This window comes from Agrococcus sp. KRD186 (genome assembly GCF_017168255.1).
Taxonomy (GTDB): Bacteria; Actinomycetota; Actinomycetes; order Actinomycetales; family Microbacteriaceae; genus Agrococcus.
The window spans coordinates 1885411-1940726 of sequence record NZ_JABFAP010000001.1 but is presented as its reverse complement, the minus strand read 5'-3'; the positions used below and the strand labels follow the sequence as shown (position 1 = coordinate 1940726).

The following is a 55316-nucleotide window of genomic DNA, read 5'->3' as shown; positions in this document are numbered from 1 at the left end:
ATCGGCGCCGACCACCCGCAGCCGGCCGGACCGATCGCTCTCACGCTCGCGCTCGGCGCGCTGCTGGGACCGCCGCTGGCGATGCTCGCCGAGCGCTCCGGAGGCCGAACCGCCGCGATCCTCGCGACCGTCGGCGGGGCCGCCGCGCTCGTAGCCCCTATCGCGCGGCCCGGAGTCTTGGACTGGGTGGCCGCGGCCCTCCTGGGGGTCGCGCTCGCCGCATCCGTCGCCCTTGCGGAGCTCGCGCGGCGCGCCGATCAGCGGCTCGCGACCGGTGCGACCGCGCTGCTGCTGCTCGCGGGCGCGGCCGGCGCAGGCCTCGCGGCGCTGCTGCTGCAGGCGGTGCCGCTGCCCGACGTGGTGCTCGGCGCGGCGTTGGCGTGCCTGGTGGCGGGCGTCGGCGTGTGGGCGCCCCACTCAGCATCGATGGCTGACGCCGGAGACGGGCGTCAGCGCCGGCGTCGCGGCGACGATCCGGAAGGGTCGTCGCTCTGAGCTCGAGCGCTCAGCTGAGCTGCGTGCGCTCGACCCACTCGAGGTACTCGTCGGTGACGCCGCCGGTGACGTACTCGCCGGTGAAGCACGACAGGTCGAGGCCCTCGATCGACGAGCCGTCCAGGATGGCCTTCTGCAGGTCCTCGACCTCCTGGTAGACCAGGAAGTCGCTGGCGAGCGCCTCGTTCACCTGCGGGATCGTGCGGCCGGATGCGATGAGCTCGGCGCGCGAGGGCATGTTGATGCCGTACACGTGCGGGTAGCGCACCGGGGGAGCGGCCGAGGTGAAGGTGACCGAGTTGGTGCCGACCGAGCGCATCATCTCGACGATCTCGCGGCTGGTGGTGCCGCGCACGATCGAGTCGTCGACGACCAGCACGTTCTTGCCGCGGAACTCGCTCTCGAGCGCGTTCAGCTTCTGCTTCACCGACTTCTTGCGAGCGGCCTGCCCGGGCATGATGAAGGTGCGGCCGACGTAGCGGTTCTTGTAGAAGCCCTCGCGGTACTCGATGCCGAGTCGCCGCGCGACCTCCATGGCTGCCGGGCGGGAGGAGTCCGGGATGGGCATCACGACGTCGATGTTGCCCGCGGGCGTGTACTGCGCGATCGTGTCGGCCAGCCGCTCGCCCATGCGCAGGCGCGACTCGTAGACGTTGATGCCGTTCATCACCGAGTCGGGGCGGGCGAGGTAGACGTACTCGAACGAGCAGGGCATCAGCACCGGGCTGTCGTGGGTCATCTCGGTGATCAGCTCGCCGTCGGGCGCGATGAAGATCGCCTCTCCCGGCCTGACGTCACGCTCGAGCGTGAAGCCCGAGCCGGTCAGGGCGACGGACTCGCTGGCCACCATCCACTCGGTGCGGCCCTTGGTGCTGCGGCGCGAGCCGAGCACGAGCGGCCGGATGCCGAAGGGGTCGCGGAAGGCGAGCATGCCGTACCCGGCGATCAGCGCGATGACGCCGTAGGAGCCCTGGATGCGCTCGTGCACGCGGCGCACGGCGGTGAAGACGCGGTCGGCGTCGAGCGCACCGGTGGCGACCAGCGTCTGCAGCTCGGAGCCCAGCACGTTCACGAGCATCTCGGTGTCGCTGCCGGAGTTCACGTGCCGGTGGTCGACGGTGGCGAGCTCGCGCTCGAGCTCGCGCGAGTTCGTCAGGTTGCCGTTGTGCACCAGCACGATGCCGTAGGGCGCGTTCACGTAGAACGGCTGCGCCTCGAGCTCGTTCTCGGCCTCGCCGCGGGTCGCGTAGCGCACGTGGCCGAGGCCGAGATGGCCGAGCAGCGCGCGCATGTCGCGGGTGCGGAAGGCCTCGCGCACCTGGCCCTTCGCCTTCTTGACGTGGATCGAGCGCCCATCGGCGGTCGCGATGCCGGTGGAGTCCTGCCCGCGGTGCTGCAGCAGCGCGAGCGCGTCGTAGACCTGCTGGTTGACGCTCGAGTCGGAGACGATGCCGACGATGCCGCACACAGGCGAGCTCCTTCTGTCGTGGGGCTGACGACCCAGCCTATCGAGCAGGACGTGCGGGCGGATGCGTCGGGTCACCCACCGAATGGTCAGGCAAGGGGAGCATCGTGGTCGCCATGCAACCCGACACGGAATCCATCAAGCATCTGCCCGAGCAGCAGCAGGAGTGGCCCGGACGGACCGACGCGCTGCACCCGGTGCCCGATCACGGCGAGACCAGCTACACCGGCCGCGGCCGGCTGGAGGGCAAGCGCGCCCTCGTCACCGGCGGCGACTCCGGCATCGGCCGCGCCACCGCCATCGCCTTCGCGAAGGAGGGCGCCGACGTCGCCATCGCCTACCTGCCGCAGGAGCAGGATGACGCCGACGAGACCGGACGCCAGATCGAGGCCGCCGGCCGCCGCGCGCTGCTCGTGCCCTGCGACCAGCGCACCGAGCAGGCCAACATCGATCTGGCGAAGACGGTGACGGATGCGTTCGGCGGGCTCGACGTGCTCGTCAACAACTCCGGCTACCAGATGGCGCAGGACGGCCTCGAGCACATCTCCGACGAGCAGCTGCGGCAGACGTACGAGACGAACATCTTCGGCATGTTCTTCCTGACGAAAGCGCTGCTGCCGCACCTGGGGGAGGGCGCGAGCATCGTCAACTGCGCGTCGATCCAGGCCTTCGAGCCGTCGGAGACGCTGCTCGACTACGCCTCGACGAAGGCGGCGATCAACAACTTCACGGTCAACCTGGCGGCGCAGCTCGGCGAGCGCGGCATCCGCGTGAACGCCGTCGCCCCTGGCCCGATCTGGACACCGCTGCAGCCGGCCACGAAGCCGAGCGTGAAGGACTTCGGCATGAACGCGCCGCTGGGCCGCCCCGGCCAGCCGATCGAGGTCGCGACCGCGTTCGTCTACCTCGCCAGCGACGAGGCCAGCTACGTCTCCGGCACCGTGCTCGGCGTCACCGGCGGCAAGCCGGTCTTCTAGCTGCGCGCCTGCCCGAGCCGCGCCCCGGTTCGCGATCCGCCTGAGTGTTGCGTCCGGGGTCAGGCCGCGACGCGCTCCCGGGCCGCCGTGAAGGCGGCGACCGCCCGGTCGACGTCGTCGTCCGAGTGGGCGGCCGAGAGCTGCACGCGGATGCGCGCCTCCCCGCGGGGCACGACGGGGAACGAGAACGCCGTGACGTAGACGCCCTCGGCGAGCATCGCATCCGCCATGTCCGCCGCGAGCCGCGCGTCGTGGAACATCACCGCGACGATCGGGTGCTCGCCGGGCAGCAGCTCGAAGCCCGCCGCGTCCATGCCCTCGCGGAAGCGCGCGGTGTTGCGCTGCAGCGTCTCGCGCAGCTCGCCAGCGCCCTCGACCAGGTCGAGCGCGGCGATCGAGCCGGCCACCACCGAGGGCGCCAGCGCGTTCGAGAACAGGTAGGGGCGCGAGCGCTGCCGCAGCAGGTCGACGATCTCGACGCGCGCGGCGATGTAGCCGCCGGAGGCGCCGCCGAGCGCCTTGCCGAGCGTGCCGGAGATGATGTCGACGCGGTCCTGCACGCCGGCGAGCTCTGGCGTGCCGGCGCCGGTCGCGCCGGTGAAGCCGGCCGCATGCGAGTCGTCGACCATCACCATCGCGTCGTAGCGCTCGGCGAGGTCGCAGATCGCGCCCAACGGCGCCAGATAGCCGTCCATCGAGAAGACGCCGTCGGTGACGATGAGGCGACGGCGGGCGCCGGCGGCCTCCTGCAGCCGCGCCTCGAGCTCGGCCATGTCACGGTTCGCGTAGCGGTAGCGGGCCGCCTTCGACAGCCGGATGCCGTCGATGATCGAGGCGTGGTTGAGGGCGTCCGAGATGACGGCGTCGTCGGCGCCCAGCAGCGTCTCGAACAGGCCGCCATTCGCGTCGAAGCAGGAGGAGTAGAGGATGCACGCCTCCTGGCTGAGGAACGACGCGAGCCGCCGCTCGAGCTCGAGGTGCTGCGTCTGCGTGCCGCAGATGAAGCGCACCGATGCCATGCCGAAGCCCCAGTCGTCGAGCGCGGCCTTCGCCGCCGAGACGATCGCCGGGTGATCGGCGAGGCCGAGGTAGTTGTTGGCGCAGAAGTTCAGCACCTGCCGGCCGTTCGCCGTCACGGTCGCGGCCTGGGGCGAGTCGATCGGCCGCTCGCGCTTGGTGAGGCCCGCGGCCTCGATCTCGGCCAGCTCGTCGGCGATGGAGTCACGGATGGAGAACACGGGTCAGGCTCCCTGGGTGTCGGTGCTGGTGAAGTCGAGGATGACCTTGCCTGCGGCGCCCGAGCGGGCCCGTTCGAAGGCGCCCTCCCAGTCGGCGAAGGCGAAGCGGTCGGTGATGATGGGGGAGATGTCGAGGCCCGACTGCGCCATCGCGCTCATCGCGTACCAGGTCTCGAACATCTCACGGCCGTAGATGCCCTGGATGGTCAGCATGTGCGAGACGACCTTGCTGAAGTCGAGCTCGATCGGCGCCGACGGCAGCCCGAGCATCGCCATGCGGCCGCCGAAGTTGAGGTTCTCGATGATGCCCTTGAGCGCGGCGGGGGCGCCCGACAGCTCGAGCGCGACGTCGAAGCCCTCGGTCATGCCGAGTTCGCGCTGCACGTCGCGGATCTCCTGCTCGCGCGGGTTGAGCGCCCGGAAGCCGAGCGAGCGGGCGAGCTCGAGCCGCGCCTCCGACAGGTCGGTGACGACGATGTGGCGGGCGCCGACGTGCCGTGCGACCATCGCGGCCATCAGCCCGATCGGGCCGGCGCCGGTGACCAGCACGTCCTCGCCCACGACCGGGAACTTCAGCGCCGTGTGCACCGCGTTCCCGAAGGGGTCGTAGATGCCGAACACGTCGAGCTGCTGCGCCGTGGCGCTCGCGGCCGTCACGCCCGGGTGCACCCAGACGTTCGTCGCCGGCAGCACCACGTACTCGGCGAAGCAGCCGTCGCGCTGCACGCCCAGGTTCGAGGTGCGGATGCACAGGTGCCGGCGCCCCGCGCGGCAATTGCGGCAGTGGCCGCACACGACGTGCCCCTCGCCACTCATCAGCTGCCCGACGACGTAGTCGGTGACGCCCTCGCCGACCTCCACGATCTCGCCGCAGAACTCGTGCCCGACGGTCAGATCGGGCTGCACGGCCGACTGGGCCCACGCATCCCACGCATCGATGTGCAGGTCGGTGCCGCAGATGCCGGCGCGCAGCACGCGCACCTTCACATGGCCTGGCGGGGTTGCGGGCTCGGGGATCTCGATCAGCTCGAGTCCCGGCTTGCCTCGGGTCACGAGTGCATGCACGGAGGTCTCCATCGACGGGGTGGTGGGTGTGCCACGGCCATCCTGCCACCAGAACTCAACGTCTCAGGTGGTGGTATGCCGCATGGTGTGCGCCGAACCAGCACCTCGCACGTTGAGATCGAGGCACCGCAGGCTCGGTACCCTGGGAACATGACCGATCCGTATGCCTCCGCCGGCGTCGACACCGAAGCGGGCGACCGCGCGGTGGAGCTCATGAAGGCGGCCGTCAGCCGCACCCACGGGCCGGGCGTGCTCGGCGGCTTCGGCGGCTTCGCCGGGCTCTTCGACCTCTCGGCAGCGGGCTCCTACGCGAAGCCGCTGCTGGCCACCTCCACCGACGGCGTCGGCACGAAGATCGCGCTCGCGCAGGCGATCGACAAGCACGACACCATCGGCCAGGATCTCGTCGGCATGGTCGTCGACGACATCATCGTGGTGGGCGCCAAGCCGCTGTTCATGACCGACTACATCGCCACCGGCAAGGTCGTGCCCGAGCGCATCGCCGACATCGTGCGCGGCATCGCCGAGGCCTGCGCCGCCACCGGCACCGCGCTGGTCGGCGGCGAGACGGCCGAGCACCCGGGCCTCATGCAGCCCGACGACTACGACGTGGCGGGTGCCGCCGTCGGCATCGTCGAAGCGGATGCGGTGCTGGGCGCCGAGCGCGTGCGCTCCGGCGACGTCGTGGTGGCGATGGCCTCCTCCGGGCTGCACTCGAACGGCTTCAGCCTCGTGCGCCACATCCTCGCCGAGCGCAGCATCGCGCTCACCGACCGCGTCGACGAGCTGGGCGGCGTCGCCGCCGAGGTGCTGCTCGAGCCGACCCGCCTCTACACCTCCCCGCTGCTGGGCATGCTCGAGGCTGGCCTGGGCATCCGCTCCATCTCGCACGTGACCGGCGGCGGCATCGCCGCCAACCTCGCGCGCGTGCTGCCGCAGCAGCTCGCGGTCGAGATCGATCGCGCCGGCTGGCAGGTGCCGGAGGTCTTCGATGCGCTGGCGCAGCTGGGCGGCTTCCCGCTCACGGACGCCGAGGGCACCTGGAACCTCGGCCTCGGCATGCTCGTGGTCGTCGACGAGGCCGACGCGGCCGGCGTGATCGCCGCGAGCGAGGCCGCCGGCATCCCCGCCCGGGCGGTGGGCGGCGTGCAGGATGCGCCCGCCGACTTCGCCGGCTGGGTGCGCGGCGCCAAGGGCGTCGACGGCGGCGCCGTGCGCCTGAGCGGCACGTACCGCTGACGCGTCGCTGGCGCTGACGCACCACTGCCGCTGACGGCGTTCCACCGATGCCGCGGCTTGTGGGCAGGCGTCCAGGTTGCTCGGACCGGGGCGGCGTACGGTGGCAGGCGGCAGGAGCAGGACCCGGATGACGATCTCGAGGCAGGAGGTGCGGGATGCAGTCCGACCCCGACCGCTTCCGGCCCCGTGATCGGGCCGGTGACGGCGCGGTCTCCGAGCAGTCGCCCCCGCAGCCGCAGCAGCAGCACGAGTCGGCGTTCGGCGCGAGCTACGCCCAGCCCCAGCATGAGCAGGCGCAGCACGCGCAGCCGCAGCAGGAGCAGCTGCCGTACGCGCAGCTGCAGTACGCGCCGCCGCAGCAGAGACCATCGCAGCCCGCGCAGCCCCACTACGCGCCACCCCGGTACGCGCTGCCCCCGTATGTCGCGCCGCACTACGCCGTCGCCTTCGACGCCCGCGACGCACCGCTCATCCACCCGGCCGCCGCGCAAGCCTCGAACGTCACCCCCTACGGGGTGCCCGTCTACCAGGCGCCCGGTTTCGGCTTCGTGCCGCAGCCCTCGCGCGGACTGTCGATCACCGCGCTCGTGCTCGGGCTCTGCTCGGTGGTCTTCGCCTGGATCTTCGTGGTGGTGCCGATCATCGGCATCGTGTTCGGCTTCCTGGCGCTCAGGCGCGAGCCGAGCGGCAAGGCGATGGCGATCGTCGGCCTGGTGACCTCCGGGCTCGGTCTCGTGTGGGTGCTGCTGTTCTACCTGCTGCCGCTGATCGCCTTCCTCAGCGCGGTCGTCTTCGCAGCCGGCGGCCCCTGACGCGCCGCGAGTCGCGGCAGGATCCAGCACACTCCCGGCGCCGAGCGCCTAGGCTCGTGGGGACGCGGCACGCGTCCCCTGCACCCGGCTTCCATCACGCGAGGACCTTCATGACCTACACGCCCCCCGAGCAGCCCGCTCAGCAGCCCGACCCGGCCGGCGGCTACCAGCCCGCGGGGTCCGCCGGCGGCTACCAGTCGTACCAGCCGGCCGGCCAGGCCTACGGCAACTACGCAGCCACCACCTCGACGAGCAAGAAGCTCTCGATGTGGGGCCTCATCCTCGGCATCTCGAGCTTCATCATCCCGATCTTCCTGAACGCCATCGCCGGAGCGGTGCTCTCGGGCATCGGCCTGGCGAAGGAGCCCGCCGCCAAGACCATGGCCATCTGGGGCCTCGTGCTCTCGATCCTCGGCTTCATCTGGAACATCGTCTTCTGGACCGTCGTGATCCCGCTCATCATCCTGGCCGCGTTCGCGGCGTCGGTGGGCGAGATCAACTACTGAGCCGCACGCACCGCACGTACGCGAACGGCCCGCCGACCGGCGGGCCGTTCGTCGTCTCGTGACGGATGCGCGTGGCCGCGCCAGGCGCATCCGTCAGCACTCGATGAACGCCACGGCCAGGCCGCCGAGCGCCGTCTCCTTGTACTTGTGGCTCATGTCGGCGCCCGTCTGCCGCATCGTCTCGACGGCGGTGTCGAGCGAGACGTAGTGGGTGCCGTCGCCCTGCTGGGCCATGCGGGCGGCATTGATCGCCTTGACGCTCGCCATCGCGTTGCGCTCGATGCAGGGGATCTGCACCAGCCCCTTGATCGGGTCGCAGGTGAGGCCGAGGTTGTGCTCGATGCCGATCTCTGCGGCGTTCTCGATCTGCTCGGGGGTGGCGCCCAGCACGGCCGCGAAGCCGCCGGCGGCCATCGCGCAGGCCGAGCCCACCTCGCCCTGGCAACCGACCTCGGCGCCCGAGATCGACGCGTTCGACTTGATGATGATGCCGATCGCACCGGCCACCAGCAGGAAGCGCACCTGCCACGACAGCTCGTCGTCGACGCAGTTGGCAAAGCGGTCGGCGTAGTGCATGACGGCGGGGATGATGCCGGCGGCGCCGTTCGTCGGAGCGGTCACGACGCGGGCGCCGGCGGCGTTCTCCTCGTTGACGGCCAGCGCGTAGAGGTTCACCCACTCCATGCCCTCGAGCAGGTCGGGGCGGCCCTGCTTGGGCGCGGCGTCGCGGTCGAGCAGCTTCGCATGCCACTCCTTCGAGCGCCGCTTCACATCGAGCCCGCCCGGCAGCACGCCGGGGGTGGCGATGCCGTGCTCGACGCACTCCTGCATGACCTCCCAGATGCGCTCGAGCTGCGCGATGGTCTGCTCGCGCGGGCGCCAGGCGGTCTCGTTCTCGAGCATCAGCTCTGCCACCGACATCCCGGTCTCGCGGCAGAGCGCCACCAGCCGGTCGCCGGTGGTGAAGGGATGCGCGACCGGGTGCAGCTGCTCGGCCGGTGCGGGCACCGGCGAGAGCACGTCGCCCTCGTCGTGCCGCATGACGAAGCCGCCGCCGATCGAGTAGTAGCCGGCGGTGGCGATGGTGTCGTCGGATGCGTCGTAGGCGGTGATGCGCAGCGCGTTCGGGTGCTCGCGGCGCACGGTGAGGGGCCGGAAGACGAACACTTTCGCCTCGTCGAACGGCACGGTCAGCCGGCCGCCGAGGGAGAGCTCGCCGGACTCGCGGATCTGCGCGAGCGTCGCCGTGATCTGCGGCGTCTCGACGGTGTCGGGTGCGAGGCCTGCCAGGCCGAGCATGATCGCCGTGTCGGTGCCGTGCCCGGAGCCGGTGGCGCCGAGCGAGCCGAGCAGGTCGACGCGCAGCCGCACGACATCGCCGAAGCGACCGGAGGCATCCACCTGCCCGACGAAGTCGAGCGCTGCCCGCATGGGGCCGACGGTGTGCGACGAGGAGGGGCCGATGCCGATCTTGAACAGGTCGAGCACCGACAGCGACTCGAACACCGGTGCGGTGGTGGTCGCGTGCGACCCGATCTCGGTGGGCTCTGCGCCCTGCCCGTTCGTGATGGATGCGTGCGAGGTCACGATCAGCTCCTTCGCGTGAAAGCGCCCGGAGCCGATGGTGTCAGCTCAAGCGGTGCGGCCCGTCTGGTACTCGTCAGCGTAGTCGTCGTCCTCCGACTGGACGTCGGCGTAGTCGGCCCACTTGTCGAGCTGCGCGGTGTCCGTGGATCCGCCGAGCTCTGACTGGAGCGCGTTGTAGTTGACGTCCGGGCTGTACGACTTCAGCTCACGCGCGATCTTCGTGTGCTTTGCCTTCTGGCGACCACGACCCATGCTGGACCCCCTTGCTGCTGGCGCCGGCGCTGTGACCGACGAACGATGGGAGAACTTCCTCTAACAAGTCCAACCTCGATCATATCATCGAGCCTGTCCATCGGCTGTGCCCGGGCATCGCATGTGGACAGCGTTGCGATTCGCTCAGATCGCGACCGCCGGCACCAGCAGGGCGCCGAGCAGCAGGCCGAGCGCCGCGGCGAAGGCACCGCCGACGACCGTCACCGCGATCGTCGCGAGCGCGTGGCCGCCGCGCCGCCGCTCGAGCTGCTCGACCGCCTGGATCGCGAAGGCCGAATAAGTGGAGAGGCCGCCGCAGAAGCCCGTCACCAGGATGGCGCGCCAGGTCTCGTCCAGCGGCAGCAGGCTCGCGCCGAACCCGGCGATCAGGCTGGCGACCAGGTTCACCGCGACGGTCGCCCGCACGGGGCGATCGCCGGCGAGCGCGCCCGCGAGGAAGCGCACGGCGGCGCCCAGCCCGCCCGCGATCGCGATGCCCAGCAGCTCGAGCGCGCTCACGCGGCCCTGCCCCTCGCCAGCCGGTGGCCGAGCGCGAGGCCGCCCCAGGCGGCCAGCAGGCAGAGGGCGAGCATGCCGAGCGCGAGCAGGATGCCCGGCAGCGCCGGGATGATGGTCGCGAAGCCGCCGGTGCTGGCTGCGGCGGTCACGCTCGCGACCGCCACCGCGCTGAAGGTGGTGAAGCCGCCGAGCACCCCTGCGCCGATGCCGTGCCGTACCCAGGCGGGAGCGTCGGCGAGCGCCGCCACCGAGACGCCCAGCAGCGCCGAGCCGAGCGCGTTGACGGCGAGCAGCAGCCACCACTCCGGGATCGCCTCCTGCAGCAGCGCTCGCGCCGCCGTGCCGAGTGCGCCGCCGACCAGCACGGCGAGCACGGATCGCAGCAGCATCCGCCCAGCGTAGCCCGCCCGGGCCGCGCCACCGGACGCATCCGCCGGCCGGGCTCGCCCGAAGGCTTGACATTGACGTTGCGTCAACCTCTAGCGTCGTGCTCATGGAGTGGTCGATCCAGCGCATCGCGAAGCTCGCCGGCGTCTCGAGCCGCACACTGCGGCACTACGACGCCGTCGGCATCCTGCACCCTGCCCGCACCGATGCGGGCGGCATGCGCTGGTACGACGAGGCATCACTCAGTCGCCTGCAGCGCATCCTGCTGCTGCGCGGACTGGGTGTGGGGATCCCAGCGATCGCCGCGAGCCTCGAGCGCGCATCCGACGAGGAGGCGCTCGCGGCGCACCTCGTCGACCTCGAGCGTGAGGCCGATCGCGTCCACAGGCAGATCCGCGCCGTCGAGCAGACGCTGCGGGCACGAGAGGAAGGAGCTGCCATGACGGCAGAGGAAGCGCTCGACGGGTTCGATCAGAGCCAGTACGAGCAGGAGGTGACCGAGCGATGGGGTGCCGCTGCGTGGAAGCGCGGCCAGGACTGGTGGAAGGGCATGTCCGACGAGGGCAGGCAGGCGTTCGGCCAGGAGCACCTCGACATCGCGGCAGGCTACGCCGCAGCGCGCGAGGAGGGCGAGAGCGTCGACTCCGACACGGTGCAGGCGCTCGTCGAGCGGCACTACCGCTGGGTCGGCGCCGGCTGGCAGCGCGAGCCCGAGCTCGAGGCCTTCGCGGGCCTGGGCGAGATGTACGTCGCCGACGAGCGATTCGCCGCCAACTACGGCGGCACCGAGGGCGCGGCGTACGTGCGCGACGCCATCCAGGCGTTCATCGCGACGCGGCGCCGGTAGCCGGACCTCGCGCGGATCGGGGGACCCGTTCGAACGGGTCCCCCGATCCCGGCAGGGTCCAGCGGCGAGGACCCCCGCGCGAGTGGGAGGATGCACGCGTGCATCTGCTCTCGCTCGCCAGCATGAAGAACAAGGCGCTCGTCGCGCTCGTGACCATCTGCATCGCGATCTTCGGCGGCGTGGCGCTGTCGAGCCTGAAGACCGAGCTCACGCCAGAGCTCGAGCTGCCGGCCGTCGTGGTGATGTCGACCATGCAGGGCGCGAGCCCCGAGATCATCAGCGCCGACGTCACCGGGCCCATCGAGCGGGCGGTGCAGTCGGTGCAGAGCCTCGAGGGCACCAGCGGCACCTCCTCCACCGGCTCGAGCGTCGTGGTCGCGCAGTTCGCGTACGGCGTGAACATGGCCACCACCGAGCAGCGGGTGCAGCAGGCCGTCAACCGCATCGCGAGCCAGTTGCCCGAGGGCGTCGAGCCCACCGTGCTCACCGGCTCGATCGCCGACTTCCCGGTGCTGCAGCTGGCCGTGACCGGCGGCGACGACACCGCCGCGCTGGTCGACAGGATCGAGACCATCGCGGTGCCGCAGCTCGAGCGCACCGAGGGGGTGCGCGCGGTGCAGCTGCAGGGTGCCCCCGGCCAGCGCATCACCATCAGCCCCGACGACGAGGCGCTCACGGCGGCGGGGCTGTCGCGGCAGAGCATCCGCGACGCGATCGACCAGCACGGGCAGCTGCTGCCCGGCGGCACCGTCGACGACGACGGCCAGACGCTCAGCGTGCAGATCGGTGAGCGGCTCGGCTCGGTCGACGACGTGGCGAGCCTGCCGCTGACGGGCGGCAGCGCCGCCGAGGGCGAGCCGGGCGCCGGCGTTCCGGGCGGCACCGCCGGTGGGGAGCCGGGCACCGCTGCCCCGGGCGGCGCTGCCGGCGAGACGATCACGATCGGCGACATGGCCGAAGTCGCCCTCACCGAGGATCCCGTCACCTCCGTCGCGCTCGTCGACGGCCAGCCCTCCATCACGCTGTCGATCACCAAGACGCAGGCCTCGAACACCGTCGACGTCTCGCGCGCGGTGCACGAGCTGCTGCCGGCGATCCAGGCGGAGCTCGGCGACGACGTCACCATCACGACGATCCTCGATCAGGCCCCTTACATCGAGCACTCGATCGAGGCGCTCGCGGTCGAGGGCGTGCTGGGCCTGGTGTTTGCGGTGCTCGTGATCCTGATCTTCCTGTGGTCGCTGCGCTCGACGATCGTCACCGCCATCTCCATCCCGATGTCGGTGCTGATGACGTTCATCGGCATGTGGGGCGCCGGCTTCTCGCTCAACGTGCTCACGCTCGGTGCGCTCACCATCTCGATCGGCCGCGTCGTCGACGACTCGATCGTGGTGATCGAGAACATCAAGCGCCATATGGCCTTCCAGGCCTCGAAGGCGAAGGCGATCCTGGATGCGGTGCGAGAGGTCGCGGGCGCGATCACCGCGTCGACGGTCACCACCGTCATCGTGTTCCTGCCGCTTGCGTTCGTGAGCGACATCACCGGCGAGCTGTTCCGGCCCTTCGCGCTCACCGTGACGATCGCGCTGCTGTCGTCGCTGGTGATCGCGCTGACGATCGTGCCGGTGCTCGCCTCCTGGCTGCTCAAGCGCCCGAAGGAGGCCGTCGAAGGCGAGCGGCTCGCGGCCGAGCGAGCGGCTGCCGAGCTGTCGGCCAGCGCGACTGCCGCGACGCCCACCCGCCGTGGCCTCTTCGGCCGCCGCCGCGCATCCGCACCCGCCCGTGGACCCCTGCGGGATCGGCGGTCCCGTTCTGGCGGGTCCACCGATCTCGAACGGGTCCACAGCGCGGCCGAATCCGGAACCGAACGGGTCGGTGCAGCACCGATCGAGCCCGCCGACCGGCCCGAGCGCAGCGACCGGCTGCGCCGCGCCTACCGGCCCGTGCTGCTGGCGACGCTGCGCAAGCCCTGGCTCGTGCTGGTCGGCGCGCTCGTCGTGCTGGGCGCGAGCGCCGCGGCCGTGCCGCTCATGGCCATCAACTTCCTGGGCGACGACGGCCAGACCACCGTGCAGCTCTCGCAGCAGCTCGAGCCCGGCGCGTCGCTCGAGGCGCAGCTCGACGAGGCCGAGGCGCTCTCCGCCGAGCTGCAGCAGCTCGACGGCGTTGAGACGGTCTCGGCGACCGTCTCCAGCGGCGCCGGCGCGTTCGCCGCCTTCACCGGCGGCGGGGGCGGCAGCTCGGTGACCTACGGCGTCATCGCTGCCGACGGCACCGACATGGAGGCGCTGCGCGCCGCCATCCTCGAGGTCGGCGACGCGGCGGCCGGCGAGGTGACGCTCGGCTCCTCCGGCGGTCTGGGCGGCAGCGACATCACCGTCGAGGTGCAGGCGCCGACGCCCGACGCGCTCGAGGCGGCCACCGCATCCGTCACCGACCGCCTCACCGGCCTCGACGGCGTCGCGCAGGTGACCGACTCGCTCGAGGGCGCGCAGCCGCTCGTGCAGGTCGCCGTCGACCGCGAGCTGGCGGCGAGCCTGGGCCTCAGCGAGGCGGCGGTGTCCGGCCTGGTCGCGCAGGCGATGCAGCCGACGCCCATCGGCGACATCCAGCTCGACGGCTCGCTCGTGCGCATCTGGCTCGACGCCATCGCGCCCGCCTCGACGCTCGACGAGCTGCGTAGCCTCGCGCTGCCGACGCCCGCCGGCCCGCTGCCGCTCTCGGACGTCGCCGAGGTGACCGAGGTCACCGGCCCCGTCTCGATCGCCACCAGCGACGGCAGCCGCACGGCGACCGTCACGGTCACGCCCGACGCGGCGGATGTCGGCGGGGTCTCCGCGAACCTGCAGGCAGCGCTCGACGGGCTCGAGCTCACCGACGGCGCGACGGCCTCGATCGGCGGCGTCGCCACCCAGATCACGGATGCGTTCACCCAGCTCGGGGTCGCGGCCCTGATCGCCGTGCTGCTGGTCTACGTCGTGATGGTCGCCACCTTCAAGAGCCTGCTGCAGCCGTTCCTGCTGCTGGTCTCGGTGCCGTTCGCAGCCACCGGCGCGATCGCCATGCAGCTCATCACCGGGGTGCCGCTGGGCGTCGCCTCGATGGTCGGCGTGCTGATGCTGGTCGGCATCGTGGTGACGAACGCGATCGTGCTCATCGACCTCGTCAACCAGTACCGCGACCGGGGGCTCAGCGTGCGCGAGGCGCTCGTCGAGGGCGCCGAGCGCAGGCTGCGGCCCATCCTGATGACGGCGGCGGCGACGATCTTCGCGCTCGTGCCGATGGCGGCCGGCCTCACCGGCCAGGGCGGCTTCATCTCGCAGCCGCTGGCGATCGTGGTGATCGGCGGCCTCATCTCGTCGACAGTGCTGACGCTCATCGTGCTGCCCGTGCTCTACCTCGTCGTCGAGGGCGCCATCGAGCGGCGCCGCGTGCGCCGCGGCAGCGGCACCCGGGCCGAACGGCGGGGCGAGCTCGCAGCTGCCAGCCGGCGGTGACCGCGCTCCCAGCGGATGCTTGGGGTGCGCTGGTTGGATGAGCACGACCGAGCGTTCCCGCGGTGAAGGAGGCCGAGCGTGCCGGCATTCCTGATCGTCCACGCCGCCCTGCAGGACGGCCGGCTGGATGCGTACCGCCAGCCGCCGACCCTCGACATCGGCGGGCTGCGGGCGCCGCTCGACTGGGGTGACATCACCCTGCACGTGCCAGCCGGCGACCTGCCGGTGACGATCTTCGTGACCCGCGCGAACGGCCAGGTCGAGGGCGCCACCCTCACCGTGCGCGCCCCCGCCGGCACCGGCACACGGCTCACCTTCGTGCCGCCGCTGCAGCCCGGCGGCCGCTCCATGCTGCGCATCGACGGGCAGTGGGCCTCCGACTCCTCGATGCACTACTACGCCGCGCGCGACGCCCGCGTGCTGGCGCAGCCGACGGTGCCGATGCCGCCGCTGCCCGGCGAAGCGCAGGGTCCCGTGGGCGTGCGAGTGGTGAGCCCGGCGGCGCAGCCCCCCGCGGCACCCACGCCGCCGGTCGGCCCGACGCCCGGCTCCACCGGGTCCGTGCCGCAGCAGGTGTCGACCTTCGGCCGCGAGCAGGGCTCGCGCGTCGATCCCGTGCAGTCCGCGACCCGCGCGTCCGCCCCGTCGCCGGTGCAGCCGGCCCGGCTGGCCCAGCCGCCGCATCTCGGGCCCAGGCCGACGCCCGAGGGCGGGCCGACGCATCCGTCGCAGTCACCGTCGTTCGGGCAGCGCGCCGAGCGCGACCTGTACGGCCGCGAGCAGGTCGCCGACCCGCAGCAGCCGCCGCCGATCCCGACGCCGGCCGAGTTCCACCGGCTCGAGCAGGAGGCGCACGACGCGCAGCGGCGCGTCTACGAGGCCTGGAAGGCGCAGCAGCGCGCGCAGGCGGCGCAGCAGGGGCCGAGCCTCGACGACGGTGCACCGCAGCCGATCGGGCTGCAGGCCAACACCGGGCAGGCGCAGCCGGCTTGGTACCCGGATCCCTTCCGGCGAGCGGAGCAGCGCTGGTTCGACGGCCGACAGTGGACCTCGTCGGTGATGCGCGGCGGCGTGCGCGGCCAGGACCAGCCGGGCTGAGCCGGCATCTGCCCCTATCGCGAGGGGGAGCTTTGCCGTAAGGTTGCACGGTCGGCTCGGAACAGACGCGTGTGCGTCACATGGAGTGTCTCCGCGGCCGGATATCCCGCGGGCGATCTCGCGGTTGATCAGTATCCCCGCGATGACTGCGGCACTATCCGCGCGAGCTCGATCTCGCGCGCAATGAAATGCGAGCAATGGCACACAACCACTCGCGCCCTCAGGGCGCCCACCGACCCAACGACCGCGACAGCAGCAGCCGGCCCGGCTCCCGCAGCAAGAATCACCGCGGCTTCCGCGACGAGCAGCCCTCGAAGGGCCGCTGGAACCAGAGCGAGCGGGACAGCCGCCGCGACGGCGGCGCGCAGGGCGGCCGCTCGGGCGCCGGCCGCTCGGGCTCGGGCCGCCCCAGCTCGAGCCGCCCCAACTGGACCCCGCCGGAGGAGCGCAACCGCGATCACCAGCGCGGCTCCTCCTTCCGCACCCGTGGCGGCAGCCATGGCGGCCGTGACCAGCAGGGCGACGACCGCCTGCACCGCGGTGAGCGCCCGCGCGGCTTCGACCGCGCCCGCGACGAGCACAACGGCCGCGGCCGCTCCAGCGCCGCGCCGGTGCGCGGCGAGCGTCGCTTCGACGACCGTCCCCGCCGCGACGAACGCGAGCAGCGCAGCTTCGGCGACCGCCGTGAGCAGGGTCAGCGTCGCTTCGACGACCGCGCGCCGCGCCGCGACGACCGCGAGCAGCGGAGCTTCGGCGACCGTCGCGAGCAGGGCCAGCGCCGCTTCGACGACCGCGCTCCGCGCCGCGACGACCGCGACCAGCGCAGCTTCGACGACCGTCCCCGTCGCGATGACCGCGAGCAGCGCAGCTTCGGCGACCGCCGCGAGCAGGGCCAGCGTCGCTTCGACGACCGCGCGCCGCGCCGCGAGGACCGCGGCGAGCGCCGCTTCGACGACCGTCCTCGTCGTGACGATCGCGCCCCGCGCCGCGATGACCGCGAGCAGCGCAGCTTCGGCGACCGCCGTGAGCAGGGTCAGCGTCGCTTCGACGACCGCGCGCCCCGCCGCGAGGACCGCGGCGAGCGCCGCTTCGACGAGCGTCCCCGTCGCGACGACCGCCGCAGCTTCGACGACCGCCCGCGCCGCGAGGAGCGCCGCGGCTTCGACGAGCAGCCCCGTCGCGACAGCACGTACTACCCCTCCAAGGACTCGAACCCCTTCCAGTCGAAGGACGACGTCGTGCTCGAACGGCTCGAGGCGAAGGCGATCAGCGCCGAGGATGTCGAGGGCGTCTCGTTCGCCGACCTCGGCATCGGCGACAGCATCGCCCGTGCACTGACCGGCATGGGCGCGATCGCGCCGTTCCCGATCCAGGCAGCCACGATCCCCGACGTGCTCGCAGGTCGCGACGTGCTCGGCCGCGGCCGCACAGGCTCCGGCAAGAGCATCGCCTTCGGCGCCCCGATCGTCGAGATGCTGCTGCGCGCCCGCTCCGAGCGCCGCGAGATCGGCCGCGCCCCGCGCGCGCTGGTGCTGGCGCCGACGCGCGAGCTCGCGCAGCAGCTGAACCACACGATCATGACGCTCGGCCGCGAGGTCGGCGTCTTCACGACCGTCATCGTCGGCGGCGTGAAGCAGGATCGGCAGGTCGAGGGCCTGCGCCGCGGCGTCGACGTCGTGATCGGCACCCCCGGGCGCATCGAGGACCTGGTCGAGCAGCGCAAGCTGAACCTCGGCGCGGTCGAGATCGCCGTGGTCGACGAGGCCGACCACATGTGCGAGCTCGGCTTCCTCGAGCCCGTGCAGCGCATCCTGCGTCGCACGAAGCCGGGCAGCCAGAAGCTGCTGTTCTCGGCGACGCTCGACTCCGAGGTGCAGACCATCGTCAAGGAGTTCCTGCCCGAGCCGTCCGTGCACGAGGTGGCCGGCGAGGAGCAGTCGACCTCGACGATCGACCACCAGATCCTCGTCACCGATCGCTACGACAAGGATGCGGTGCTCGAGCAGATCGTCCGCAACCCCGGTCGCATCATCGTCTTCACGCGCACCCGCGCCTACGCCGAGCGGCTCGCCGAGCAGTTCAGCGATGCCGGCATCGCGGCGGTCAGCCTGCACGGCGACCTGACGCAGGCGAAGCGCAACCGCTCGCTCGAGAAGCTCAAGCGCGGCAAGGTCGACGTGCTGGTCGCGACCGACGTCGCCGCCCGCGGCATCCACATCGACGACATCGCGCTCGTCGTGCAGGCCGACCCGCCTGACGAGTACAAGACCTACATGCACCGCTCGGGCCGCACCGGCCGCGCGGGCAACGACGGCCGCGTCGTCACCGTGATCGCCCCGGCGCGCCGCAAGCGCACCCAGCAGCTGCTGGACCGGGCCGAGATCGAGGCGCCGATGATCCCCGTCACGCCCGGCGACGACCTGCTCGACACGCTGACGGCCCCGCCTGCAGCTGCCCCGGCCGACGCGTCCACCGAGCCGACGTCCGCGACCGCGGCACCCGTCGCGACCGACGCGCAGTAGCCGCTCACCGCATCCGCCCCTCACCGCTCGACCCCTTCCGCCCAGCGCGATCCGGTGCACCGGCTCGACGCCGGCGGAGGGGGTCGCTCTGCTTCGTCGAGCGGATGCGGGAGCGTGGCCGCGCGGGCGACTTGCGTTGCGCACGACGCGGCGTAGCGTAAGGGCATGCGCATCGTCGTGATCGGTGGATCGGGGAACGCGGGCTCGGCGATCGTGCGGGCCCTGGGCAGGCGGGGTGCCGATGTCGCCCCGCTGTCGCGGTCGGGCAAGGCCATCGCGGGTGCCGCCGGGCTCAAGGCCGACATCGTCTCCGGCGAGGGCCTCGACGCCGCCTTCGAGGGCGTCGACGTGATCGTCGACTCCTCCAACTCGCGCAACCCGATCGACCCGAAGCCCTTCACGATCGGCGCGCGCAACATCGTCGCCGCGGCCGAGCGCGCCGGCGTGCAGCGGGCCGTCGTGCTGTCCGTCCTCGGCGTCGACGTCTCGAAGCTCTCGTACCATCGCCGCAAGCACGAGCAGGAGCTCACCTACCTGAACTCGGCGCTCGAGGTCTCGGTGGTGCGCGCCGCGCAGTTCCACGAGTGGTCGGTCGACCAGTTCGAGGCCGGCTCGGCGCTCGGCGCCATCCCGGTGGTGCTGGGCGGCCGCATGCAGCCGGTCGCCGTCAGCGAGGTCGCCGAGCTGTGCGCCGAGGAGGCGCTCGACCCCAGCGGCAAGCGCTTCGTCGAGATCGCCGGCCCGCAGGTGCGGCTCTCGCGCGACCTCGCGAAGGCCTGGCAGGCGGCCACCGGCGCCCGCGGCCTGATCGTCAACGGGCCGTTCCCGCCGTCGATGCTCGACTACCTGCGCTCGGGCGCGAACTTCACCGAGCAGCACAAGGGCAGCATCGGCTTCGAGGAGTGGCTCTCGCGCCGTCGCTGAGCCATCCACAGCGAGGCGGCCGGCGGTGAGCCGTGTCGCCGGCTCCGCCTAGGGTGGGATGCGTCATGGACGCGAAGGGGGACGCGTGACGGACGCGCAGCACGACCAGTGGGCACCGACCAGCGACGACGACGCACCGGAGCCGTGGGGCGAGTACGACGCACCCGACGACGGCTGGATGCCGCCCGCCGACGACGACGCGCCGGTGCTCGCCGGCGTCGGGGCGCGTGCCGCGAGGGCGGGAGCCGGCGCGCCCGGCCGCACCGCCTCCCGGCCGCAGCCCGCTCGCGCGCCCGGCATCGCCGCATCCGCCAAGGCCGCCACACCCCTCGAGGCGCTCACCCGGGTGTGGGGCTACGACGCGTTCCGCGACCAGCAGGCCGCGATCATCGACGACGTGGTGGCCGGCCGCGACGCGGTGGTGCTCATGCCCACCGGCGGCGGCAAGAGCCTCTGCTACCAGATCCCCTCGCTCGTGCGCGAGGGCACCGGCGTCGTCATCAGCCCGCTGATCGCCCTCATGCACGACCAGGTCGACGCGCTCGAGCAGCTCGGCGTGCGGGCGGCCTACCTCAACTCCACCCAGTCGATCGACGAGCGCCGCGACGTCGAGCGGCGGCTGCTCGCCGGCGAGCTCGACATGCTCTACCTGGCGCCCGAGCGGCTGCCGGTCGCGCAGAGCCTCCTCGATGCGGCGCCGATCGCGCTGTTCGCCATCGACGAGGCGCACTGCGTCAGCCAGTGGGGCCACGACTTCCGGCCCGACTACCTGCAGCTGTCGGTGCTGGGGGAGCGCTGGCCCGAGGTGCCGCGCATCGCCCTCACCGCGACCGCGACGGTCGAGACCCGTGCCGAGATCGTCGAGCGGCTGGGGCTGCGCGATGCACACGTGTACGTCTCGAGCTTCGACCGGCCCAACATCCAGTACCGCATCGCCCCGAAGCAGGATGCGAAGGCGCAGCTGCTGCGCATCATGCGCGACGAGCACCCGGGCGCGACCGGCATCGTCTACTGCCTCTCGCGCAAGTCGGTCGAGTCGACCGCCGAGTGGCTGCGGGCGCAGGGCATCGACGCGCTGCCGTACCACGCCGGCCTCGACGCGGCCGTGCGCGGGGCGAACCAGCAGCGGTTCCTGCGCGAGGACGGCGTCGTGATGGTCGCCACGATCGCCTTCGGCATGGGCATCGACAAGCCCGACGTGCGCTTCGTCGCGCACCTCGACCTGCCCAAGTCGATCGAGGGCTACTACCAGGAGACCGGCCGCGCCGGCCGCGACGGCGAGGCCTCGACCGCCTGGCTCGCCTACGGGCTGCAGGACGTCGTGCAGCAGCGTCGCATGATCGCCGACGGGGTCGGCGACGCGCAGCGCAAGCGCAACCAGACCATGCACCTCGACGCGATGCTCGCGCTGTGCGAGACGGTCGAGTGCCGCCGCGTGCAGCTGCTCGCCTACTTCGGCCAGCCCAGCGAGCCCTGCGGCAACTGCGACACCTGCCTGACCCCGCCCGACTCCTACGACGGCACCGTGCCGGCGCAGAAGCTGCTCTCCACCATCGTGCGGCTGCAGCGCGAGCGACGGCAGGCCTACGGCGCCGGGCACCTGGTCGACATCCTCGTCGGCGGTGACACCGAGCGCATCCGCCGCTTCGGCCACGACCAGCTCGCCACCTACGGCATCGGCGCCGACCTGCCCGCCACCCAGTGGCGCGGCATCGTGCGGCAGCTGCTCGCGCAGGGGCTGCTGCAGGTGCAGGGCGAGTACGGCGTGCTGGCGATGACGGATGCCTCTGCCGCAGTCCTCGCGGGCGAGCGCGAGGTGCGCTTGCGGCACGAGACGAAGGCACCGGCGAAGGCGGCGAAGCGCTCGGCGTCGACGCTGCAGCTCGACGACGCCCAGCAGGTGCTCTTCCAGGCGCTGCGCTCGTGGCGCGCGGCGACGGCGAAGGAGCAGTCGGTGCCGGCGTACGTCGTCTTCAACGACAAGACGCTGGCGGCGATCGCCGAGCGCAAGCCCGCGACGCTCGTCGAGCTCTCGACCGTCTCGGGCGTCGGCGAGTCGAAGCTCGAGCGCTACGGCGATGCCGTGCTGGAGGTGCTCTCCGAGGCATGAGCGAGCGCGTGCGCATCGACGTCTGGATCTGGGCGGTGCGGCTCGTCAAGACCCGAGCCGCCGCGACCGAGGCGTGCCGCGGCGGCCACGTGAGGCTCGGCGGTCAGCCGGCCAAGGCCTCGCAGCAGGTGCGCATCGGCGACGAGGTGCGGGTGCGCATCCACGGCTTCGACCGCATCGTGATCGTCACGCAGCTGCTGAAGAAGCGGGTCGGAGCACCGGCCGCCGCCGAGGCGATCGAGGATCGCTCGCCGCCGCGCCCCTCCGCGATCGATGCCGCGCAGGTGCCGCACCGGCCGAGGGGCGCAGGTCGCCCGACCAGCCGCGAGCGGCGCGAGATCGATAGGCTCCGGGGCCGCGACGGCTGACGCCCGCTACCAGAGACCCGGCACGTCGTCCATCGATGCGCCGATCAGCGAGATGCCGAGGACGACACCGAAGCACAGGGCCACGAGACCGCTGATGACCGCCAGCCACCCGCCCACCTTCGGGGTCGATCCGGTGCCGCGGATGCTCATGACGATGCCGATCACGAGGATCACGACGGCGACGACGAAGACGGCGAGCAGGGCGGCGAAGGGAGCGGGCATGGCCACAGTCCACCACACGACCCCGGTCATCCCAGCGTCGCTGTGCAGCTCACCCGAACCCGAGCACCATGCGGCCGGCCATCACGAGTGCGGGCACCAGCACTACGGTGCCGACGATCAGCAGCCCGACGCCCAGCGCGAGGAAGGGCCGCGACGTGGAGTCGTCGTGCCGGCGCGAGCCGATCACCAGCAGCACGATGCCGCCGGCGATCAGCAGCAGCGCGAGCCCGAGCATCGCGACGAACAGCAGGGTGAGCACACCGGAGGCCATAGCGCGAAGCTAGCCGGGGCCGTCGGCCGGATAGGCTGAAGGGCGTGCCCAGAACTGTCGTCTCGCCTCTGATAGCCCGCTCCTGGCTGCTCGTGCCGGCCTCCAAGCCCGAGCTGTTCGAGATCGCGCAGGAGAGCGAGGCCGACGCGATCATCATCGACATCGAGGATGCGGTCGCGGCGAAGGACAAGCAGCGGGCGCGCGCCGACACCGTCGAGTGGCTCTCCACCGGCCACCGCGCCTGGGTGCGCATCAACGATGCCGCGAGCGAGTTCTGGAGCACCGATCTCGCCGACCTGAAGGACGCCCCCGGCCTCGAGGGCGTCATGCTCGCCAAGACCGAATCGGCGAGCCACGTCGACGACACCGCCGACCGCCTGCCGGAGGGCATGCCGATCCTCGCGCTGGTCGAGACCGCACGCGGGGTGCTGCACGTCGAGCGCATCGCGAGCGCGCCGTCCACCTTCCGGCTCGCCTTCGGCACCGGCGACTTCAAGCGCGACACCGCCACCGGCGACGACCCCATCGCGCTCGCGTACGCGCGCTCGCAGCTCGTGATCGCCTCCCGTGCCGCCCGGCTGCCTGCGCCGATCGACGGCCCGACGCTGTCGATGGATGCGCTGGCCGACGGCACGAGGCTCTCGAAGGAGATGGGCATGTCGGGCAAGCTGTGCCTCACGCACACGCAGGCGGCCACGATCAACGCCGGCCTGGCGCCGAGCGCTGAGGAAGTGGCGTGGGCGCACGGCTTCGTGCGGGCGTTCGAGGAGTCGGGCGGCAAGATCACCGACGGCAGCGACCTGCCGCGCCTTGCGCGCGCGCAGAAGATCCAGACGCAGGCGCGCGACTTCGGCATCGAGGCCGACGCCGCGGCGCTGGGGGAGCTCAACTACTGACACGCGAGAGGGCGGGGCACCATCGCTGGTGCCCCGCCCTCGTCGCTGCTTCGGGAGATCAGCCGCGGAACGTGTCCTTGACGTCGTTCCCGGCGTCCTTCACGTGCTCGCCAGCCTGCTTGGCGTTGGCGACGGCCTGGTCCTTGTGGCCCTCCGCCTCCAGGCGCTCGTTGTCGGTGGCGTCGCCGATGCCCTCCTTGGCCTTGCCGACGCCTTCCTTGGCTGCGTTCGAGATCTTGTCGTCGAGACCCATGCCCAACCTCCTTGATCGATGGGAGCGATCGCTCCGGGGTACAGAACGTACGCCTCGATCCTGGATGCGCGCTCAGGAAGGGCGATGCGATCCCTCGGCACGGTCGCCGGGCTGCTCCACGATCCGCATCGACGAGGTCACGGGAGGGGCGTACGAACCGGGAGCCGACGCATCCGCTTCGAGCTGCGCCTGACGCGCACGCGCCTCCATGGCCTCCTCCATCGCCGACTTCTGGCGCAGCGGGGGTGCCTTGAAGAACAGCGCCAGCACGAACGCCACCGCGATGACGATGAGCGCCACCCAGAACGGCAGCAGCGTCGCGGTGTTGAAGCCGTCGAGGAAGGGCGCGGCCAAGCGGGGGTCGGCGGTGTTGAGGAACGAGGAGTCCTCGTTGAGCGCGCCGCCGATGCGCTCTGGCTGCTGCAGCACGTCGAGGATGCGCGCATTGTCGGGGTCGGCGAGCACGGCCGGATCCTGCGTGGCGGCGACGAGGTCGGCGCGCAGGCCGGGCTTGGTGAAGGCGTCCTCGAGGGTCTGCGGCAGCCGGGCGTACAGCAGTGAGAAGGCGACCGCGACGCCCGTGGTGCCGCCGAGCTGGCGGAAGAAGGTGGATGCGCTGGTCGCGACACCCATGTCCTTCGGCTGCACCGCGTTCTGGGAGGCGATCGTGAGGGTCTGCATGAGCTGGCCGAGGCCGAGACCGATGAACAGCTGCGCCAGCAGCAGCCCCCACAGTGGGCTGTCGTACTGCAGCGTCACCAGCAGCCCGTAGCCGATCGCCATCACGCCGAGGCCGACGACCGGGAACAGCCGATACCTGCCGGTGCGGCCGATGATCTGGCCGGAGCCGATCGACGCGATCATGAGGCCGAGGATCATCGGCAGCGTCGCGAGGCCTGCCTGGGTCGGATCCATGCCGTGCACGATCTGCAGCACGAAGGGGATGAGCATCATGGCGGCGAACATGCCGAAGCCGGTGAACACGCCCAGCAGCGTCGCCATCGAGAAGGTGCTGCTGCGGAACAGGTGCAGCGGGATGAGCGCGGCATCGCCCATGCGCGACTCGACCAGCACGAACAGCGAGATGCCGATGCCGCCGACGATGTAGCAGAGGATGGCGGCGGTCGAGCCCCAGCCCCACTCGCGGCCCTGCTCGGCCACCAGCAGCAGCGGCACGACGCCCACGACAAGCAGCGCTGCGCCCCACCAGTCGATCTTCACCCGCTCGTGATGCGCGGGCAGGTGGAGATACCGGAAGACCATCCAGACCGCGGCGATGCCGATCGGCAGGTTGAACAGGAACACCCAGCGCCAGCCCTCGAGGAAGAGGATCTGCTCGGTGCCGGCGAGCACGCCGCCGATCAGCGGGCCGAGGATGGACGAGACGCCGAAGACGGCGAGGAAGTAGCCCTGGTACTTGGCGCGCTCGCGCGGGCTGAGCACATCGCCCATGATCGTCAGCGGCAGCGACATCAGGCCGCCGGCGCCGAGGCCCTGCAGCGCGCGGAAGGCGGCGAGCTGCACCATGTCCTGCGCGAACGAGCACGCGATCGAGCCGATCAGGAACAGCACGATCGCGATGAGGAACAGCGGCCGGCGCCCGAAGATGTCGCTGAGCTTGCCGTAGATCGGCGTCGTGATCGTCGAGACGATCAGGAACGCGGTCACGACCCACACCTGCAGGTCGAGGCCCCCGAGGTCGTCGGCGATGGTGCGCATCGACGTGCCGACCACGGTCTGCGAGATCGACGACAGGAACATCGCGATCATCAGGCCGACCAGCACGAGGGTGATCTGGCGACGGGTCATGAGGGGGGCGGATGCGTCGGGCTGCGAGGGGCCGGCGGGGCGCGGTTCGCGCTGGGTCAAGTGGGTTCCGTTCTGGATCTGGTCGTTAGCCAAACGAATGACCTGCCAACACTACCCGACATCGCCGCCGCGCGCGAGCACGTGCTCGCGGGCGAGTGATGGCACGATGGAACGATGCGCAGACTGCTCGTGGCGATGGCCGCCGTCCTCATGCTGACCGGTTGCGCCGAGCCGGTCGCGCCCGAGCAGCCGGAGAGCCTCGCGCCCAGCGTCACCTCGCAGGCGCCGACGCCCGCGCCGAGCGCGACGCCCAGCAGCACGCCGACTCCGGAGCCGGTCACCACCGTCTCGCCGCCCGAGCCGGTGCCGGAGCCCGAGCCCGAGCCCGCGCCCGGCACCGACCAGCAGGGATCGCCGAGCGGCTTCGACGCCGGGCCGGCGAGCAGCGCGCAGGTGCTGGTGAACAAGCGCAACCCGTTGCAGCCGGCCGACCACGTGCCGCAGCTCGTGAGCGTCTCGATCGCCCAGGACGGCGACGAGAGGGTGCGGCCCGAGGCAGACGCCGCGCTGGCAGGGCTGTCGGACGCCATGCGAGCGGCGATCGGCGAGGGCGTGCACGTCTTCTCGTCCTACCGCAGCTACAGCACCCAGACGGGGCTGTACAACAACTACGTGGCGCAGTACGGCCAGGCCGAGGCCGACACGACGAGCGCGCGGCCCGGCCACAGCGAGCACCAGACCGGGCTCGCCGTCGACGTCATGGGCACCGGCGGGCAGTGCAGGCTCAACACCTGCTTCGGCGACACCGCCGCCGGCCGCTGGATCGCCGAGAACGCCTGGCAGCAGGGCTTCATCGTGCGGTACCCGCGCGGGCTCGAGGGCATCACCGGCTACGAGTGGGAGCCGTGGCACCTGCGCTTCGTCGGTGTCGACGCGGCCACCGCGATGCACGACCAGGGCATCGCCACCTACGAGGAGTTCCTGGGCGCGGGCAACGCGCCGAACTACGGCTGAGGCGTCGCCCGATACTCTGCCTGCATGGCGAAGATGGGCGGATTCAAGAGTGGCGGCTCACGCAGCGGCGGTGGCGGAGGCTTCCGCTCGAGCGGCGGCTCGCGCAGCTTCTTCGGTGGTGGCTCCCGCTCCGGCGGCGGTGGCTTCTTCGGCGGCTCGAGCAGCTCGCGCCGCTCGAGCGGATCGAGCAGCTGGAGCCGGGGCTCGAGCTCGGGCAGCTCGCACCGCAGCAGCGGCGGCGGAGCCCCGCGCACGGCCGGCGACTGGGGCATGACGCTCGTCGTCATCGTGATCCTGGTGGTCATCTACATCGCCATGGCCAACGCCTGATGCGGCAGCTCCGAGCATCGCGGCTCATGGTCGTCGCCGCGGTGGGTGCACTGCTGCTCACCGGCTGCCAGCAGGGAGCGCTCGACCCGACGGCCAGCGCCACCGACCCCGTGGCAGAGCCCAGCGCATCCGCCACCCCCACCCCGACGCCGGAGCCGGTGACCGTCTCGGTGAGCGCGATGGGCGACATCCTGCCGCACGACTCGGTGACGGCGGACGCGCTGCAGCCCGACGGCAGCTACGAGTACGGGCACTTCTGGGATGCGGCGCGGCCGATCTGGGCCGGCAGCGACCTCGTCTACTGCAACCAGGAGGCGCCCAGCGGCGGTGTCGAGATGGGGCTGACGTACTTCCCGGCGTTCAACGCGCCGGTGGAGTTCGCCGAGGGCATCGCCGACGCCGGCTGCAACACCATCGGGCTCGGCAACAACCACACCTTCGACCGCGGCCAGGAGGGCATCGACCGCACGCGCGAGGTGTGGGACGGGCTCGACCCGCTGCTGATCGCGGGCGCCTTCCGCTCGGCGGAGGAGCAGGCAGAGGTGCCGACCACCGAGATCGACGGCATGACGGTCGCGTTCCTCAGCTTCATCGACCTCTCCAACAACCCGACGAACGACTACGCGGTGACGTGGCTCACCGATCCGCTGGTCGAGCAGCAGATGGCCGAGGCGGAGGAGGCCGCCGACGCGACCATCGTCGCGGTGCATTGGGGCGATGAGTACTCGGGCACCGTGAACGACCGGCAGCGCGAGCAGGCGCAGCGGCTCGCTGACCTGGGCGCCGACGTCATCCTCGGCACCCACCCGCACGTGCTGCAGGAGGCGGAGTGGCTGACGCGCGAGGACGGCTCGCGCGCGTTCGTCTACTACTCCCTCGGCAACTCGGTGACGACGCAGATGGCGATCCCGCGGGTGGTGAGCGCCGTCGCGCAGTTCGAGCTCGTGGGGCTGCCCGGCGGTGAGGTCGAGGTGGTCGACCCCGCGGCCGTGCCGATCTACATGCACTTCGACCTGACGCCGGCGCAGTTCGCCAGCGGAGCCTGGGCCAACCGGCGCAACCTGCAGCTGCACCCGCTGGTCGATGCAGCCGAGCCGATCTCGCGGTCGGCCTGGCGGAACGAGCTGACGGTCGAGTCGGGCATGCAGCTGGTGGCGGATGCGCTCGGTCCCGACGTGCGCATCGTCACCGACTCGTTCGAGGATTGACCTCCGACCACGCCGCGCGCCGGCCCGACGACTCGCCGACCGGTGGAGTTGCCTGCGACCGGTGGTCCAGCCGCTCCACCGGTCGCGGTCTGCTCCACCGGTCAGTGGGCTGGCGGGCGGCGCGTCAGCAGGCGATCCTCGCGCTGCGCGCTCGGCGGCCCTCGCGACGGAGGCCCGCCGGGCCTCCGTCAACCAGCGAGGGCCGCATCGACGATCGCCTTTGCCTCGGCCTGCACCTCGCGCAGGTGGTCGGCGCCCACGAACGACTCGGCATAGATCTTGTAGACGTCCTCGGTGCCCGAGGGGCGGGCGGCGAACCAGGCGCGCTCGGTGACGACCTTCAGCCCGCCGATCGCGGCCCCGTTGCCGGGCGCCTCCGTCAGCTTCGCGGTGATCGGGTCGCCTGCCAGCGAGGTCGCCGTGACCGCATCGCCGGTGAGCTTGCCGAGCCGCGCCTTCTGCTCCCGTGTCGCCGGCGCATCCACCCGCTCGTACACGGGCGAGCCGAAGCGCTCGGTCAGCTCGCCGTAGAGCTGCGACGGCGACTTGCCCGTCACGGCGCGGATCTCCGACGCCAGCAGGCACAGCAGGATGCCGTCCTTGTCGGTCGTCCAGACGGTGCCGTCCTGTTGCAGGAAGGAGGCTCCGGCGCTCTCCTCGCCGCCGAAGCCGACCGAGCCGTCGAGCAGGCCGGGCACGAACCACTTGAAGCCCACCGGCACCTCCCAGAGCCGGCGACCCAACGCATCCGCCACCCGGTCGATCATCGAGGAGGAGACCAGCGTCTTGCCGATGGCCGCGTCGGCGCGCCAGCCCGGCCGGTGCGCATAGAGGTACTCGATCGCGACCGCGAGGAAGTGGTTCGGGTTCATCAGCCCGCCGTCGGGCGTGACGATGCCGTGCCGGTCGGCGTCGGCGTCGTTGCCGGTGAGGATGTCGAACTCGTCCTTGTGCGCGAGCACCGAGGCCATCGCGTTGGGGCTCGAGCAGTCCATGCGGATCTTCTCGTCCCAGTCGAGCGTCATGAACGACCAGGTGGCGTCGACGATCGGGTTCGTGACCGTCAGGTCGATGCCGTACCGGTCGGCGATGGCGCCGTAGTACTCGACCGCGGCGCCGCCCAGCGGGTCGGCGCCGATCTTGATGCCGGAAGCCTTGATCGCCTCGAAGTCGATGACGCGGCCGAGCGCCTGCACGTACTCCTCGCGGAAGTCATACAGCTCGACGCGGCTGTCGCTCGAGCCCTCCACGGCCACCCGCTTGACGCCCTCGAGGCCGCCCGCGATCAGCTCGTTCGCGCGCGTCGCGATCCAGCCGGTGGCGTCGGAGTCGGCCGGCCCGCCGTGCGGCGGGTTGTACTTGAAGCCGCCGTCGCGCGGCGGGTTGTGGCTCGGCGTGACCACGATGCCGTCGGCCTGGTCGCTGTTGCCACCGTCACTGGCGGATGCGTCCTGGTTGTGGTCGAGGATGGCGCGCGAGACGGCCGGTGTCGGCGTCACCGAGCCCCGCGCATCCGCCGTCACTCTGACCCCGTTCGCGACCAGCACCTCGAGCGCGGTGCGCTCGGCCGGCAGCGAGAGCGCGTGGGTGTCGCGGCCGATGAAGAGCGGCCCGGTGATGCCCTGGCCGGCGCGGTACTCGCAGATCGCCTGCGTGATCGCCAGGATGTGCGTCTCGTTGAAGGCGGTGTCGAAGGCGCTGCCGCGGTGCCCCGAGGTGCCGAACGCGACCGCCTGGTCGGGGTTCGTCACGTCGGGCACGAGCTCGAAGTACGCGCGCTCGAGGGCGGCGAGATCGATGAGGTCCTGGGGCTGGGCGACGGTGCCGGCTCTGCTCATGGCCCCATCCAAGCACTGGACACCGCGACGCGTGCTGAGATGTGCACGCGAGCGCGGGTCGACCCCTGACGCGGCCCGGAATCAGCGGTCTGCACGGGACCTGCGCGTGCACATCTCAGCGCCGCGGGGCTGCGCGAACGCGCGGATGCGGGCGAGAATTAGGCTGAGGGCATGAGCCAGCCGCGCGTCGTCACCTTCCTCGGCCCTCGCGGCACCTTCACCGAGGCGGCGCTCGAGCAGGTGCCGGGGCTCGAAGACGCCGAGCGGGTGCCGGTCGCGAACGTCGCCGAGGCGCTCACCGCCGTCGCCGAGGGCCGCAGCGATGCCGCGATGATCGCGATCGAGAACTCCATCGAGGGCGGCGTCACGGCCGCGCAGGACGCGCTCGCGGCCATCCCGGGCCTGCGCATCCTCTCTGAGCACGTGGTGAGCGTGAACTTCTCGCTCGTCGCCCCCGCCGGCACGCGCCTCGAGGACATCACGGTGATCGCCGCGCACCCGGTCGCGTGGGCGCAGTGCACCGGCTGGCTGCAGCGCGAGCTGCCCGGCCGCGCCCACCTGCCCGCCGCCTCCAACGTCACTGCCGCCGCCGAGCTGGGCAATGGCGGCGCTGCCCAGGCGGCGCTCTCCACCCCCACGATCGGCAACTGGGTCGACGGCCTCGAGGTGCTCGCCGACCGCATCGGCGACAACGCGGATGCGGTGACCCGGTTCCTGTTCGTCGGTCGCGCGGGCGCTCCGGGCGAGCCCACCGGCGCCGACAAGACCAGCCTCGTGGTCGAGCTGCCCAGCGACGAGGCGGGCATGCTGCTCGACATGCTCGAGCAGTTCGCGACCCGCGGCGTCAACCTCTCGCTCATCCAGTCGCGACCCATCGGCGACCGACTCGGCCGCTACCGCTTCGTGATGGATGCGAGCGGGCACATCCGCGACGAACGGGTGGCGGATGCGCTGCTGGGCCTCAAGCGCTTCTCACCGAAGGTGACGTTCCTGGGTTCGTACCCGCGCGCCGACGGCCAGCGCAGCGAGGTCGAGCGCCGCTACACCGACGCCTCGTTCGAGGACGCCCGCGACTGGCTGCGCGGTCTGCTGGCGGGCGAGCCCGAGCAGTAGCCCTCGCGACCAGGTGGCCTCGCACGGCTGGCCAGGAGCCGTAGCCCGCCTGAGCGGCGTCAGACGGCTGGGCCCCGCCCGACGCGCTTCTTCGGCACCCGCACCCTGAGCGCGTCCTCGCGGATGGTCGCGCGCAGCGCGATCGCCTCGCCGACCACGTCGCCGTCGACCTGCACGGCGCGCGGCTCGAGTAGCCGCGCGACGGTCACCTTCGCCTGCCCGTAGCCGAGCGCGGCGCCCGTGCGCTGCTTGCCCAGGTGGCCCCTGCGCCGCAGCAGCTTCGTCACCAGCAGGTTGTTGCGGGTGATGTAGCCGGCCACCTGCAGCCAGCCGCGCGCGCCGCGCGGGCGGATGAGCGCGATGTCGAGCAGGCCGTCGTCGATGGCCGCGTCGGGCAGCAGCACGATGCCGTTCGTGACCGTGCCGCAGTTGCCGATCACCATGGTGTTGACCGTCTGCCGCACCGTGCGCGCACCGTCCAGGCGCACCTGCACGCGCACCTTGTCGAGCGAGGCGATCACGCGCCCCGCCGCATCCACGTAGGCGAGCCAGCCGACCTTCTTCTTCAGCTCCTCGTCGGTCGCCTCGATCATCTCGGCGTCGAGCCCGAACCCGACCATCACCGCGAAGGCGTGCCGCGAGCGCTCGCCGCTCGGCGACTCGAGCTCGAGCTCGCCCAGGTCGATCTCGCGCTCCTCGTCGCCGAACGCCGTGCGCATGGCGGTGCGCAGGCTCGTCACGTCGATGCCGAGGTTGCGGGCGAGCAGGTTGCCGGTGCCGGCGGGGATGATGGCGAGCGGCACGCTCGTGCCGGTGATCAGGTCTGCCGCGATGCGCACCGTGCCGTCGCCGCCGGCGACGATGAGCAGGTCGATGTCGGCCTCCAGCGCCTCGCGCACCGCCGCCGCACCACCGTCGTCGGGGTCGGTCTCGAACCAGGCCGGCTCCGACCACTCGAGCGGCTGCGCCGTCTCGACCTGCGGCGCGAGCTCCTCGCGCGACAGCTTGACCGGATTGAAGACGACGCCTGCTCGCATGGGGGAACCGTACCCCGCGCAGCCCGGCGCTGACTCCGAGCAGCCTGGAACGGCATCCGCCTCACCGCTCGTAGACTGGTGCCGTGATCGATCCTCAGCTGCTGCGTGACCAGCCCGACCTCGTCAAGGCCAGCCAGGAGCGCCGCGGCGACCCGGTGTCGCACGTCGACGAGGCGCTCGCCGCAGAGGCCGCCCGCCGCGCCGCCATCACCGAGTACGAGGGCCTCCGCGCCGAGCAGAACGCGCACGCCAAGCTCGTGGGCAAGGCGTCGAAGGAGGAGCGCCCGGCGCTCATCGAGCAGGGCAGGGCGCTCGCCGGCGGCGTGAAGGATGCGCAGGCCCGCGTGACCGACGCCGAGGCCGCCTTCGACGCATCCGTCTCGAGAATCGGCAACCTCGTGCACCCCGAGGTGCCCGCCGGCGGCGAGGAGAACTTCGTCACCCTGGCGACCCACGGCGAGCAGCGCTCGTTCGACTTCGAGGCACGCGACCACGTCGAGCTGGGGGAGAGCCTCAAGGCGTTCGACCTGCAGCGCGGTGCGAAGGTCTCGGGCACCCGCTTCTACTACCTCACCGGCATCGGCATGCGGCTCGAGCTCGCGCTGATGACGATGGGGCTCGACCACGTGCTCGCCGACGGCTTCACGCCGCTGGTGACGCCCACGCTCGTGCGCCCCGAGATCATGCAGGGCACCGGCTTCCTGGGCGAGCACGCGGCCGAGGTCTACCACCTGCCCGCCGACGACCTCTACCTGACCGGCACGAGCGAGGTGGCGCTCGCGGGCTTCCACGCCGACGAGATCGTCGACCTCGAGCAGCCGCTGCGCTACGCCGGCTGGTCGACCTGCTACCGCCGCGAGGCGGGCAGCGCCGGCCGCGACACCCGCGGCATCCTGCGCGTGCACCAGTTCAATAAGCTCGAGATGTTCTCGTACGTCTTGCCCGAGGAGGCCGAGGCGGAGCACGACCGGCTGCGAGCCCTGCAGGAGCGCATGCTGCAGGCCTGCGAGCTCGACTACCGCGTCATCGACGTGGCCGCCGGTGACCTGGGCTCGAGCGCGGCCCGCAAGTTCGACATCGAGGCGTGGATCCCCTCGCAGCAGCAGTACCGCGAGCTCACCTCCACCTCGAACTGCACCACCTTCCAGTCGCGCCGCCTCGCCACCCGCTACCGCACCGACAGCGGCAGGACGGCACCGGTCGCGACCCTCAACGGCACCGCCGCGACCACCCGCTGGATCGTCGCGCTGCTCGAGACGCACCAGCAGGCAGACGGCTCGGTGCGCGTGCCGGCGGCGCTGCAGCCCTACCTGGGCGGCCTCGAGCTGATCGAGCCGGTCGTATGAGCGAGCGCCTGCTCATCGGCCTCGACATCGACGGCACCCTCGTGCACGAGGACGACTCGATGTCGCCGAGGGTCGCGGATGCGGTGCGTGCGGTCGTCGACGCCGGTCACGCCGTCGTGCTGGCGACGGGCCGCTCGCAGCCGACCACCGAGTCGACCGCCGAGCGCCTCGGCATCGAGCCCAGCCACCTGGTGTCGGCGAACGGCGCGCTCGTGCTCGAGCGCCGCGGCGACGCCTACGAGACGATCCATGTCGAGACCTTCGACCCCGCGCCGGCGCTGCGCACGATCGCCGCGGGGTTGCCGACCGGCTCGTTCATGGTCGAGGACGCCACCGGGCACCGCCGCTACACGAACGGCATGATCGACTGGAGTCTCGACAACGCCGAGCAGGTCGAGTTCGAGCAGCTGTTCGAGACGCCGGCGATGCGCGTCGTGGTGATGAGCCCCGACCACCACGTCGACGACTTCCTCGAGATCGTCGAGTCGATGGGGCTGCACAAGGTCTCCTACGCGATCGGCTACTCGTCGTGGCTCGACATCGCGCCCGACGGCGTCAACAAGGCGACGGGCCTCGAGCGGGTCGCCGCGCTGCTCGACATCCCGCGCAGCCGGGTGCTGGTGGTCGGCGACGGCCGCAACGACATCGACATGTTCCAGTGGGCGATCGCCGGTCAGGGGCGCGCGGTCGCGATGGGCCAGGCGCCCGTCGAGGTCAAGGCGGCCGCCAGCGAGGTCACCGCCACCGTCGGCGGCGACGGCCTGGCGCTCGTGCTCGAGGCGCTGCTGCGCGACTGAGCCCGGCCGGCGGCGCCCGGCCGCGCCGTCTCCCACAGCGGGCCACCAGCGTCGCCGTAGCCGACGCATCCGCCGGGACCGTACAATCTCCCGAGGCCCGATTGCGTCCCAGTCGCTCGCGGGCCGACTGGAGGGCTGTCCGAGCGGCCGATGGAGCCGGTCTTGAAAACCGGTGGGCAGCAATGCCTCGTGGGTTCGAATCCCACGCCCTCCGCACCGGGTTTCGCGATCGCAGAAGGGGTGCCATGGCTGAGCAGCGCGTGTCGCGCGTCGACACCTCGTCGATGTCGCCCCGCCACGGGCGGCTGCGCCGGCACTCAGGGCTCGCGCACGTCTTCCGCTGGGCGGCGCTGAGCGTCGCCGTGCTGCTGGTCGCGGGCATCGGTGTCGTCGGCGTCTCGGCGCTGCGGTTCTCGACCGGGCTGCAGACCGTCGACCTGGGCGCCGAGGTGCCCCCGGCGCAGGCCGGCTTCGCCCCGTACGAGGGCGGCTTCACGATCCTGCTGGTCGGCTCCGACCAGCGCACCGGTCAGGGCGCCGAGTTCGGCGAGAGCTCGTACGGCGAGGGGATGCTGAACGACGTCACGATGCTGATGCACGTGAGCGACGACCACAGCCAGGCGCGCGTGGTGTCCTTCCCGCGCGACCTCATCGTCGACTTCCCGGCTTGTGAGGACCCGGAGACGGGCATCACGCAGCCGGCGGCCGACGACGTGCAGTTCAATCAGGCGCTCTCCCGCGGCGGCCTCTCGTGCGTGGCGACGCTGGTCTCCGCCATGACCGGCATCGAGGTGCCCTACGCCGCCATGATCACCTTCCAGGGGGTCATCAGCATGTCGAGCGCCGTAGGCGGCGTGCCGGTGTGCTTCGCCGGGCCGATCGACGACCCGTGGACGGGGCTCGAGATCCCCGCGGCGGGCACCTACGACCTCGAGGGCGAGCAGGCGCTGCAGTTCCTGCGCTCGCGCCACGGCGTCGGCGACGGCTCCGACCTCGCGCGCATCTCCTCGCAGCAGGTGTTCCTCTCGTCGCTCGTGCGCACCCTGCAGTCGGATGCGGTGCTCACCGACTTCACCAAGCTCTACGGCATCTCGCAGGTCGCGCTCGAGAACATGACGCTCTCCTCCGGCCTGGGCAACGTGGGCACGATGGTGTCGATGGCGCGCGTGCTCGCCGACATCCCGCTCGAGACCATGCAGTTCGTGCTCTACCCGAACTTCCTCGAGGGCAACCGCGTCTACCCGGACGAGGAGGCCGCGGACGAGCTGATGCGACGCATCCGCCTCGACCTGCCGATCTCTCTGGGGGAGGACTCGCTCGGCATCGGCTCGACCGACGAGACGCCCACGCCGACGCCCGAGCCGGGCGAGCTCGGCGGCGAGACGCCGGTCGCCACCGAGACACCGGCGACGTCCGAGACGCCGGGCGCGACGCCGACGCCGACGGAGACCACCGGCCTCGAGGGCGTCGTCGGCCAGGATGCGTCGCAGCAGTCGTGCGTCGTGCCGTACGGCAGCTGACCGCTCGCTCCTGCCCGCCGGTCGAGGAGACGTCGCAGGCGTCGTATCGAGACCGCCCCCGCCTTTGCTAGACTTGCCGCTGGCCTGCTCTCGGCGGGCCGAGGAGACGTCGCATAGTCCGGCCTAGTGCACCACCCTGCTAAGGTGGAGACCCCAATAGGGGTCCGAGGGTTCAAATCCCTCCGTCTCCACCAGGCCTGAGGCCCCGAGATCCACGACGGATGCGGGGCCTTCGTCGTGCACGCCGTCGGCCGGTGCGCGCGCGGCGTCCGAAGCCGCGTCGCGCGGCCGGCGGTCACTCCGGGATGACGGCGTTCGGGTTGGCTGCGCGCATGAGCGCCACCGCGTCGGCTCGGCGCTGCTCCGCATCGGTGCGCAGGTCTTCGGCGGCGGCCTCCGCGGCCGAGAGCGCGGAGGCGCGCGACTCGAGATCGCCGCGGAAGCGCTCGAGCTCGTCGTGCCGGTAGGTCAGCGATGCCTCCCAGCTCATCGTGATGGGCTCGGCGCCTTCCGGCTGCAGCGTGACCTCCCAGCGCGCCCGCTCCTCGAGTGGCGTGGCATTGAAGCGCTCCAGGTCGGCGCTGTAGGCGGCGAGCGCCGCCTCGTAGCCGCCCCGGTCGGCCTCCAGCTGCGCGCGGTCGCGCGCTGTCTGCGACTCCTGTGCCGCAGCGCTCGCGATGGCCGCCTCCGCCGCCGCGATCGTCTCCTCGACCACGCTCGCGGCGCGGCGGTGGGTGTCGACCAGCGCCGAGCGGTCGGTGAAGAGCCGCGCATAGACGTCCTCGAGCTGCGCGGGGAAACCGCTCTGGAGCGTGATCTGCGAGCCCAAGTAGGCGAACTGCTCGTTGGCGCGCGTGGAGGCGTCGCCGTCGGTCGAGCGCTCGATCTGCTCGAGCACCGGGTCGTCGGAGGGCACGCTGGCGGCGGCCTCTGCGACCAGCCCGTCCACGGTCGCCCGATCCAGCAGGCTGAGTCGCGCATAGGCGGCGTGCAGCAGCTCGTGCGCCGCGACCGTCACCATCGACTCCGCGAGCCGCTCGTCGCCCGGGCGGAAGACGAAGATGCGATCGGCATCGCGGTGCTGCCCGCCGACGAAGCATCCGCCGGTGAACCAGCCCTCCGCACCCGCGTCGACCGCATCGGCGCACGCCGTCTCGATCGCTTCCGCATCCGCGAGCGTCGGCTGGGTGGCGTAGAACGTCGTGCGGCCCTCGGCGGTGAGGAACATGCGGTCTGCGAGCTCGACCACCTCCGCGTCCGGCAGCGGCAGGGCGGCAGCAGTGGGGGTCGCCGGCACGACGGCCGCTGGGCTCGGGTAGGTCTCGAGCTGCAGCGGCGGCTGCCCGACGCACGCCGTCAGCCCGAGCGCACCGGCGAGCGTGCCGGCGATGGTGATCGCGGTTCGGGCCGCGCGCCGACCGAGGCGTCGAGGCGTCGACGAGGGGCGCTGCTCGACCAAGGTCATCGGCTGCTCCGAGGTGCTAGGGCATGGTCCATCGGCGATCGCGCGAGGCCTCAGCAGGCTACCGGAGCGGCCTCGCAGAACTTTTTCAGCGGAGCACCGCAATCACCCGCTACGCTGAGGAGGGTGCAGAGCGGATCTTGCTCTGCGCTTTTGAACGCAGCTACGGCTGCATTGCATTGATTGAAGGAAATATGGCAACCGGCACCGTCAAGTGGTTCGACTCCGGCAAGGGCTTCGGCTTCATCGCTCCGGACGACGGCGGCAAGGATCTGTTCGCTCACTACAGCCAGATCCAGTCCAACGGCTTCAAGACCCTCGAAGAGGCTCAGGCAGTCGAGTTCGAGATCGTCGAGGGCACCAAGGGCCCGCAGGCAGCGGACATCCGCCCCCTGTGAGCCTGGTCGCGCCGTTCGCGGCGCGACTCGATTCGCGCTGACGGCCAGGGATCATGTAAACTGATCCCTGGCCGTTCGGCCATGTTGCGCCCGTAGCTCAACGGATAGAGCATCTGACTACGGATCAGAAGGTTGGGGGTTCGAATCCCTCCGGGCGCGCACTGTGTTGAGACAGTAATGAAGGCCACTTGCGAGAGCAGGTGGCCTTCTTGGTTTCCTCACGGGGCCGACACTGGCCACGCTCGGCGCCAGTGAGGCGCGCTGTCTGGTCCGTGCCAGGGCTTGGTCAACTCGGAGTAAGGCCGGCGTCGCTGCGGCGTCTCGCGGCGCAGCTGGGGCCGAGCGCGGTGTGGCGTGGTGATGAGCCCCCGCAAGCTCCGTCGTGTCGGCGAATCGCAGGGGCAAGGGTGCTACCCGATGTCACGGGCGGGTGTCCCTGACGGCGACCTCGGCAGGGTCCGGCTCGGGCAGGGTTGGGAGGCAGCCGTCGGGGTGCACCGTCCGCCCGATCCGGGTCGAGATGTCGCGCAACTGCCGTAGCTGTGCCTTTGTGAGGGGGTCGAAGACCGCACGGCGCACCTCCTCGACGTGCGCTGGTGCGGTGGCGACGACTTTGTCCCAGCCGGCGTCGGTGAGCACTGCGAGCGTGTACCGTCCATTTTCCGGGTCTGGCCGACGGATGATCCAGCCCCGCTTGTTCAGTCGGTCGACGGTGCGGGACAGTCTGGTGAGAGACCCGTTGGCCAGCGCCGCGAGCTCGCTCATGCGTCGGGTGTGCTGCGGAGACATCGACAGCATCGACATGACCTGGTACTCGAAGAAGCTGATCCCGGCGTCACGCTGCAGCTGGGCGTCGAGGGCGTCCGGCAGCGAGGTGACCATCGTGCCGAAGGTGAACCAGATCTCAGTCTCCTCGCGCCCGAGCCACCGCGGTTCTGCCTTCTCTTCCACGGCTCCTCCTCTTTCAACCTGGATTCCTTGACGGCTAGACAGTTGACACGGCAAGTCAACCACGTCTAACGTCACTTGCGTAGTCAAGTGATGAAACGGTGACGCTGCGGCCCGATCGCGCGAGCGGTTCCGCCTCGCCGTCACCGGTGCACTTCCCGCCAACATGATCGGAGTTCTGCCGTGCGCGCCGTCCATATCCCCACCGTCGGGGACCAGCCCCAGCTCGGTGAGCTTTCCAAGCCCACCGTGATTGAGGGAACCGTGCTCGTCCGGGTCAAGGCCGCGGGCCTGAACCCGATCGACAACGCGATCACCGCTGGCTTGGTGGCCCAGATGGGCGTGCCGCACGAGTACCCGCTCGTGCTCGGCCGTGACGCGGCAGGTATCGTGGAGGCCGTCGGCGCAGATGTCGACAACATCGCGGTGGGCGATGAGGTCATCGGGCATGTGCTGCTTGCCCCTCCGGTCTCTGCTGGCACGCTGGCGGAGTACGTGCTCCTGCCCTTGGCAGCGGTGACGCACAAGCCCGCGGAGCTGGACTTCGCCGCCGCTGCCGCCTTGCCGCTGGCCGGCGGTGCCGCCGTCGCATGTGTCGAGGCCATCGACCCGCGGCCGGGTCAGACGGTGCTGGTCAACGGCGCGTCCGGCGGGGTGGGCTCCTTCGCCGTGCAGCTGCTGGCGGCCCGCGGCGCCAGAGTCGTGGCTACTGGCGCCCCCACCGATGTCGACCGGCTCACCGCCCTCGGAGCAGCCCTGGTCGTCGACTTCACTGCCGGGCGTGTCGCCGAGCAGGTGCTGGCCGCTCACCCAGACGGCGTCGACGCTCTGGTGAACCTCGCCGGGTTCGCGCCCGACGCCGTCCCCGCTGCGGCGGTCCGCGCCGGTGGGATTATTGCCAGCACCACGGTGCTGCCGGATCAGGCGGATCTGGACGCCGCCAGCCTGACCGGCGTCAGCGTCATGGCGGCGCCCACCAGAGGTGTCATCGCTCCGCTCGCCGAGCAGGCAGCAGCAGGCGACCTCGAGATCGCCGTCGCCTCCGTTCTGCCCCTCGAACGAGCCATCGACGGCCTGGCCGGCCTCGCCGCCGGTTCGGCCACCGGCAAGGTCGTCGTCACCCTCGACGACTGACCGACGCTCGAGCGGGGGAGTGCCGGCGTCAGACGGCAGTGCGCCCCGTGCGGGCTACAACGAGCAGCGCGAACTGCGGCTCTGAGCGTGGAACTCCGCAGCCGGTCACACCATCGGCGGCCACATCGGGGCGGCATTGGGTGAGTCGCGCACGAGAGCGACCTACCGCGGGATCGCGCCGGTTCGGCGGCGTTCCTGATCTGGATCGCGCGGAACGACCGGGGCGCGACCGCCCCCCGCTCGCACGGCGGCCGGCGCTCATGCCGGGCACGACCACAAGTAACGACGCAACAGACAAAGGATGGCCTGATGGAACTCGGAATCTATTCGTTCGGTGAGATCACCCAGCACCCGGACGGGAACGCGACCACCGACGTGACGGTCCGCCTGGACCAGCTCGTCGCTCTCGCTCGCAAGGCAGAGGAGGGTGGCTTGGACATGATCGCCCTCGGGGAGCACCACCGTCCCGACTTCGCGCTCTCCGCCCCCGAGATGGTGCTGGCGGCGATGGCCACCGCGACCGAGCGCATTCGTCTGGCCTCCGGCGTCACAGTACTCTCCAGTCAAGACCCGGTCCGGGTGTACCAGCAGTTCGCCACCTTGGACCACCTCTCGCACGGTCGTGCGGAGATCATCGCTGGGCGTGGCGCGTTCACCGAGTCCTTCCCGCTGTTCGGCTACGACCTGGCTCACTACAACGAGCTCTACGCCGAGAAGCTGGACCTGCTCGTGCAACTGCGGGAGCAGGAGTCGGTGACGTGGCAGGGGCGTCACCGCCCCGCTCTGGACCGGGCTCAGGTCGTGCCTCGCGCGTTGCAGCAGCCACTGCCCCTGTGGGTGGCGATCGGCGGCACCCCCGCCTCCGCGATGCGAGCCGGCTCCCTCGGCCTGCCGATGATGATGGGCTTCTTCAGCGGAACGGAGCAATTCATGCCGCGCGTGGAGCTCTACCGGCGGGCCGCTGAGCAGGCAGGGCACGACCCCGCGACGCTCCGTCTCGGAGCCAGTGGTCACATGTTCGTCGGCAGGACCTCGCAGGCCGCGCGCGACACCTTCTTCCCGTACTACTCTGGCTACGTCAAGGAAATGGGCATGATGGGGGGCAGCGCTCTGCCGCGGAGCGTGTTCGACGACTCGATCCGCCGCGGCCTGCCCGTCGGCAGCCCGCAGCAGGTGATCGACGAGATCCTGAAGCGCGTCGAGCTGCTCGGCATTGACCGGTGGCTCGGCCAGATTGACGTCGGCAACCTCCCGTGGGCCATCATGAACGAATCCTTGGATCTCTACATGACCGATGTATTGCCCGTCATCAAGCGCGAGACAGCCGGACGGCGAGCACCGGAATCCGCTGACAAGGACAGCGAATGAGCACAGCCGCGCTCTTGGGGGAGGGCGCGACGGTTCGGCCCTAGCATGCGCGGCAGCGGGGCCCGGCGGTTCCTGGATGAGATCAAGGGCGTGTCCGGGAACCCACGCACGTCGGCCTCGATGCCATCGCGACGGCCGAGCGGACCCTCGATCGCTGCCGGTCGCACGGGGCGACGGAGGTGCAGCTCGCCGACTCCGATGAGCTTCTCGAGGCCCGCAGGCTCGCCAACCCGGCGCTCCGGGCGCGGGGGCTTCGCGTCTCCCGCGACGTCGGCTTGCCCGTCGCGGCGCTTGCCGCAGTCATCCGCGGCATCGAGCGCATCGGCGCGGAGCACGGCCGGCGCATCTCGACCGTCGCGCACGCCGGCGACGGCAACTTGCATCCCACGGCCGAGGTGGGCGAGTCCGCGGGGGAGATCGCGGCGGCCGAGCGGGTGATCTGCTGGGCGCGCGTAGGCTGAGCATGTGAAGAATTGGCTCGTCGCGCTGCTGCTCGTGGTCGTCGACCCACCGCAGTCGGCGCTGCAGGCAGCTGCCGGCCGCTGGCGCGCACGACGGCGGGGCGGTCCCGAGCACTCGTGACCGCTCGGCGATCGAGACGAGGTCGAAGAAGACCAGTCGGTCCACGCACTGCGGCCGCGGTCCGACTCCAGGAGTCGGCTCGCGGCCGCAGCGATTCGGGCTGGTCGTTACATAATGATGTCGTCGTCGCCCATGATCGACGACATGATGATGTCGTCGTCACCGCCGAGCGTGACCAGCAGGTGGGTGGGAAGCTGCTTGTAACTCTTCATGTCACTCCTTTGTCAACGCGGTACCCGTCACCTCTGTTTATAGCCGGTGGCGCCGGTTTCAGCCAGAGGCACTTTTGCGAGACCGGCAATCAGCCTTCCAGCGTGGCCGATTCCAGCTGGATGTCGACGCCCGCGAGCGCCTGCGAGACGGGGCAGCCGGCCTTCGCCTGCTCGGCGTAGTCCTGGAACTGCGCCTGGTCGATGCCGGGGACTCGGCCGGTGACGGAGAGCACGCTCGTGGTGATGCCCGTGCCGGCGACGAACGAGACCTTCGCCGCGGTCTCGAGCGAGTCAGCGGTGTGGCCGGCCTCCGCGAGCGTGTTCGAGAGCGCCATCGAGAAGCAGGACGCGTGGGCACCGGCGATCAGCTCCTCGGGAGTCGACCCGCCGCCCTGCTCAGCGCGAGCCTTCCAGGTCATGTCGAAGCTGGATCCGGAGCCCAGCGAGGCGGTGCCGCTGCCGGTGCCGAGGTCGCCCTTCCAGGTCGCCGTGGCGTTCGAGGTGATGGCCATGATTCCTCCTTGATTGCGATCGGCGCCGAGCCTGGGCCGATTGCTCCAGGCTATGCCGCGCTGTGTCGAAAGCACAGGTCAGTAGCATCTGAAGATGCATGGGGTGATCACGGAAGTGACGCTAGTGGTCGTCGTGGGCATCCTCATCATCGGAGCCGTCGCCACGATCGCGAACCGCATCGGCGTCGCCGCGCCGCTGCTGCTGGTGGTGCTGGGCGGCGCGATCTCGCTGCTGCCGGTGACGCCGCAGATCGAGGTGCCGCCCGAGGTCCTCCTCACCATCATCCTGCCGCCGCTGCTCTACACCGCGGCGCTCAAGGTGCCGGCGGTCGACTTCCGCCGCAACCTCCGCGTCATCGGCTACCTGTCGATCATCCTGGTCGCCGTCAGCGCCTTCGCCGTCGCGCTCGTCGTGCAGTCGATCTGGCCGATCATCGGCTTCGCGGGCGCGCTCGCTCTCGGCGCGGTCGTCGCTCCGCCCGACGCCGTCGCGGCCACCGCCCTCGGCAAGCGGCTCGGCCTGCCGCCCCGGGTCGTGACGATCCTCGAGGGCGAGGGCCTCATCAACGACGCCACCGCGCTGGTGCTGCTGAGCACGGCGGTCGCAGCGATCAGCCGCGCCGGCAACTCCGACGTGGAGGCGGCGCCGCTGGTGGCTGACTTCGCGATCGCGGTGGTGGTCGCCCTCGTCATCGGCGCCGCCGTCGGCTACGGCACCGTGCGCATCCGCCAGTTCGCCTCCGACCGCGCCATCGACACGGCCATCTCGCTCGCGACGCCGTTCCTGTCGTTCCTCGCCGCCGAGGCGCTGCAGGGCTCGGGCATCGTCGCCGTCGTCATCACCGGGCTCGTGATCGGCAACCGCAGCCAGATGCGCATCCGCGCCACCCGCCGCGCGCAGGAGTCGGCGACCTGGGGCACGTTCTCGGTGATCGTCGAGAACGGCGTCTTCCTCACCATGGGCATGCAGCTGCCGGCCGTCATCGAGGCGGTCGACGCGGGCGAGCGGCACCTGGCAGGCGTCGTGCTGGTCGGGCTGCTGCTGTGCCTGCTGCTGCTGGTCGTGCGGTTCGCCGCCATGCCGCCGCTGCTGCTCTGGCTGCGCACGCACGCGAAGCGCCGGCAGCGCGACCAGCAGCGGCTCGCGCACCGACTCGAGCAGCTGGGGCCCGAGTCGAAGCGCGCCGCCAAGCTGCAGCGCGTCCACGACCGGCGCGGGCACGACATCATCGCCCTCGACGACCAGAAGCTCGGCTGGCGAGACATGCTCGCGATCGGATGGGCCGGCATGCGCGGCGTCGTCACGGTGGCGGCCGTGCAGACGCTGCCCGCCGACACCCCGATGCGCGCCGAGCTCGTGCTGGTCGCCTTCGTGGTCGCGATCTTCACCCTGCTCGTGCAGGGCGGCTCGCTCGCCTGGCTGGTGAAGGCGCTGCATCTCACGCACGACCGCACCGAGCGCCGCCGGCAGGAGCTCGACGAACTGCTCGGCGAGACCATCGAGGCGGGCATCGACGCGATGCAGCGCGAGGCCGACCTGCAGGGCATCGACGAGGCGCTCGTCGAGGCGGCCGGTGAGCGGATGCGGTCCCGTCGCGCGTGGGCCGCGCACGTCGCCGAGGTGGACCCGGACGACGCATCCACCGATGTCGCGCAGATCGCGCGCCTGCGCCACCTGGCGGTGGACGCCGAGCGGTTCTGGCTCGACCAGGTGCGGCGCACGGGCCGCTTCGACTCGTCGACGGTCAGCGTGGTGCAGCGCATCATCGACCGCGAGGAGATCGGGCTGCAGGCCGACGAGGACGACCACTGAGCCGGGCGAGCCCCGAGGTTGACGAGCCCGGAGGTTGACGAGCGCCGATGTCGACGAGCGCTGAGGTCGACGAGCGCTGAGCCGCGCAGTCGAGCGTGCAAGGATTGACGCATGACTGAGAAGCCTGAGATCGACGCCCCCGAGGGGCCCGCACCCACTGACCTCGAGATCACCGACATCACCGTCGGCGACGGCGACGAGGCCGTGAACGGCAAGCAGGTCGCCGTGCACTACGTCGGCGTGACCCACTCCACCGGCGAGGAGTTCGACGCCTCCTACGGCCGCGGCGCCCCGCTCGAGTTCCCGCTCGGCGTCGGCATGGTCATCAAGGGCTGGGAGCAGGGCATCGAGGGCATGCGCGTCGGCGGCCGCCGCAAGCTCGTCATCCCGCCGCACTTGGCCTACGGCGAGCGCGGCGCGGGCGGCGTGATCGGCCCGAACGAGACGCTGATCTTCGTCTGCGACCTGGTCGCCGTCAAGTAGCCGGCTGCACTTCCGCGAACCGGTACTGTCTGGTCGTTCCCACCTCGGCGTAGCGACCAGACAGTACCGGTTCTTCGCGTTGCGGGAGGAGTCGCTAGATGGCCTTGCCGGGGTTGAGGATGCCCAGCGGGTCGAACGCGGCCTTCACCGCGCGCTGCAGCGCGAGCTGCCGCTCGCCCAGCTCGTCCACCAGCCAGCGGCGCTTCAGGATGCCGACGCCGTGCTCGCCCGTGAGCGTGCCTCCGAGCGCGAGCCCGGCCGCGAACACCTCGTTCGCGCAGGCCCAGACGGCCTCGCTCGGCTCATCGCCGTCGAAGACGAACGTCGGGTGCAGGTTGCCGTCGCCCGCGTGCGCCGTGACCGCCAGGCGCACGCCGTGGCGGGCGGCCGCCTCGTGGCAGGCGCGGAACATGTCGGCCATGCGCGAGCGCGGCACCGCGATGTCCTCCACCAGCACCGTCCCGAACGACTCGAGCGCGAAGTGCACCTGCCTGCGCACCTGCACCAGCACATCCGACCGTGACGCATCATCGGTGCGCTCGACGCGGCCACCGTGCGCGGCGAGGATCTGCGCGACCGTCTCCGAGGTCGCCGCGGCGCCCAGGTCGTCCGTCTGCACCAGCACGAACGCGCCCGCCATCGGCTGCCCCGAATAGGCGGCGAGCATGCTGACGGCGTCGATGCCGACCAGCTCCATGATCGCAGGGCGGATGCGCGCGGCGGTGATGGCGGTGCACGCGGCGGCCGCGGTGGCCTCGTCGTCGAAGAAGGCGCCGACCGTCCACACGGCACCCTCGACGATCGGCCGCAGCTTCAGCGTCGCGCCGACCACGATGCCGAGCGTGCCCTCGGAGCCGATCATCAGCGCCGTGAGGTCGAGCCCGGTGACGCCCTTGACCGTGCGGTGGCCGGTCGAGATGAGCGACCCGTCGGCGAGCACCACGTCGAGCGCCAGCACCCACTCGCGCGTGACACCGTACTTCGCGCACAGCAGGCCGCCGGCGTTGGTGGCGATGTTGCCGCCGACGGTCGAGATGGCGCGGCTGGCGGGATCCGGCGGCCACCACAGGCCGTGGGTGGCGAGCAGCTCGTTCAGCTCGGCATTGCGGATGCCCGGCTCGACCACGCAGGACTGGTCGATGAGCGAGACGTCGAGCAGGCGCCGCATGGTGTCGACCGAGACGACCAGCTCCCCGCCGCCGGCGATGGCGCCGCCCGCGAGGCCGGTGCCGGCTGCGCGAGGCACCACCGGCACGCCGTGCTCGCTGGCCCAGCGCATCGCCGCCTGCACGTGCGAGGCGTCCTCGGCCTCGACGATCGCCAGCGGGTCGGCACTCGATCGGTGCCCCGACTTGTCGGCGCGCATGGCCTCGAGCCTGGTGGGGTCGATGACCAGCACGTGCGCCGGCAGCGCTGCCCGCAGTGCGTCGAGGCTCGCCGGCGGCGCGCCCGCTGCCGCGGCGCTCACGAGTGCAGGTCCTTGCGGACCAGTCCCTGGGTCACGCGCCACCTGCCCGGCAGACCGTCGAAGCGCACCGACTTCGCGTTGTCGGGCTTGATGGTCGGGAAGCCGACGACATGGTCGGTGAAGGAGCGGATGAAGGTGCCGTGCCCGACGATCACGAGCGCGCCCACCGGGTGCGACGCCGCGATCTCGTCGATGGCCGCGACCGCGCGGCGCTGCAGATCCTCGAAGCTCTCCTGCCCTGGCCAGTCGGTGCCGAAGCGCGCGACCGCCTCGTCCTTCGTGAGCCCCTCCGCCTCGCCGTAGGCGCGCTCGTTCAGGCTCGCATAGCGCCCGGCGACCTCGAGGTCGAGCGCTGCGGCGATGACGTCGGCGGTCACGGTCGAGCGCTGCAGGGCGGAGGAGACCACCGCATCCCACGGCTCGTCGGCGAGCAGCCGCGCGGCCTCGTGCGCCTGCGCGATGCCCGCCTCGTTGAGCGGGTTGTCGGTCGTGCCCTGCAGTCGCTCGGTGAAGTTGTAGTCGGTCTGGCCGTGGCGGACGAGCGCGATCTCCATGGGCCGAGCCTACGGCGGTCGCGTGCACCGATCGCACGGCGCCCGTCATCCACAACCTCACATTCCGACGCCCCCGCGCGTTGGCAGAGTATGAGAGGAATGCACCCATGACGCACACGTTCATCGACAGCCCGATCGGCACGCTCACCCTGGTCCGCGAGGAGGCGGGTCTCACCGGGGTCTTCATGCCCGAGCACCGGCCGGCACCGAACGAGGAGCGCTTCGGCGAGCGAGATGATGCTGCCTTCGTGGATGCGGTGCAGCAGTTCGGCGAGTACTGGGCGGGGGCGCGCACGGGCTTCGACCTGCCGCTTGCACCCGCCGGCACCGAGTTCCAGTTGCGCGTCTGGAACGTGCTGCGCACCATCCCGCACGGCGAGACCCGCACCTACGGCTGGATCGCCGAGCACATCGGCCAGCCGACCGCTGTGCGCGCGGTCGGTCTCGCCAACGGCCGCAACCCGCTCTCGATCGTGGTGCCCTGCCACCGGGTGGTGGGCACGAGCGGCGCGCTCACCGGCTACGCCGGGGGCATCGACCGCAAGCGCTTCCTGCTGGAGCACGAGATGGGCACGATGCTCGGCGCAACGGGCCTCAGCGGCACCGGCCTGCGGGGCACCGGCCTGCCCGGCACCGGCCTGCCCGGCACCGGCCTGCCCGGCACCGGCCTGCCCGGCACCGGCTCGGCCGGCGCCGAGCGGCCTGCCGCGGGGCTAGATTCGGTCGCGTGACCCGTGCGCCCTTCGACTCGATCGTCGCGCAGCACGGCGCGAGGGTGTGGCGGGTGTGCCGGGCGCTGCTCGACGACACCGATGCAGACGACGCCTGGAGCGAGACCTTCCTCGCCGCGCTCGAGGCCTACCCGCGGCTCGCGCCCGGCTCGAACGTCGAGGGCTGGCTCGTGACCATCGCGCACCGCAAGGCCATCGACGTGCTGCGGCGGCGCTCGCGACTGGTCATCGGTGACGTGCCCGACCGCCCGGCAGCCGAATCGACCATGCCCGAGCGCGCCCGCGACCTCGACCTCGCCAGGGCGCTCGCGCAGCTGCCGCAGCGGCAGCGCGAGACGGTGGTGCTGCACCATCTGGGCGGCCTGCCGTATGCCGAGGTGGCCGCTGCCGTCGGCGGGTCGGCGGATGCGGCCCGTCGCGCCTCGTCGGACGGCGTGCGCCGCCTGCGCCAGCTGCTGGGAGGCGAGGATGCCTGACCGCCTCGACGACCTCGCCGCCGCCATGCCGGAGCCGCGGCTCGAAGCGCTGCGCGCCGAGCTGGCCAGGCGCGCGGCCGCGAGCGACCTGCTCGACGTCGCCTACCGAACCCTCGAGACCGAGCTGGGCACCTTGCTGCTCGCCGCCACCCCCGCCGGGCTCGTCTCGGTGACCTTCGACGGGGACGCTCCGAGCGCGACGCTCGAGCGCCTCGCCGAGGCGCTGAGCCCACGCGTGCTGGAGGCTCCCGCCCGGCTGGACGACGCCGCACAGGGGCTGGAGCGTCTCATCGGCGGCGCGTCCCGCGGCTTCGACGGACCCCTCGACCTCTCGCTCGCGCGCGGCTTCGGCCGGCAGGTGGTCGAGCAGCTGCGGCAGATCCCGTACGGGCAGACCCGCAGCTACGCCGAGGTGGCAGGGGCCGTGGGCTCGCCCCGCGCGGTGCGGGCGGTCGGCACGGCGTGCCGCAAGAACCCGCTGCCGATCGCGATCCCGTGCCATCGGGTCGTGCGCAGCGACGGCAGCCTCGGCCAGTACGCCGGCGGTCCCGAGGCCAAGCGCATCCTGCTGGGCGTCGAGCACGTCCATCCGGTCGCCGAGTAGCGCGAAGCGCCCGCGCCCCGGCGGCCCGCGCACGGCTACCGTGGACGCATGCCCACCACTGCTCTCCTCGCCGTCGTCGACCGCGACGGCTTCGTCGAGTCCGAGCACCACGGCGTCGCCGTGCTGATCGACCCCGACGGCGCCGTCATCGAGTCGCACGGCGACATCACCCACGCGTTCCTCGCCCGCAGCACGCTCAAGCCGCTCTTCGCGGCGACGCTCCTCGAGGCCGGCCTGATCGAGCTCGAGCCTGCGCACGCCGCGCTCGCCAGCGCCAGCCACTGGGCCGAGCAGCTGCACCTCGACACCGCCAGCGCGATGGCCGCCGCCCACGGCGTCGACGAGGCAGCGCTGCGCTGCCCGCCGATCAAGGGCCCCGACGGCACGAAGCGCCGCTTCGCGCACATGTGCGTCGGCAAGCACATCGCCTTCGCTGCCGCCGCCCGCGCGATGGGCGCGAGCGCCGACTACTGGCGCGACGACCACCCGCTCGCGGCCGTTTTGCGCGATGGCCTCGCGCAGGCGGCGGACGAGCCCATCAGCCAGCTCGCGCACGACGGATGCGGCGCGCTCGTCTTCCCGACCACGCCCGTCGGCCTCGCCCGCGCCTTCCGCCGGCTGGCGCCGGACGGCACCGGCGCGCACCGGCAGGTTGGCGACGCCATGCGCGCACACCCGGCGCTCATCGACGGCGCCCGGGGGCCTGACGCGGTCGTCATCGGCGAGACCGGATGCGCGACCAAGTTCGGCGCGGAGGGCACGCTGGCGTCCGTCGCCCCCGACGGCACGACGGTCGTCGTCAAGACGGCCGACGGCGCGCGCCGTGCCGGTGCGCCGGTCGCGCTCGCGCTGCTCGAGCGCGCCGGGGCGATCCCGGCCGGCACGCTCGAGCGCCTCGCGGAGCCGCTCGGCCTCGTGCAGCGCAGCGCCGACGTGGCCGTCGGCATGCTGCGCCCCGTCGTCTGAGGCGGACCGATGGTGCGGCGGTCGGCACGCCGTTCAGAGGTCGAGGAAGTCTGCGAGCCAGCGTCGCGCGCCCGCCAGGCAGGCGACGCTGACGCTCCCTGCGATGCTGGTGATGCGGTCTCGGCTGAGCGTGCGAGGCTGCTCGGTCATGATCCAGGAGGGCGCGCGCAGGCCGCTCGGGCCGTCGACCGGGATGTGGTTGGGCCAGCCCCGGTCGACCGACGTGATGGGCAGGACGACGACCAGGGTGGTGACCGCGTCGAGGTAGCCGGCCGAAGCCACGACGAGCACCGGCCTGTGGCCGCCTTGTTCGCGCCCGCGAACAGGATCCAATGTCACCCACGAAACGGTTCCCGGAGTCAGCTCGATCGCCGTCATCGTGCGTCGCTGAGCTCGCTCGCCTCCCACTGGCGCGTCTCGACACGGTAGCTCTCGAGTGCTTCGGGCGGCGTCTCGGCGATCGCCTGCTTGAGCCGTGCCAGGCGCTCGTCGCGGTCTGCGAGATCTGCGAGCGCCGCGAGATGCGCGCCGAGCGTGCGGTCGGAGCGCGCGGCCTGCGCCTTCAAGCGATCGCGGAGCTCATTGCTCACCTTGATCGTGGTGGTCATACCAGAAGTATACCGAGGCGCGGGCGCTGCTGCCAGGAGTTGCGATGCGACTGAGGACAGTCGGCGGAACGTGCTGCTGCCGTGCGTCAGTGCCTGGGCTCGAGCCGCCGCCAGCTGCCCTCGGAGACGACCTCGACGGCGCCGTCGGCGATCACGAGCGCCGAGTCGTCGTCGATGGCATAGGTCGGCGCCGGGATGCCGGCGGCCCACCGCTCGATGCTCTCGAGCGCGGCATCCTCCATCCCGGGGCGGTCGAGATGCGGGTAGATGGCGACGTCGACCAGCCCCAGCGCGCGCTCGGCGTCACGCCCCATGTCGCTGCCCTCCGGCACGAACTCCAGATCGAACTCCGCATCGCAGTTCCAGGGCGTCACTGTGATGCTGCCGGCGCTCACGCCCACGTAGACGGTGTCGGCCAGGGCCGGCAGCAGCTCGGCCAGGCCGGACTCGCGCATCCAGTGCACGAGGTAGAGCACGTCGCCGCCCCACACCAGCAGCGCGTCGGCCTCGCGCACCGCTGCCTCCCAGTGCTCGCGGCGCACCGTCGGCAGCGCGGTCAGCTCGAGCACCCCGAGCGAGGCCCAGCCCAGCTCCGCCAGCGGCCCCTCGGCGGTGCCTGCGATCGCCGAGCGCGCCATCGCCGGTCCCCCCGGGAACGGATGCGCGCCGGTGGGCACGAGCAGCGCGCTCGACTCGGCGATCGGCTTGCCCAGCAGCCGCTCGAGCGCGTCGCGGATGCTCGCGTTGGTCACGCCGTTCGAGGTGAGCAGGAACTTCATGCGACGGGTGAGAGGCTTGCCAGTTCCTCGCCGACGCGCGCGGCGCAGGCTTCCGCGAAGGCGCCGAAGCCGCGCTCGACGACGCCCAGCAGGGTCGCATCGGTCGCGAGGTGCGTGCGCCAACCGGCCACCGCATCCGCGCCCCGCAGCTCTGACAGCGTCGGGCTGGTCACCGAATCCCACAGCCGCATGACGCGGTCGTCGGCCTCCAGGTGGAACTGCATGCCGACCGCCGAGCCGTAGCGGAAGGCGTCGTTGTCGACCGTCGCGCTGCGCGCCAGCAGCGTCGCGCCGGGCGGCAGGGAGACCACGTCGCTGTTCCAGCGCATGGCGCCGATCGTGCCGAGGTGGTCGCCCAGCCACGGGTCGGGCGCGACGAGGTCGATGTCGATGATGCCCACCGCGTCGACGGCGCCCTCGCGGTGCACGCCGCCGAGCGCGCGGCCGATGATCTGGTGGCCGAGGCACAGCCCCACCACCGGGATCTCGGCGTCGATGGCGCGCAGGGCAAGGTCGGCGGTGCGCGCGAGCGAGGGGAACCGGTCGACCTCGGCGGCGCTCATCTGGCCGCCGAGGATGACGACTCCGGCGATCTCGTCGAGCGGCGGCAGCTCGGTCGGGAAGACCGCCTCGCGCGTCGGCAGGTGCGAGAGCAGCGTCGTGGCGTGACCGCCCGTCTCGTATTCGATGTGCTTGATGAACAGGACGGAACGCGACACGCTGACTCCTTCGGCTTCGCGGCTAGCCTAAGGGCATGAGTGCTCTCAAGATCGGCGCCGAGGTCCAGGAGGCGCTGGATGCGCGCCGCCCGATCGTCGCCCTGGAATCGACCATCATCAGCCACGGCCTGCCTGCCGACGAGCGCATCACCGCGGCGCGCGAGTTCGAGCAGCTGCTGCGCGACAACGGCGCGACGCCCGCGACCATCGCGGTGCTCGACGGCGTGCCCCACATCGGCATCGACGACGCCGACATCGAGCTGCTCGCCGCCGACGGCATCGCCAAGGCCAGCGTGCGCGACCTGCCCATCGTCGCCGCACTCGGCCGCTCGGCCGCCACGACGGTCGCGGCCACCGCGCACCTCGCCGCGGCTGCCGGCATCCGCGTCTTCGCCACCGGCGGCCTGGGCGGCGTGCACCGTGGCGCGAACGAGAGCTTCGACGAGTCGGCCGACCTGCCGGAGCTCGGTCGCACCCCGGTCGCCGTGGTCTGCGCGGGCGTCAAGTCGATCCTCGACATCGGCGCGACGCTCGAGCGGCTCGAGACGCTCTCGGTGCCGCTCGTGGGCCTGCAGACCGACGTGTTCCCGAGCTTCTGGCTGCGCGAGAGCGAGCACAAGCTCGACTGGCGCGTCGAGGACGCCGGCCAGATCGCCGACGTGCTGCGCGCGCAGGACGGCTTCGGCCACAGTGCCGGCCTCGTCGTCGCCAACCCGGTGCCGGTCGACCAGCAGTGGGATCGCGACGAGCACGACCGAGTCGTGCAGGAGGCGCTCGCCGAGGCCGACGCGAAGGGCATCGTCGGCAAGGCCGTCACGCCCTTCCTGCTCGGCCGCATCGTCGAGCTCTCGGGCGGCCGCAGCCTGGCCGTCAACCTCGACCTGGTGCGCAACAACATCAAGGTCGCCGCGGCGATCGCCACCGCCTACGTCGGGTGACCCGGTGCGCCCCCGGCTGCTGGTGGTCGGCGATGTCATCGACGACATCGTGGTGCGGCCGCTGCGCGCGATCCGCACGGATGCCGACACCGACGCGGAGATCGCCAACCGGCCGGGCGGCTCGGCCGCCAATGCGGCCTCCTGGATGGCCGCGGCCGGCGGCGACGTGCGCTTCCGCGGGCGCGTCGCTGCGGCGGACGTCGAGCGGCACGCGGCGGCGCTGCGGGCCGTCGGCGTCGATGCCATGCTCGACGGCGACGAGGAGGTGCCCACCGGCACCATCGTGCTGATCGTCGAGGGCAACCACCGCACCATGCTGACGCAGCGCGGCGCGAACGCACGGCTGTCGTACGACCACGTCGACGACGCCGAGCTGCGCGAGACGGCGATCGTGCACGCCACCGGCTACGGGCTCGACGGGCACGCGGATGCGTACGGCCGCATGGTCGCACGGGCGCACGCGTTCGGTGCCCGGGTGTCGCTCAATCCCGGCAGCGCCGGCACGGTGGAGGATCTCGGCCTGCCGACCATGCTCGCCGCGCTCGATGCGACCGACATCCTGATCGCCAACCTCGACGAGGGCCGCGTGCTCACCGGCAGGTACGCACCCGAGGAGGTGGCGGCGGCGCTCGCCGAGCGCTGCCCGACGATCGCGCTGACGATGGGCGAGCACGGCTCGATCGTCGGCAGCGCCGGCGCGCTCGCGCGCGTGCCGAGCCAGCGCACCGAGCTCGTCGACCCGACCGGCGCGGGCGACTCGTTCGGCGCCGGCTTCCTGGTCGGGCTGGCCGACGGCCTCGCGCCGGCGGCGGCGGCGGAGCAGGGCGCGCGGATGGCCGCGCGCGCGGTGGCGCAGGTGGGCGCCAGGCCGAGGGGAGCAGCATGACCGTCTTCGCGATGGCATCCGACGGGGTGCGGATCGCCCTGCACGAGCTGGGCGACCCCGACGGAGCGCCGGTGCTGATGATCCACGGCTTCTCGTCGAACACCCAGCGCAACTGGATCGACGCGCACTGGAGCGAGTCGCTCGCCGAGGCGGGGCTGCGCGGCATCGGCATGGATCTGCGCGGCCACGGCGACAGCGACCACCCCGCGCGCGGCTACGAGGTCGATCACTTCGTCGACGACGTCGATGCCGTGCTCGAGCAGCTGGCGCTGCCGGACCCGCCTGGCGCGATCGGCTACTCGATGGGTGCGCGGCTGCTGTGGCGGCACGCGGGCACCCGACCGGCTGCGTTCCGGGCGCTGGTGCTCGGCGGCCTGCCGGCCGGCGACCCCTTCCAGCGGTTCGACGTCGCTCTGGCGCACCGGGCGCTGGAGGGCGAGGCGGAGGCGGGGCCGATGGAGGCGTTCATTGTCGAGCTGGCGGGCACCTTCCCCGAGCACGATCCGGCCACGCTCATCACGCTCGCGGGCGAGGTGTCGAAGACGTTGTTCGATCCGGAGGATTCGCCGCCGGACCTGCCGACGCTGCTGATGACGGGCGAGAAGGACCGGCGGGCGAGCGACACCGAGACGCTGCTGCCGCTGCTGCCGGACGGCCGATTCGAGCCGATCCACGGCCGCAACCACGTGAACGCGCCGACCTCCGGCCACTTCCGCCGCACCGCATCCGCGTTCCTCAAGGAGCAGCTGGCCTGACGCCGGGCAAGGCAAAGGGCCGGCCAAGTTCTCTCAGCCGGCCCCGGTCCCTTGCACCAAGCGAGGCCTGTGGCTCCGCTTCCGTCGACCGCCACAGCACAACGATCGACGTGCGACGAATGTATAACGGATGGGTAACGAACGGGCCCAGAGCTCTCTGTGATTCTGCTGTGGCTGGCGCTCGCCGCGGGGCTCAGAAGCGGTCGGGGCTCGGGCCGCTCGCCAGCACCGTCACGTCGGCGTGGCGGTCGAAGCGGTAGCCGGCGCCGCGCACCGTGCGGATGATCTCGGCGTAGCCGCCCAGCTTCGAGCGCAGCCGGCGCACGTGCACGTCGATGGTGCGCTCGTTCGGGCGGTCGTCGGCGTCGGCGTCCCACAGCGCGTCGATGATGTCGCAGCGGCCCACCGTCGTGCCCTCGCGCAGCACGATGTGCTGCAGCAGCTCGAACTCGCGGTAGGTCAGCGGCGCGATGTCGTCGCCGAGCGCCACGCGCTTGCGGGTCAGGTCGATGACGATGCCGGTGTCGGCCTCCGCCTCAGGGGTGGGCTGCTGCACGGCGGGGTCGCCGAGCGCGCGGCGCACCACGTCGACGTCGCGGCCGCCCGCGCCCGCCGGGGCGAGTGCGACGGCGGCGTGGGTCTGCGCGCTGGGGGCGAGGCGGGAGGTGAGCGCGCGCAGCTCGCCGACCAGCCGAGCCAGCTCGACGTGGTCGGCGGCAGCGGCGTCCTCGCCGAGGCCGACGTAGAGCACGAAGCCGCGAGCCTCGGTGCCGGCCGGCACGGCGCGCACGGCCGCGGGCGCCGCTGCGGCCTGGGGGCGGATGCGCGGGGTCGCCTCGGGTGCGAGCGCGCTGCTGCCGTGCGTGGCGGCCGAGCCGTAGGCGGTGCCGCGCCCCCGGGCGGGACGGCGGGTGGTGAGCGATGCGGAGATGTCGGTGATGGTCATGATGGGCCTTCCGGCGTGCTGTCGGCGGCTGCCCGAGCCGTGGCGGTGCGGGCGATGAGGGCCGCCGACTCAGTCGCGTGCGACTGGGTGAGTCGATCTGTCGGTGCGAACCGCTGCGGGTTCGGGGACCGCTCCGCGGGTGCCACCCGATGGATGGTGCCCGGTGGGGCTGCTCAGGCCGGAAGGGTGCGACGCCGTGGCGTCAGCGACTCCTCAGGGAGCGGTCGGACGGTGCGAGCTGCGCTCACGCACACATTCGACGCATGGCGACCGCCGGCATCATCATGCCGTTCGTCCCGTTCGTCGCGAGGACGGACTGGAGGGCGAAAGTGGTCGTCATACCCGCCAGTATCGCGGCTTCAGGCGTTCGCTGTCAAACGACGCAACACTGTGACGAAGTGTGACGGATACC

Annotated in this window: 56 protein-coding genes and 3 tRNA genes (1 of these 59 running past the window's edge); 36 read left to right on the top strand and 23 right to left on the bottom strand. The window is 71.8% G+C overall.

From position 1 onward, the window contains the following. A protein-coding gene (locus J1M46_RS09370) for a hypothetical protein (protein WP_206447555.1) crosses the window boundary here: on the top strand, positions 1-495 show its 3' end. It extends 915 nt beyond the left edge of the window; only the last 495 of its 1410 coding nucleotides appear in the window; the start codon falls outside the window, past its left edge; it ends in the stop codon at positions 493-495. Positions 496-505: 10 nt separating this feature from the next. Here J1M46_RS09370 and purF read toward each other — a convergent pair whose 3' ends face one another. After that, positions 506-1963, bottom strand: a complete 1458-nt coding sequence (gene purF / locus J1M46_RS09365) for an amidophosphoribosyltransferase (RefSeq protein WP_206447554.1) — start codon at positions 1961-1963, stop codon at positions 506-508. A 113-nt stretch (positions 1964-2076) separates the two neighbouring features. On the opposite strand from purF, the gene J1M46_RS09360 reads away from it, so the two are divergent. Continuing rightward, positions 2077-2937 (top strand): SDR family oxidoreductase, encoded by an 861-nt coding sequence (locus J1M46_RS09360; protein WP_206447553.1) that lies wholly within the window; start codon positions 2077-2079, stop codon positions 2935-2937. 59 nt (positions 2938-2996) lie between these two features. Here the strand turns inward: J1M46_RS09360 and J1M46_RS09355 are convergent, their stop codons facing one another. Both J1M46_RS09355 and tdh read right to left on the bottom strand, forming a co-directional pair. Further along, positions 2997-4175 carry a glycine C-acetyltransferase gene (locus tag J1M46_RS09355; protein ID WP_206447552.1) on the bottom strand — a complete coding sequence of 393 codons (1179 nt, stop codon included), beginning with the start codon at positions 4173-4175 and terminating at the stop codon, positions 2997-2999. 3 nt (positions 4176-4178) lie between these two features. After that, positions 4179-5240 carry an L-threonine 3-dehydrogenase gene (gene tdh, locus J1M46_RS09350; protein WP_342384336.1) on the bottom strand — a complete coding sequence of 354 codons (1062 nt, stop codon included), beginning with the start codon at positions 5238-5240 and terminating at the stop codon, positions 4179-4181. 150 nt (positions 5241-5390) lie between these two features. Here tdh and purM point away from each other — a divergent pair, with 150 nt between their 5' ends. The 3 genes from purM to J1M46_RS09335 all read left to right on the top strand — a co-directional run bounded on the left by purM (position 5391) and on the right by J1M46_RS09335 (position 7797). After that, entirely contained in the window at positions 5391-6479 is a 1089-nt protein-coding gene (gene purM, locus J1M46_RS09345; RefSeq protein ID WP_206447550.1) for a phosphoribosylformylglycinamidine cyclo-ligase, read from the top strand. Between the two features lie 155 nt (positions 6480-6634). After that, entirely contained in the window at positions 6635-7291 is a 657-nt protein-coding gene (locus tag J1M46_RS09340) for a DUF4190 domain-containing protein (RefSeq protein WP_206447549.1), read from the top strand. A 110-nt stretch (positions 7292-7401) separates the two neighbouring features. Further along, the gene (locus tag J1M46_RS09335) at positions 7402-7797 is read left to right on the top strand and encodes a hypothetical protein (RefSeq protein ID WP_206447548.1); all 396 of its coding nucleotides are present in this window, start codon (positions 7402-7404) and stop codon (positions 7795-7797) included. 93 nt (positions 7798-7890) lie between these two features. Here J1M46_RS09335 and J1M46_RS09330 read toward each other — a convergent pair whose 3' ends face one another. The 4 genes from J1M46_RS09330 to J1M46_RS09315 all read right to left on the bottom strand — a co-directional run bounded on the left by J1M46_RS09330 (position 7891) and on the right by J1M46_RS09315 (position 10544). After that, positions 7891-9303 carry an L-serine ammonia-lyase gene (locus J1M46_RS09330; RefSeq protein WP_206448669.1) on the bottom strand — a complete coding sequence of 471 codons (1413 nt, stop codon included), beginning with the start codon at positions 9301-9303 and terminating at the stop codon, positions 7891-7893. Between the two features lie 126 nt (positions 9304-9429). After that, entirely contained in the window at positions 9430-9636 is a 207-nt protein-coding gene (locus J1M46_RS09325; protein WP_206447547.1) for a DUF3073 domain-containing protein, read from the bottom strand. Positions 9637-9780: 144 nt separating this feature from the next. Continuing rightward, on the bottom strand, positions 9781-10155 hold the full coding sequence (locus J1M46_RS09320; RefSeq protein ID WP_206447546.1) for a CrcB family protein: 375 nt from the start codon (positions 10153-10155) through the stop codon (positions 9781-9783). Next, entirely contained in the window at positions 10152-10544 is a 393-nt protein-coding gene (locus tag J1M46_RS09315) for a CrcB family protein (RefSeq protein WP_206447545.1), read from the bottom strand. The genes J1M46_RS09320 and J1M46_RS09315 overlap by 4 nt, the downstream gene beginning before the upstream one ends. A 104-nt stretch (positions 10545-10648) precedes the next feature. Here J1M46_RS09315 and J1M46_RS09310 point away from each other — a divergent pair, with 104 nt between their 5' ends. The 7 genes from J1M46_RS09310 to J1M46_RS09280 all read left to right on the top strand — a co-directional run bounded on the left by J1M46_RS09310 (position 10649) and on the right by J1M46_RS09280 (position 21908). Then, positions 10649-11389: a MerR family transcriptional regulator gene (locus J1M46_RS09310; protein ID WP_206447544.1), complete on the top strand. Its 741-nt coding sequence runs from the start codon at positions 10649-10651 to the stop codon at positions 11387-11389. Positions 11390-11487: 98 nt separating this feature from the next. Then, positions 11488-14886: an efflux RND transporter permease subunit gene (locus J1M46_RS09305; protein ID WP_206447543.1), complete on the top strand. Its 3399-nt coding sequence runs from the start codon at positions 11488-11490 to the stop codon at positions 14884-14886. Between the two features lie 78 nt (positions 14887-14964). Next, positions 14965-15984 carry a DUF2510 domain-containing protein gene (locus J1M46_RS15805; protein WP_206447542.1) on the top strand — a complete coding sequence of 340 codons (1020 nt, stop codon included), beginning with the start codon at positions 14965-14967 and terminating at the stop codon, positions 15982-15984. A gap of 197 nt (positions 15985-16181) precedes the next feature. Beyond that, the gene (locus tag J1M46_RS09295; RefSeq protein ID WP_206447541.1) at positions 16182-18506 is read left to right on the top strand and encodes a DEAD/DEAH box helicase; all 2325 of its coding nucleotides are present in this window, start codon (positions 16182-16184) and stop codon (positions 18504-18506) included. A 165-nt stretch (positions 18507-18671) separates the two neighbouring features. Next, a complete protein-coding gene (locus tag J1M46_RS09290; RefSeq protein ID WP_206447540.1) occupies positions 18672-19430 on the top strand; it encodes an SDR family oxidoreductase in 759 nt (252 codons plus the stop codon). Positions 19431-19488: 58 nt separating this feature from the next. Next, positions 19489-21540: a DNA helicase RecQ gene (gene recQ, locus J1M46_RS09285; RefSeq protein ID WP_446698574.1), complete on the top strand. Its 2052-nt coding sequence runs from the start codon at positions 19489-19491 to the stop codon at positions 21538-21540. Next, positions 21537-21908 (top strand): RNA-binding S4 domain-containing protein, encoded by a 372-nt coding sequence (locus J1M46_RS09280; protein WP_206447539.1) that lies wholly within the window; start codon positions 21537-21539, stop codon positions 21906-21908. The genes recQ and J1M46_RS09280 overlap by 4 nt, the downstream gene beginning before the upstream one ends. A gap of 6 nt (positions 21909-21914) precedes the next feature. Here J1M46_RS09280 and J1M46_RS09275 read toward each other — a convergent pair whose 3' ends face one another. Together J1M46_RS09275 and J1M46_RS09270 are read right to left on the bottom strand one after the other, a co-directional pair. After that, positions 21915-22130, bottom strand: a complete 216-nt coding sequence (locus tag J1M46_RS09275; protein WP_206447538.1) for a hypothetical protein — start codon at positions 22128-22130, stop codon at positions 21915-21917. A 49-nt stretch (positions 22131-22179) separates the two neighbouring features. Then, the gene (locus J1M46_RS09270; protein WP_206447537.1) at positions 22180-22401 is read right to left on the bottom strand and encodes a hypothetical protein; all 222 of its coding nucleotides are present in this window, start codon (positions 22399-22401) and stop codon (positions 22180-22182) included. 44 nt (positions 22402-22445) lie between these two features. On the opposite strand from J1M46_RS09270, the gene J1M46_RS09265 reads away from it, so the two are divergent. After that, positions 22446-23297: an HpcH/HpaI aldolase/citrate lyase family protein gene (locus J1M46_RS09265; protein ID WP_342384335.1), complete on the top strand. Its 852-nt coding sequence runs from the start codon at positions 22446-22448 to the stop codon at positions 23295-23297. A gap of 58 nt (positions 23298-23355) precedes the next feature. On the opposite strand, the gene J1M46_RS09260 is transcribed toward J1M46_RS09265, so the two are convergent. Beyond that, on the bottom strand, positions 23356-23550 hold the full coding sequence (locus J1M46_RS09260; protein WP_206447536.1) for a CsbD family protein: 195 nt from the start codon (positions 23548-23550) through the stop codon (positions 23356-23358). Between the two features lie 72 nt (positions 23551-23622). Then, positions 23623-25359, bottom strand: a complete 1737-nt coding sequence (locus J1M46_RS09255; RefSeq protein ID WP_206448666.1) for an MDR family MFS transporter — start codon at positions 25357-25359, stop codon at positions 23623-23625. 174 nt (positions 25360-25533) lie between these two features. On the opposite strand from J1M46_RS09255, the gene J1M46_RS09250 reads away from it, so the two are divergent. Genes J1M46_RS09250 through J1M46_RS09240 form a run of 3 tightly spaced genes read left to right on the top strand, consistent with a single transcriptional unit; the run spans position 25534 to position 27911 of the window. Continuing rightward, positions 25534-26373, top strand: a complete 840-nt coding sequence (locus tag J1M46_RS09250; protein ID WP_206447535.1) for a M15 family metallopeptidase — start codon at positions 25534-25536, stop codon at positions 26371-26373. A gap of 24 nt (positions 26374-26397) precedes the next feature. Next, on the top strand, positions 26398-26703 hold the full coding sequence (locus J1M46_RS09245) for a hypothetical protein (RefSeq protein ID WP_206447534.1): 306 nt from the start codon (positions 26398-26400) through the stop codon (positions 26701-26703). Next, positions 26703-27911, top strand: coding sequence for a CapA family protein (locus J1M46_RS09240; RefSeq protein ID WP_206447533.1), 1209 nt, complete (start codon positions 26703-26705; stop codon positions 27909-27911). Before J1M46_RS09245 ends, J1M46_RS09240 begins: the two co-directional genes overlap by 1 nt. A gap of 188 nt (positions 27912-28099) precedes the next feature. On the opposite strand, the gene pgm is transcribed toward J1M46_RS09240, so the two are convergent. Then, complete coding sequence (gene pgm / locus J1M46_RS09235) at positions 28100-29749, bottom strand: phosphoglucomutase (alpha-D-glucose-1,6-bisphosphate-dependent) (protein ID WP_206447532.1); 1650 nt, start codon at positions 29747-29749, stop codon at positions 28100-28102. A 171-nt stretch (positions 29750-29920) separates the two neighbouring features. Between pgm and pheA the strand changes: the two genes are divergently transcribed. Then, the gene (gene pheA, locus J1M46_RS09230) at positions 29921-30862 is read left to right on the top strand and encodes a prephenate dehydratase (protein WP_206447531.1); all 942 of its coding nucleotides are present in this window, start codon (positions 29921-29923) and stop codon (positions 30860-30862) included. Between the two features lie 59 nt (positions 30863-30921). Here pheA and J1M46_RS09225 read toward each other — a convergent pair whose 3' ends face one another. Continuing rightward, entirely contained in the window at positions 30922-31899 is a 978-nt protein-coding gene (locus J1M46_RS09225) for a diacylglycerol/lipid kinase family protein (protein WP_206447530.1), read from the bottom strand. An 83-nt stretch (positions 31900-31982) separates the two neighbouring features. Between J1M46_RS09225 and serS the strand changes: the two genes are divergently transcribed. From serS to J1M46_RS09200, 5 genes are all read left to right on the top strand, one after another. Further along, entirely contained in the window at positions 31983-33245 is a 1263-nt protein-coding gene (gene serS, locus J1M46_RS09220) for a serine--tRNA ligase (RefSeq protein ID WP_206447529.1), read from the top strand. Further along, positions 33242-34042 (top strand): HAD family hydrolase, encoded by an 801-nt coding sequence (locus J1M46_RS09215; protein ID WP_206447528.1) that lies wholly within the window; start codon positions 33242-33244, stop codon positions 34040-34042. Before serS ends, J1M46_RS09215 begins: the two co-directional genes overlap by 4 nt. 129 nt (positions 34043-34171) lie before the next feature. After that, a tRNA-Ser gene (locus tag J1M46_RS09210) sits at positions 34172-34256 on the top strand. Positions 34257-34287: 31 nt separating this feature from the next. After that, positions 34288-35562, top strand: coding sequence for an LCP family protein (locus J1M46_RS09205; RefSeq protein ID WP_206447527.1), 1275 nt, complete (start codon positions 34288-34290; stop codon positions 35560-35562). 102 nt (positions 35563-35664) lie between these two features. Further along, a tRNA-Ser gene (locus J1M46_RS09200) sits at positions 35665-35756 on the top strand. A 101-nt stretch (positions 35757-35857) separates the two neighbouring features. Here J1M46_RS09200 and J1M46_RS09195 read toward each other — a convergent pair. After that, complete coding sequence (locus J1M46_RS09195) at positions 35858-37027, bottom strand: hypothetical protein (protein WP_206447526.1); 1170 nt, start codon at positions 37025-37027, stop codon at positions 35858-35860. A 191-nt stretch (positions 37028-37218) separates the two neighbouring features. Between J1M46_RS09195 and J1M46_RS09190 the strand changes: the two genes are divergently transcribed. Together J1M46_RS09190 and J1M46_RS09185 are read left to right on the top strand one after the other, a co-directional pair. Beyond that, positions 37219-37422 (top strand): cold-shock protein, encoded by a 204-nt coding sequence (locus J1M46_RS09190; RefSeq protein WP_072314408.1) that lies wholly within the window; start codon positions 37219-37221, stop codon positions 37420-37422. 86 nt (positions 37423-37508) lie between these two features. Next, a tRNA-Arg gene (locus J1M46_RS09185) sits at positions 37509-37581 on the top strand. A gap of 261 nt (positions 37582-37842) precedes the next feature. Here the strand turns inward: J1M46_RS09185 and J1M46_RS09180 are convergent. Continuing rightward, positions 37843-38304, bottom strand: coding sequence for a MarR family winged helix-turn-helix transcriptional regulator (locus J1M46_RS09180; RefSeq protein ID WP_206447525.1), 462 nt, complete (start codon positions 38302-38304; stop codon positions 37843-37845). Positions 38305-38619: 315 nt separating this feature from the next. On the opposite strand from J1M46_RS09180, the gene J1M46_RS09175 reads away from it, so the two are divergent. The 3 genes from J1M46_RS09175 to J1M46_RS09165 all read left to right on the top strand — a co-directional run bounded on the left by J1M46_RS09175 (position 38620) and on the right by J1M46_RS09165 (position 41333). After that, positions 38620-39504, top strand: coding sequence for an alcohol dehydrogenase catalytic domain-containing protein (locus J1M46_RS09175; RefSeq protein ID WP_206447524.1), 885 nt, complete (start codon positions 38620-38622; stop codon positions 39502-39504). 309 nt (positions 39505-39813) lie between these two features. Continuing rightward, positions 39814-40872 carry an LLM class flavin-dependent oxidoreductase gene (locus J1M46_RS09170; protein WP_206447523.1) on the top strand — a complete coding sequence of 353 codons (1059 nt, stop codon included), beginning with the start codon at positions 39814-39816 and terminating at the stop codon, positions 40870-40872. Positions 40873-40997: 125 nt separating this feature from the next. Further along, a complete protein-coding gene (locus J1M46_RS09165; RefSeq protein WP_206448665.1) occupies positions 40998-41333 on the top strand; it encodes an FAD-linked oxidase C-terminal domain-containing protein in 336 nt (111 codons plus the stop codon). Between the two features lie 422 nt (positions 41334-41755). Here the strand turns inward: J1M46_RS09165 and J1M46_RS09160 are convergent, their stop codons facing one another. Then, positions 41756-42178, bottom strand: a complete 423-nt coding sequence (locus tag J1M46_RS09160; protein ID WP_092916563.1) for an OsmC family peroxiredoxin — start codon at positions 42176-42178, stop codon at positions 41756-41758. A 94-nt stretch (positions 42179-42272) separates the two neighbouring features. Here J1M46_RS09160 and J1M46_RS09155 point away from each other — a divergent pair, with 94 nt between their 5' ends. Both J1M46_RS09155 and J1M46_RS09150 read left to right on the top strand, forming a co-directional pair. Beyond that, entirely contained in the window at positions 42273-43991 is a 1719-nt protein-coding gene (locus J1M46_RS09155; protein WP_206447522.1) for a cation:proton antiporter, read from the top strand. 111 nt (positions 43992-44102) lie between these two features. After that, positions 44103-44474, top strand: coding sequence for an FKBP-type peptidyl-prolyl cis-trans isomerase (locus J1M46_RS09150; RefSeq protein WP_206447521.1), 372 nt, complete (start codon positions 44103-44105; stop codon positions 44472-44474). 94 nt (positions 44475-44568) lie between these two features. Here J1M46_RS09150 and J1M46_RS09145 read toward each other — a convergent pair whose 3' ends face one another. Further along, positions 44569-45942, bottom strand: a complete 1374-nt coding sequence (locus J1M46_RS09145) for an FAD-binding oxidoreductase (protein ID WP_446698573.1) — start codon at positions 45940-45942, stop codon at positions 44569-44571. Next, positions 45939-46496, bottom strand: coding sequence for a histidine phosphatase family protein (locus tag J1M46_RS09140; RefSeq protein ID WP_206447520.1), 558 nt, complete (start codon positions 46494-46496; stop codon positions 45939-45941). Before J1M46_RS09140 ends, J1M46_RS09145 begins: the two co-directional genes overlap by 4 nt. A gap of 107 nt (positions 46497-46603) precedes the next feature. Between J1M46_RS09140 and J1M46_RS09135 the strand changes: the two genes are divergently transcribed. Genes J1M46_RS09135 through J1M46_RS09120 form a run of 4 tightly spaced genes read left to right on the top strand, consistent with a single transcriptional unit; the run spans position 46604 to position 49273 of the window. Further along, on the top strand, positions 46604-47227 hold the full coding sequence (locus J1M46_RS09135) for a methylated-DNA--[protein]-cysteine S-methyltransferase (RefSeq protein ID WP_206447519.1): 624 nt from the start codon (positions 46604-46606) through the stop codon (positions 47225-47227). After that, positions 47224-47703, top strand: a complete 480-nt coding sequence (locus J1M46_RS09130; protein ID WP_206447518.1) for a sigma-70 family RNA polymerase sigma factor — start codon at positions 47224-47226, stop codon at positions 47701-47703. Before J1M46_RS09135 ends, J1M46_RS09130 begins: the two co-directional genes overlap by 4 nt. Then, positions 47696-48307 (top strand): methylated-DNA--[protein]-cysteine S-methyltransferase, encoded by a 612-nt coding sequence (locus J1M46_RS09125; RefSeq protein ID WP_206447517.1) that lies wholly within the window; start codon positions 47696-47698, stop codon positions 48305-48307. The genes J1M46_RS09130 and J1M46_RS09125 overlap by 8 nt, the downstream gene beginning before the upstream one ends. Positions 48308-48355: 48 nt before the next feature. Beyond that, complete coding sequence (locus tag J1M46_RS09120) at positions 48356-49273, top strand: asparaginase (protein WP_206447516.1); 918 nt, start codon at positions 48356-48358, stop codon at positions 49271-49273. Between the two features lie 33 nt (positions 49274-49306). Here the strand turns inward: J1M46_RS09120 and J1M46_RS09115 are convergent, their stop codons facing one another. The 4 genes from J1M46_RS09115 to J1M46_RS09100 form a co-directional block, all read right to left on the bottom strand. Then, a complete protein-coding gene (locus J1M46_RS09115; RefSeq protein WP_206447515.1) occupies positions 49307-49651 on the bottom strand; it encodes a type II toxin-antitoxin system PemK/MazF family toxin in 345 nt (114 codons plus the stop codon). Then, the gene (locus J1M46_RS09110) at positions 49648-49881 is read right to left on the bottom strand and encodes a hypothetical protein (protein WP_206447514.1); all 234 of its coding nucleotides are present in this window, start codon (positions 49879-49881) and stop codon (positions 49648-49650) included. The genes J1M46_RS09115 and J1M46_RS09110 overlap by 4 nt, the downstream gene beginning before the upstream one ends. 86 nt (positions 49882-49967) lie before the next feature. After that, positions 49968-50660, bottom strand: coding sequence for a Type 1 glutamine amidotransferase-like domain-containing protein (locus J1M46_RS09105; protein ID WP_206447513.1), 693 nt, complete (start codon positions 50658-50660; stop codon positions 49968-49970). Continuing rightward, positions 50657-51379 (bottom strand): glutamine amidotransferase-related protein, encoded by a 723-nt coding sequence (locus tag J1M46_RS09100; RefSeq protein WP_206447512.1) that lies wholly within the window; start codon positions 51377-51379, stop codon positions 50657-50659. Before J1M46_RS09100 ends, J1M46_RS09105 begins: the two co-directional genes overlap by 4 nt. Before the next feature lie 35 nt (positions 51380-51414). On the opposite strand from J1M46_RS09100, the gene J1M46_RS09095 reads away from it, so the two are divergent. From J1M46_RS09095 to J1M46_RS09085, 3 genes are read left to right on the top strand one after another with little or no spacing between them, the layout of a single operon-like run. Beyond that, positions 51415-52317 carry a pseudouridine-5'-phosphate glycosidase gene (locus J1M46_RS09095; protein ID WP_206447511.1) on the top strand — a complete coding sequence of 301 codons (903 nt, stop codon included), beginning with the start codon at positions 51415-51417 and terminating at the stop codon, positions 52315-52317. 4 nt (positions 52318-52321) lie between these two features. After that, positions 52322-53203: a PfkB family carbohydrate kinase gene (locus J1M46_RS09090; RefSeq protein ID WP_206447510.1), complete on the top strand. Its 882-nt coding sequence runs from the start codon at positions 52322-52324 to the stop codon at positions 53201-53203. Next, a complete protein-coding gene (locus J1M46_RS09085; RefSeq protein WP_206447509.1) occupies positions 53200-53958 on the top strand; it encodes an alpha/beta fold hydrolase in 759 nt (252 codons plus the stop codon). The genes J1M46_RS09090 and J1M46_RS09085 overlap by 4 nt, the downstream gene beginning before the upstream one ends. A 193-nt stretch (positions 53959-54151) precedes the next feature. Here J1M46_RS09085 and J1M46_RS09080 read toward each other — a convergent pair whose 3' ends face one another. Continuing rightward, entirely contained in the window at positions 54152-54904 is a 753-nt protein-coding gene (locus tag J1M46_RS09080) for a winged helix-turn-helix domain-containing protein (protein ID WP_206447508.1), read from the bottom strand. Positions 54905-55316 lie beyond the last annotated feature (412 nt).

Coding starts and splice junctions, on each gene's coding strand:
- pheA (WP_206447531.1), top strand. CDS start 29,921: ATGAGCCAGCCGCGCGTCGTCACCTTCCTCGGCCCTCGCGGCACCTTC.
- J1M46_RS09290 (WP_206447540.1), top strand. CDS start 18,672: ATGCGCATCGTCGTGATCGGTGGATCGGGGAACGCGGGCTCGGCGATC.
- J1M46_RS09280 (WP_206447539.1), top strand. CDS start 21,537: ATGAGCGAGCGCGTGCGCATCGACGTCTGGATCTGGGCGGTGCGGCTC.
- J1M46_RS09240 (WP_206447533.1), top strand. CDS start 26,703: ATGCGGCAGCTCCGAGCATCGCGGCTCATGGTCGTCGCCGCGGTGGGT.
- J1M46_RS09190 (WP_072314408.1), top strand. CDS start 37,219: ATGGCAACCGGCACCGTCAAGTGGTTCGACTCCGGCAAGGGCTTCGGC.
- J1M46_RS09325 (WP_206447547.1), bottom strand. CDS start 9,636: ATGGGTCGTGGTCGCCAGAAGGCAAAGCACACGAAGATCGCGCGTGAG.
- J1M46_RS09105 (WP_206447513.1), bottom strand. CDS start 50,660: ATGAAGTTCCTGCTCACCTCGAACGGCGTGACCAACGCGAGCATCCGC.
- J1M46_RS09250 (WP_206447535.1), top strand. CDS start 25,534: ATGCGCAGACTGCTCGTGGCGATGGCCGCCGTCCTCATGCTGACCGGT.
- J1M46_RS09225 (WP_206447530.1), bottom strand. CDS start 31,899: ATGCGAGCAGGCGTCGTCTTCAATCCGGTCAAGCTGTCGCGCGAGGAG.
- J1M46_RS09310 (WP_206447544.1), top strand. CDS start 10,649: ATGGAGTGGTCGATCCAGCGCATCGCGAAGCTCGCCGGCGTCTCGAGC.
- J1M46_RS09080 (WP_206447508.1), bottom strand. CDS start 54,904: ATGACCATCACCGACATCTCCGCATCGCTCACCACCCGCCGTCCCGCC.
- J1M46_RS09270 (WP_206447537.1), bottom strand. CDS start 22,401: ATGGCCTCCGGTGTGCTCACCCTGCTGTTCGTCGCGATGCTCGGGCTC.
- J1M46_RS09160 (WP_092916563.1), bottom strand. CDS start 42,178: ATGGCCATCACCTCGAACGCCACGGCGACCTGGAAGGGCGACCTCGGC.
- J1M46_RS09115 (WP_206447515.1), bottom strand. CDS start 49,651: ATGACGGCGATCGAGCTGACTCCGGGAACCGTTTCGTGGGTGACATTG.
- J1M46_RS09085 (WP_206447509.1), top strand. CDS start 53,200: ATGACCGTCTTCGCGATGGCATCCGACGGGGTGCGGATCGCCCTGCAC.
- J1M46_RS09125 (WP_206447517.1), top strand. CDS start 47,696: ATGCCTGACCGCCTCGACGACCTCGCCGCCGCCATGCCGGAGCCGCGG.
- J1M46_RS09255 (WP_206448666.1), bottom strand. CDS start 25,359: ATGACCCGTCGCCAGATCACCCTCGTGCTGGTCGGCCTGATGATCGCG.
- J1M46_RS09335 (WP_206447548.1), top strand. CDS start 7,402: ATGACCTACACGCCCCCCGAGCAGCCCGCTCAGCAGCCCGACCCGGCC.
- J1M46_RS09245 (WP_206447534.1), top strand. CDS start 26,398: ATGGCGAAGATGGGCGGATTCAAGAGTGGCGGCTCACGCAGCGGCGGT.
- purM (WP_206447550.1), top strand. CDS start 5,391: ATGACCGATCCGTATGCCTCCGCCGGCGTCGACACCGAAGCGGGCGAC.
- J1M46_RS09170 (WP_206447523.1), top strand. CDS start 39,814: ATGGAACTCGGAATCTATTCGTTCGGTGAGATCACCCAGCACCCGGAC.
- J1M46_RS09340 (WP_206447549.1), top strand. CDS start 6,635: ATGCAGTCCGACCCCGACCGCTTCCGGCCCCGTGATCGGGCCGGTGAC.
- J1M46_RS09360 (WP_206447553.1), top strand. CDS start 2,077: ATGCAACCCGACACGGAATCCATCAAGCATCTGCCCGAGCAGCAGCAG.
- J1M46_RS09215 (WP_206447528.1), top strand. CDS start 33,242: ATGAGCGAGCGCCTGCTCATCGGCCTCGACATCGACGGCACCCTCGTG.
- J1M46_RS09120 (WP_206447516.1), top strand. CDS start 48,356: ATGCCCACCACTGCTCTCCTCGCCGTCGTCGACCGCGACGGCTTCGTC.
- J1M46_RS09150 (WP_206447521.1), top strand. CDS start 44,103: ATGACTGAGAAGCCTGAGATCGACGCCCCCGAGGGGCCCGCACCCACT.
- J1M46_RS09275 (WP_206447538.1), bottom strand. CDS start 22,130: ATGCCCGCTCCCTTCGCCGCCCTGCTCGCCGTCTTCGTCGTCGCCGTC.
- J1M46_RS09195 (WP_206447526.1), bottom strand. CDS start 37,027: ATGACCTTGGTCGAGCAGCGCCCCTCGTCGACGCCTCGACGCCTCGGT.
- J1M46_RS09135 (WP_206447519.1), top strand. CDS start 46,604: ATGACGCACACGTTCATCGACAGCCCGATCGGCACGCTCACCCTGGTC.
- J1M46_RS09180 (WP_206447525.1), bottom strand. CDS start 38,304: ATGGTCACCTCGCTGCCGGACGCCCTCGACGCCCAGCTGCAGCGTGAC.
- J1M46_RS09140 (WP_206447520.1), bottom strand. CDS start 46,496: ATGGAGATCGCGCTCGTCCGCCACGGCCAGACCGACTACAACTTCACC.
- pgm (WP_206447532.1), bottom strand. CDS start 29,749: ATGAGCAGAGCCGGCACCGTCGCCCAGCCCCAGGACCTCATCGATCTC.
- J1M46_RS09315 (WP_206447545.1), bottom strand. CDS start 10,544: ATGCTGCTGCGATCCGTGCTCGCCGTGCTGGTCGGCGGCGCACTCGGC.
- J1M46_RS09095 (WP_206447511.1), top strand. CDS start 51,415: ATGAGTGCTCTCAAGATCGGCGCCGAGGTCCAGGAGGCGCTGGATGCG.
- J1M46_RS09110 (WP_206447514.1), bottom strand. CDS start 49,881: ATGACCACCACGATCAAGGTGAGCAATGAGCTCCGCGATCGCTTGAAG.
- J1M46_RS09155 (WP_206447522.1), top strand. CDS start 42,273: ATGCATGGGGTGATCACGGAAGTGACGCTAGTGGTCGTCGTGGGCATC.
- J1M46_RS09205 (WP_206447527.1), top strand. CDS start 34,288: ATGGCTGAGCAGCGCGTGTCGCGCGTCGACACCTCGTCGATGTCGCCC.
- J1M46_RS09295 (WP_206447541.1), top strand. CDS start 16,182: ATGGCACACAACCACTCGCGCCCTCAGGGCGCCCACCGACCCAACGAC.
- recQ (WP_446698574.1), top strand. CDS start 19,489: ATGCGTCATGGACGCGAAGGGGGACGCGTGACGGACGCGCAGCACGAC.
- J1M46_RS09260 (WP_206447536.1), bottom strand. CDS start 23,550: ATGGGTCTCGACGACAAGATCTCGAACGCAGCCAAGGAAGGCGTCGGC.